This is a genomic window from Caballeronia sp. M1242 (assembly GCF_017220215.1).
Lineage (GTDB): Bacteria > Pseudomonadota > Gammaproteobacteria > Burkholderiales > Burkholderiaceae > Caballeronia.
On sequence record NZ_CP071130.1, the window covers coordinates 1 to 57,671 of the forward strand.

48 protein-coding genes and 3 pseudogenes (1 of these 51 running past the window's edge) are annotated in these 57,671 nt (G+C 63.9%); 35 read left to right on the plus strand and 16 right to left on the minus strand.

The genetic code is table 11. The annotated features are described in order from the left end of the window. Complete coding sequence (locus JYK05_RS13700; protein WP_206469010.1) at positions 1–1,365, plus strand: replication initiation protein; 1,365 nt, start codon at positions 1–3, stop codon at positions 1,363–1,365. 31 nt (positions 1,366–1,396) lie between these two features. Here the strand turns inward: JYK05_RS13700 and JYK05_RS13705 are convergent. From JYK05_RS13705 to parA, 3 genes and pseudogenes are all read right to left on the minus strand, one after another. Beyond that, positions 1,397–2,281: pseudogene (locus tag JYK05_RS13705) on the minus strand (ParB/RepB/Spo0J family partition protein); the annotation flags it as partial. Between the two features lie 74 nt (positions 2,282–2,355). After that, positions 2,356–2,461 (minus strand): annotated as a pseudogene (locus JYK05_RS26690) (chromosome partitioning protein ParB); the annotation flags it as partial. Positions 2,462–2,485: 24 nt separating this feature from the next. Further along, complete coding sequence (gene parA / locus JYK05_RS13710; RefSeq protein WP_206469012.1) at positions 2,486–3,148, minus strand: ParA family partition ATPase; 663 nt, start codon at positions 3,146–3,148, stop codon at positions 2,486–2,488. A gap of 242 nt (positions 3,149–3,390) precedes the next feature. Between parA and JYK05_RS13715 the strand changes: the two genes are divergently transcribed. Further along, positions 3,391–5,817, plus strand: coding sequence for a GNAT family N-acetyltransferase (locus JYK05_RS13715; protein WP_206469014.1), 2,427 nt, complete (start codon positions 3,391–3,393; stop codon positions 5,815–5,817). Here JYK05_RS13715 and JYK05_RS13720 read toward each other — a convergent pair. Together JYK05_RS13720 and JYK05_RS13725 are read right to left on the minus strand one after the other, a co-directional pair. Continuing rightward, a complete protein-coding gene (locus tag JYK05_RS13720; protein ID WP_175940819.1) occupies positions 5,814–6,359 on the minus strand; it encodes a hypothetical protein in 546 nt (181 codons plus the stop codon). The genes JYK05_RS13715 and JYK05_RS13720 overlap by 4 nt on opposite strands. Positions 6,360–6,447: 88 nt before the next feature. Beyond that, complete coding sequence (locus tag JYK05_RS13725) at positions 6,448–7,248, minus strand: IclR family transcriptional regulator (RefSeq protein ID WP_241269955.1); 801 nt, start codon at positions 7,246–7,248, stop codon at positions 6,448–6,450. Positions 7,249–7,442: 194 nt separating this feature from the next. Between JYK05_RS13725 and JYK05_RS13730 the strand changes: the two genes are divergently transcribed. The 4 genes from JYK05_RS13730 to JYK05_RS13745 are packed head-to-tail and all read left to right on the plus strand — an operon-like array spanning position 7,443 to position 11,024. Beyond that, complete coding sequence (locus tag JYK05_RS13730; RefSeq protein ID WP_206469016.1) at positions 7,443–8,489, plus strand: aldo/keto reductase; 1,047 nt, start codon at positions 7,443–7,445, stop codon at positions 8,487–8,489. After that, positions 8,486–9,334 carry an amidohydrolase gene (locus tag JYK05_RS13735; protein WP_241269956.1) on the plus strand — a complete coding sequence of 283 codons (849 nt, stop codon included), beginning with the start codon at positions 8,486–8,488 and terminating at the stop codon, positions 9,332–9,334. The genes JYK05_RS13730 and JYK05_RS13735 overlap by 4 nt, the downstream gene beginning before the upstream one ends. Before the next feature lie 52 nt (positions 9,335–9,386). After that, a complete protein-coding gene (locus JYK05_RS13740) occupies positions 9,387–10,130 on the plus strand; it encodes an SDR family oxidoreductase (RefSeq protein ID WP_206469018.1) in 744 nt (247 codons plus the stop codon). Positions 10,131–10,175: 45 nt separating this feature from the next. Further along, positions 10,176–11,024: an ureidoglycolate lyase gene (locus tag JYK05_RS13745; protein WP_175940823.1), complete on the plus strand. Its 849-nt coding sequence runs from the start codon at positions 10,176–10,178 to the stop codon at positions 11,022–11,024. Positions 11,025–11,093: 69 nt separating this feature from the next. Here the strand turns inward: JYK05_RS13745 and JYK05_RS13750 are convergent, their stop codons facing one another. Next, positions 11,094–11,531 (minus strand): PaaI family thioesterase, encoded by a 438-nt coding sequence (locus JYK05_RS13750; RefSeq protein WP_206469020.1) that lies wholly within the window; start codon positions 11,529–11,531, stop codon positions 11,094–11,096. A gap of 247 nt (positions 11,532–11,778) precedes the next feature. Here JYK05_RS13750 and JYK05_RS13755 point away from each other — a divergent pair, with 247 nt between their 5' ends. Beyond that, positions 11,779–13,320 (plus strand): methyl-accepting chemotaxis protein, encoded by a 1,542-nt coding sequence (locus tag JYK05_RS13755; RefSeq protein ID WP_206469022.1) that lies wholly within the window; start codon positions 11,779–11,781, stop codon positions 13,318–13,320. Here JYK05_RS13755 and JYK05_RS13760 read toward each other — a convergent pair. Beyond that, entirely contained in the window at positions 13,317–14,429 is a 1,113-nt protein-coding gene (locus JYK05_RS13760; protein WP_241269957.1) for an AGE family epimerase/isomerase, read from the minus strand. The genes JYK05_RS13755 and JYK05_RS13760 overlap by 4 nt on opposite strands. 105 nt (positions 14,430–14,534) lie before the next feature. Between JYK05_RS13760 and JYK05_RS13765 the strand changes: the two genes are divergently transcribed. The 7 genes from JYK05_RS13765 (at position 14,535) to JYK05_RS13795 (ending at position 20,513) form a co-directional block, all read left to right on the plus strand. Further along, the gene (locus JYK05_RS13765) at positions 14,535–15,218 is read left to right on the plus strand and encodes an MgtC/SapB family protein (protein WP_206469026.1); all 684 of its coding nucleotides are present in this window, start codon (positions 14,535–14,537) and stop codon (positions 15,216–15,218) included. A 108-nt stretch (positions 15,219–15,326) separates the two neighbouring features. Next, positions 15,327–15,965 (plus strand): hypothetical protein, encoded by a 639-nt coding sequence (locus JYK05_RS13770; RefSeq protein ID WP_206469027.1) that lies wholly within the window; start codon positions 15,327–15,329, stop codon positions 15,963–15,965. A 214-nt stretch (positions 15,966–16,179) separates the two neighbouring features. Then, the gene (locus tag JYK05_RS13775; protein ID WP_175940828.1) at positions 16,180–16,332 is read left to right on the plus strand and encodes a hypothetical protein; all 153 of its coding nucleotides are present in this window, start codon (positions 16,180–16,182) and stop codon (positions 16,330–16,332) included. A 234-nt stretch (positions 16,333–16,566) separates the two neighbouring features. Then, positions 16,567–17,184 carry a flavin reductase family protein gene (locus JYK05_RS13780; protein WP_175940829.1) on the plus strand — a complete coding sequence of 206 codons (618 nt, stop codon included), beginning with the start codon at positions 16,567–16,569 and terminating at the stop codon, positions 17,182–17,184. Between the two features lie 255 nt (positions 17,185–17,439). Then, the gene (locus JYK05_RS13785; RefSeq protein WP_175940830.1) at positions 17,440–18,618 is read left to right on the plus strand and encodes a glycine betaine/L-proline ABC transporter ATP-binding protein; all 1,179 of its coding nucleotides are present in this window, start codon (positions 17,440–17,442) and stop codon (positions 18,616–18,618) included. Further along, on the plus strand, positions 18,611–19,513 hold the full coding sequence (choW, locus tag JYK05_RS13790) for a choline ABC transporter permease subunit (RefSeq protein ID WP_175940831.1): 903 nt from the start codon (positions 18,611–18,613) through the stop codon (positions 19,511–19,513). Before JYK05_RS13785 ends, choW begins: the two co-directional genes overlap by 8 nt. A gap of 7 nt (positions 19,514–19,520) precedes the next feature. Further along, entirely contained in the window at positions 19,521–20,513 is a 993-nt protein-coding gene (locus JYK05_RS13795; RefSeq protein WP_206469028.1) for a GlxA family transcriptional regulator, read from the plus strand. 37 nt (positions 20,514–20,550) lie between these two features. Here the strand turns inward: JYK05_RS13795 and JYK05_RS13800 are convergent, their stop codons facing one another. From JYK05_RS13800 to JYK05_RS13810, 3 genes are all read right to left on the minus strand, one after another. Next, positions 20,551–21,315, minus strand: coding sequence for a class II aldolase/adducin family protein (locus tag JYK05_RS13800; RefSeq protein WP_206469029.1), 765 nt, complete (start codon positions 21,313–21,315; stop codon positions 20,551–20,553). 24 nt (positions 21,316–21,339) lie between these two features. Further along, a complete protein-coding gene (locus tag JYK05_RS13805; protein ID WP_175940834.1) occupies positions 21,340–22,425 on the minus strand; it encodes a GlxA family transcriptional regulator in 1,086 nt (361 codons plus the stop codon). Positions 22,426–22,543: 118 nt separating this feature from the next. Then, a complete protein-coding gene (locus JYK05_RS13810; RefSeq protein ID WP_206469030.1) occupies positions 22,544–22,858 on the minus strand; it encodes a hypothetical protein in 315 nt (104 codons plus the stop codon). A gap of 308 nt (positions 22,859–23,166) precedes the next feature. Between JYK05_RS13810 and JYK05_RS13815 the strand changes: the two genes are divergently transcribed. The 11 genes and pseudogenes from JYK05_RS13815 to fdhA all read left to right on the plus strand — a co-directional run bounded on the left by JYK05_RS13815 (position 23,167) and on the right by fdhA (position 35,511). Next, complete coding sequence (locus JYK05_RS13815) at positions 23,167–24,561, plus strand: L-serine ammonia-lyase (RefSeq protein ID WP_206469031.1); 1,395 nt, start codon at positions 23,167–23,169, stop codon at positions 24,559–24,561. Between the two features lie 25 nt (positions 24,562–24,586). Continuing rightward, positions 24,587–25,831: a sarcosine oxidase subunit beta family protein gene (locus JYK05_RS13820; RefSeq protein WP_175940837.1), complete on the plus strand. Its 1,245-nt coding sequence runs from the start codon at positions 24,587–24,589 to the stop codon at positions 25,829–25,831. Positions 25,832–25,844: 13 nt separating this feature from the next. After that, on the plus strand, positions 25,845–26,144 hold the full coding sequence (locus tag JYK05_RS13825; protein WP_175940838.1) for a sarcosine oxidase subunit delta: 300 nt from the start codon (positions 25,845–25,847) through the stop codon (positions 26,142–26,144). Further along, on the plus strand, positions 26,141–29,143 hold the full coding sequence (locus JYK05_RS13830) for a sarcosine oxidase subunit alpha family protein (protein ID WP_206469033.1): 3,003 nt from the start codon (positions 26,141–26,143) through the stop codon (positions 29,141–29,143). Before JYK05_RS13825 ends, JYK05_RS13830 begins: the two co-directional genes overlap by 4 nt. Next, positions 29,133–29,798, plus strand: a complete 666-nt coding sequence (locus JYK05_RS13835) for a sarcosine oxidase subunit gamma (RefSeq protein ID WP_175940840.1) — start codon at positions 29,133–29,135, stop codon at positions 29,796–29,798. The genes JYK05_RS13830 and JYK05_RS13835 overlap by 11 nt, the downstream gene beginning before the upstream one ends. Continuing rightward, complete coding sequence (locus JYK05_RS13840; RefSeq protein WP_175940841.1) at positions 29,795–30,223, plus strand: dihydroneopterin aldolase; 429 nt, start codon at positions 29,795–29,797, stop codon at positions 30,221–30,223. The genes JYK05_RS13835 and JYK05_RS13840 overlap by 4 nt, the downstream gene beginning before the upstream one ends. Beyond that, a complete protein-coding gene (locus JYK05_RS13845; protein WP_206469035.1) occupies positions 30,220–30,483 on the plus strand; it encodes a hypothetical protein in 264 nt (87 codons plus the stop codon). Before JYK05_RS13840 ends, JYK05_RS13845 begins: the two co-directional genes overlap by 4 nt. Before the next feature lie 18 nt (positions 30,484–30,501). Beyond that, complete coding sequence (gene cas6e / locus JYK05_RS13850; RefSeq protein WP_175940843.1) at positions 30,502–31,089, plus strand: type I-E CRISPR-associated protein Cas6/Cse3/CasE; 588 nt, start codon at positions 30,502–30,504, stop codon at positions 31,087–31,089. A gap of 15 nt (positions 31,090–31,104) precedes the next feature. Next, positions 31,105–31,587 (plus strand): annotated as a pseudogene (locus JYK05_RS13855) (type I-E CRISPR-associated endonuclease Cas1); the annotation flags it as partial. A gap of 1,167 nt (positions 31,588–32,754) precedes the next feature. Then, positions 32,755–34,173, plus strand: a complete 1,419-nt coding sequence (locus JYK05_RS13860; RefSeq protein WP_175940844.1) for an MFS transporter — start codon at positions 32,755–32,757, stop codon at positions 34,171–34,173. Between the two features lie 141 nt (positions 34,174–34,314). Continuing rightward, positions 34,315–35,511 (plus strand): formaldehyde dehydrogenase, glutathione-independent, encoded by a 1,197-nt coding sequence (gene fdhA / locus JYK05_RS13865; RefSeq protein ID WP_206469037.1) that lies wholly within the window; start codon positions 34,315–34,317, stop codon positions 35,509–35,511. A 57-nt stretch (positions 35,512–35,568) separates the two neighbouring features. On the opposite strand, the gene JYK05_RS13870 is transcribed toward fdhA, so the two are convergent. Continuing rightward, the gene (locus JYK05_RS13870; RefSeq protein ID WP_175940846.1) at positions 35,569–36,564 is read right to left on the minus strand and encodes a GlxA family transcriptional regulator; all 996 of its coding nucleotides are present in this window, start codon (positions 36,562–36,564) and stop codon (positions 35,569–35,571) included. Positions 36,565–37,013: 449 nt separating this feature from the next. On the opposite strand from JYK05_RS13870, the gene JYK05_RS13875 reads away from it, so the two are divergent. The 10 genes from JYK05_RS13875 (at position 37,014) to JYK05_RS13920 (ending at position 49,320) form a co-directional block, all read left to right on the plus strand. Beyond that, positions 37,014–38,288, plus strand: a complete 1,275-nt coding sequence (locus tag JYK05_RS13875; protein WP_175940847.1) for a serine hydroxymethyltransferase — start codon at positions 37,014–37,016, stop codon at positions 38,286–38,288. Between the two features lie 21 nt (positions 38,289–38,309). After that, a complete protein-coding gene (locus JYK05_RS13880) occupies positions 38,310–39,281 on the plus strand; it encodes a dipeptidase (protein ID WP_206469039.1) in 972 nt (323 codons plus the stop codon). Positions 39,282–39,310: 29 nt separating this feature from the next. After that, positions 39,311–39,853, plus strand: a complete 543-nt coding sequence (locus tag JYK05_RS13885; protein WP_175940849.1) for a DUF5943 domain-containing protein — start codon at positions 39,311–39,313, stop codon at positions 39,851–39,853. A 22-nt stretch (positions 39,854–39,875) separates the two neighbouring features. Continuing rightward, on the plus strand, positions 39,876–41,939 hold the full coding sequence (locus tag JYK05_RS13890) for an NADH:flavin oxidoreductase (RefSeq protein WP_206469041.1): 2,064 nt from the start codon (positions 39,876–39,878) through the stop codon (positions 41,937–41,939). A 15-nt stretch (positions 41,940–41,954) separates the two neighbouring features. Next, a complete protein-coding gene (locus JYK05_RS13895) occupies positions 41,955–43,868 on the plus strand; it encodes a (Fe-S)-binding protein (RefSeq protein ID WP_206469043.1) in 1,914 nt (637 codons plus the stop codon). A gap of 3 nt (positions 43,869–43,871) precedes the next feature. Continuing rightward, positions 43,872–45,038 carry an electron transfer flavoprotein subunit alpha/FixB family protein gene (locus JYK05_RS13900; RefSeq protein ID WP_206469045.1) on the plus strand — a complete coding sequence of 389 codons (1,167 nt, stop codon included), beginning with the start codon at positions 43,872–43,874 and terminating at the stop codon, positions 45,036–45,038. Next, the gene (locus tag JYK05_RS13905) at positions 45,035–45,793 is read left to right on the plus strand and encodes an electron transfer flavoprotein subunit beta/FixA family protein (protein WP_206469047.1); all 759 of its coding nucleotides are present in this window, start codon (positions 45,035–45,037) and stop codon (positions 45,791–45,793) included. The genes JYK05_RS13900 and JYK05_RS13905 overlap by 4 nt, the downstream gene beginning before the upstream one ends. 62 nt (positions 45,794–45,855) lie before the next feature. Further along, positions 45,856–47,151, plus strand: a complete 1,296-nt coding sequence (locus tag JYK05_RS13910; protein WP_206469049.1) for an SRPBCC family protein — start codon at positions 45,856–45,858, stop codon at positions 47,149–47,151. Positions 47,152–47,174: 23 nt separating this feature from the next. Then, complete coding sequence (locus tag JYK05_RS13915) at positions 47,175–48,365, plus strand: hybrid-cluster NAD(P)-dependent oxidoreductase (protein ID WP_206469546.1); 1,191 nt, start codon at positions 47,175–47,177, stop codon at positions 48,363–48,365. Positions 48,366–48,465: 100 nt separating this feature from the next. Continuing rightward, positions 48,466–49,320, plus strand: coding sequence for a glycine betaine ABC transporter substrate-binding protein (locus JYK05_RS13920; RefSeq protein ID WP_175940855.1), 855 nt, complete (start codon positions 48,466–48,468; stop codon positions 49,318–49,320). 75 nt (positions 49,321–49,395) lie between these two features. Here JYK05_RS13920 and purU read toward each other — a convergent pair whose 3' ends face one another. The 5 genes from purU to JYK05_RS13940 form a co-directional block, all read right to left on the minus strand. Next, a complete protein-coding gene (gene purU / locus JYK05_RS13925) occupies positions 49,396–50,271 on the minus strand; it encodes a formyltetrahydrofolate deformylase (RefSeq protein WP_206469051.1) in 876 nt (291 codons plus the stop codon). A 117-nt stretch (positions 50,272–50,388) separates the two neighbouring features. Next, positions 50,389–51,708 (minus strand): hypothetical protein, encoded by a 1,320-nt coding sequence (locus JYK05_RS13930; protein WP_206469053.1) that lies wholly within the window; start codon positions 51,706–51,708, stop codon positions 50,389–50,391. 197 nt (positions 51,709–51,905) lie between these two features. Beyond that, positions 51,906–53,174, minus strand: coding sequence for an alpha/beta fold hydrolase (locus JYK05_RS26695; protein ID WP_371826442.1), 1,269 nt, complete (start codon positions 53,172–53,174; stop codon positions 51,906–51,908). After that, positions 53,138–54,880 (minus strand): AMP-binding protein, encoded by a 1,743-nt coding sequence (locus tag JYK05_RS26700; protein WP_371826443.1) that lies wholly within the window; start codon positions 54,878–54,880, stop codon positions 53,138–53,140. The genes JYK05_RS26695 and JYK05_RS26700 overlap by 37 nt, the downstream gene beginning before the upstream one ends. A gap of 1,023 nt (positions 54,881–55,903) precedes the next feature. Further along, positions 55,904–57,671: the 3' portion of a cation-translocating P-type ATPase gene (locus JYK05_RS13940; RefSeq protein WP_241269958.1), read on the minus strand. Its footprint extends 527 nt past the window's final position; only the last 1,768 of its 2,295 coding nucleotides appear in the window; the start codon falls outside the window, past its right edge — the gene reads right to left on this strand; it ends in the stop codon at positions 55,904–55,906.

Sequence of the window (57,671 nt, forward strand, 5' to 3'; positions counted from 1 at the left end):
ATGGCGACCAGGCGCGCAAAGAAGACCGACGTAGTCAGCCCCAGCTCCGCGGAACTGCGCAAGGCCGTTGAGGCCATCGCGATTCAGCCTAAGAGCGGGAAAATCACGCTGCTGACGCGCAAGCTGTTCAACGTGTTGCTCGCCGTCGCCCAACAGGCGGACGAGTCCGGTGATACCTATCGCGCGCTGCTCTCCGACATAGTCGCGAATTCGGCCTTCGATTCGAACGACACGGCACTGGTCAAAGAACACTTGCGCCGCATGGTCTCGGTGCAAGTGGAGTGGAGCACGGGTACATCGAGCCAGAAACCCGGCCGCAAGTGGGGCATATCCACACTCATCGCGGACGCGGAAATTCTCGAGGACCCGTCGACGCGTCGGGTTTGGGTCGAATTCTCGTTTGCGCCAAAGATAAAAAAGAAGCTGCTTGACCCGGTTCAGTATGCCAGGTTGAGTCTCCAGTTCCAAAGCCAATTGCGCAGCAGCGCTGGCCTTGCGCTCTACGAGATCTGCGTCCGATATCTGACGAATCCCAGCCATCTAACCATGCGCGAAACCTGGGAATGGTGGCGGCCGATCCTGTCCGGCACGCCCGATACGGAGGCCGGCGATGAGGCAAAACGCGAGTACAAGTACTTCAAGCGTGACTACCTGCGCCCCGCGATTGCGGAAGTCAACGCTGTAACGAATATCTTTGTCGAACTGGTGGAGCATCGCGAGGGGCGTCGCGTCGCCGAGATTCAATTTCGCGTGACCGAGCGCAAGCAGCCGATGCTTGCGTTGGACGAGCATCCGAATGTTTTCGACAGCACGCTCGTCGATAGAATGGTGAAGATTGGCATTTCGCTGAAGGAGGCGCAGACGCTCTACGCCGACAGCGAGGAGAATCGCATCCGCGCCGCATTGCTGATGACGGAGCAGCGCATGCGCAGCACGACCCTACCGCCGGTTCGCAGCGCAGCCGCTTTGTTCAAAGACGCTCTGAAGAAGGGCTATGCGCCGCCGGTCGAAGCCTTGCCGTCCGTTGCGAACGGCGCATCACCGCGGGCCGGTGCGCCGAGCGCCTCGGCGGCGGACGATCTGAAAGCGCGGTTGTTAGGGGAATTCTCGGCCTTCCGACGAAAAGAAGCGCGCGCGATGTATGAAGAGCAAGGTGAGGAAGAACGGGAGCTGGCACGTCAGAGTTTCGAGCAAGAACTGTTGCCGGAGCTTGGAGCGCATATGCGCGACGATTGGCGAAAGCGCGGATTGGATTCCAAGCTCGCGGAAACATCGTTCTTTGACTGGCTCGCCCGGCGGACGTGGGGCGAGCCGACCGATGGCGACTTGCTCGCTTTTACGCTGAGCCAGTCGCGAGCGAGCTGACGAGGCGGCGCGCCCCGTCAGCTGCGCACCGTTAATTCTGCGTGTTGGCCCGTTCCAACATCGTCTCAATCTGATGCAGCAACTCGTCGCGTTTCTCCCGCGACAAGCCCCGCAGTCTCAACTCAAGCCGGTCTTCCCCATAAGATTTCAGATCCCCGACTGCAACGCCGTCCAGCTTAACCTCCAGGCGTTGCGCGTACCGTTGGCGACCGAGCGGCTTCGGTGCCTCTTGCGCACTGGCGCGCCCCTTCACGATATCGGCGACCTGGCGAGTGCTTAGGTCGTCCGACGTAATCTTATTGATGAGCCTAAGCGTCGCGTCGCTCCCACGCGCAGCGTGATAGCGCGAGACCTGGTACGCCATATTCGAACCGAACCGGTCCGGCCGGGCCACCATCTCCTGCATCACGTTTTCGGGGAGCTTCGCGATAGACAGCGCGACCGCGATTGTCGATTCGTCGAGCCCAAGATGTTCGGCTAGTTCGCGTTGGCTTTGAAAGTGTTGCTCGTCGAGGAACCGACGCCACACGACCGCGTTGTCGAAGACGGTCTGCGAATCGCGCTGCACGTTGAGGTCGTAGCCGAGCTTGTAACTCTCGATGCCGATCGGCAAGTCCACGACGACTGCCTTGACCGTCTCCTTGTTGGCCTCCTTGAGCGCCCGCACGCGCCGGCCGCCGTCGCTCACGAAGAACATGCCAGGTTCATCGTAGTCAGGAATGACGTGGATGGCTTGCTGTTGACCCTGTTTCGCCAGGTTCACTGCGAGTTCGGCGATCGAGGCCTTCAGATAGAAGTGCCGTGGGTTGAACGGGCTAGGCTTGATTGCCTTAAGCGGCAAATCAATGACCTGCCCTGCCGTGTATCGATTCGCTCGTCGCCAAGCTCGATACGGCTCGGATTCGTGTACTGCATCATTGTCGGATCGCTCCTCGGAGGCGAATGCGCTCGACCGGCCATTGGCTGCGGCTTGCGACACCTGCTGTAGGTCGACGATGCCGTCAATCGCGTTGAGTCGATCGAGCGCGGTTCTCTTCTCGCTGCTCGTGGTATCGGGACGGGCTTTGAAGCCCTTTGCGAACTGCGACGGTTTCATTCCGGGTCCTTTATGCGCATAAAGTCAGGCGACGATGGCCAGGATCTCGTCGGCACACGCGCGGATCTCGGCCGCTGCGAGCCGTGAGCCGCGATCTGTCATTTGCAGCACAGTCTGACCGAGCGCCATGGCTTGTTTGTAGCACTCACGCGTCGGGATCTGCGTCTTCAGCAGCGGAAAGCCGAGCTCTTCAAGTGCGACTTTTAATTCGCGCGTCAGCATGCGTTTCTCTTCGGTCTTGTTGAGCAGGAACACCGCGCGTAGGTCTTCGTTCATGACCTGCGCTTGCTGCACCAGCTTGACGAGCCCGACGCTCGACCAGTAATCAGCGGGCGAGGACGACGTCGGAATGACTGCGATGCTTGCGGCTAAGAGCACCACGCCCGACACCTTCTCCGTAATCGACGGCGGACAATCCACGACGATGATGTCGTAGTCGTTGATGAACTTCCTGATCTCGCGGTGGATCTGGCCGCCCGCCTCCGAAAGATTCACCACCGGAAACAAAATGCCGGACGCGTCTTCCGAGGCGGCGCTTGACCAATGAATAAGCGTGTTCTGGCCATCAGCGTCGACGACGAGCACGCGCTTGTTCTTTTCATGGAAGGCCGCGCCTAGGTGCATCGCTATTGTGCTTTTGCCGACACCGCCCTTCTGTTGCGTGATCGCTATGATTTCCGCCGCCACGTTTCGCTCCGAAAATGTACGCTTGGAATTCTACATAGCGATAGAGTTTTTTCCAGCGATATTGGACGTAATACTACGCGTTAGCTGAACGGATAAGGCTTTATGCGCATAAAGCCCCTTTCCGGCGCAGCGGCGGTGTGCTTTATGCGCATAAAGTCTTGCGCGCCAGATCATCCGCCTGGCGTTGGGCAGTATTGGAAAATCGCCTATGCTTACCGCTCACGTACTTGGCGAGGGTTGCCATGACAGTCCGTAACCTCGACACTCTTTTCGCCCCGCAGTCAATTGCGGTCATAGGCGCCTCCTCACGCGCGGGCAGCATCGGTGAGATGGTATGGAAACGGGCAACGTCGTGTGGATTCGCCGGCCCTGTCTGGCCCGTGAATCCGCGTTACACATTACTGGAGGGACAACGCGTCTTTCCAGACGTCGACAGTCTTCCTGATGCGCCGAGCGTCGCGGTATTGTGTACACGGCCCGAGACTTGGCCCTCGCTGATTGAAGCTCTCGGTCGGCGAGGAACGAAGGCGGCGGTCATTATCGGCGAGGCGCACGGGAGCCGCTCCGCTGCGTCGAATGAGCCATCGGTCGGTTCATCACAGTTCGACTGGACAACTGGCACGCTGGCTGCCGCCCGCCCGCATTTGCTCCGCGTCGTTGGGCCGGCGAGCCTTTGCGTCATGACGCCTTCAATCGGCGCCTGTCTCGGTGCGCCGGTGTGCGACGTGAAGTCGGGCGGAGTCGCATGGGTGTCTGCATCCAACGCGCTGACGAATGGCGTCTTGGGATGGGCCCGCGCTCGCGGCCTCGGCTTCTCGAGAATCGTGGCCCTTGGGGACGAAGCCGATGTTGACGCCGGGGACGTCGTCGACTTCCTGGCGAGCGACGCGTCGACGCGCGCAATTCTGCTCGCCATCGAGACGATAAGCGCAGCGCGAAAGTTCATGTCCGCTGCGCGTGCGGCCGCGCGAAACAAGCCCGTGCTCGTGCTGCGCACCGGTCACGACGACCCGTTCGATCGCCTGTACGGTGCTGCGTTCAGGCGCGCGGGGCTAGTGCGCGTCGACTCACTCGACGACCTTCTCGACGAAATCGAGACCCTCGGCGTAGGCCGCGTCGCCGCTAGCGACGTGGCGACCGTCGTCACGAGCGATCGCGGCGTCGCGGCGCTCGCGAAAGACGCATTCGGCGCGGCGGGAGGGGGGCTCGCCCCCTTTCCTGGGGCTGCACGGGACGCCGTTGCGATCGCATTACCGAAAGCGGAAGGGAGCAATCCACTGCTGCTCGGCGACGACGCGGCAGCGAACGACTTCGGTGAAGCCCTCCGGACGCTCGCACCGTACCGCGAGACCGGGACGGTATTCGTCGTGCATGCGCCGACGCACAGCGCACCGGTCGCGGACGTTGCGCGCACGCTGATCGCGGAGCGTCAGCATAGCTATCGCGGTCTGCTTGCGTGCTTCTTCGGATGCATCGATGCGGCGACGCGCGATGATCTTCACGCAGCAGGGATTCCCGTGCATACGACGCCGCATCGACTAGCGCGCGGCTTCGCGCGACTGGTCGATTTCCGGCACGGCCGTGAACTGCTCATGCAGACGCCGGACGGCTTACCCGCAGACGTGCCGAAAGACATCGACGATGCGCAGCAGGAAGTCCGCGAGGCGCTGGCGAACGGCACGACCGAGTTGAGTGGGGCGCGCGCATCGCGCATTCTCGTTCGCTTTGGCATCGCCGTGACGCCGGGCCCTTGCGGTGCACAGTCCAGCGACGGAGTCGAAATACAAACGCGCCTTCTCAATCATCGCGTCTTTGGCCCTGTGTTCGAGTTCCGGGCAGAGGGCGCGCTCGGGCTCGCGGATGCGCTTCATGAATTCTCGCTGCCGCCGCTGAATCCGGTACTCGCTCGCGATCTGATCGCACGCTCGCCGCGCTCACGGGAGTTGCCGGGCGACATGCTGCTTCACGCGCTCACCGCGTTGTCGCAACTGGTCTGTTATGTCGAGGAAATCGTCGCACTCCGGCTGACGTTGAAGGTGACGCGCGACTCAGTTGCCGTGCACGAGCCGCAACTCACGTTGGGCGCGCACCGCAAGCCGCTTGCGATCGTCCCGTATCCGCGCGCGATGGAAGAGACGCTCGACTGGCGCGGCATGCGCATCACCGTGCGCCCCATTCGACCGGAAGACGAAGACGCGCATCGGGCATTCGTTGCTGCGAACACGGCGGAAGACTTGCGACTGCGCTTCTTCGGCGCAGTGCGCAGCTTCGATCATTCGCAACTCGCGCGAATGACGCAGATTGACTACGACCGCGAGATGGCGCTCATCGTGACCCGAACGAATGCAGACGGCGCGTCCGAGACGCTTGCTGTCGCACGCGCCATCGCCGACCCGGACAACGAGACGGCCGAGTTCGCGCTCGCCGCGCGCTCCGACATGAAAGGGCAGGGCCTAGGCTCGCTGCTGCTCACGCGAATCATCGATTATGAGAGAAAGCGCGGCACGCGATGGATGATCGGCGAAGCCCTGCGGGAGAACGCGGGCATGATCGGGCTGGCGCGCAAGCTCGGTTTCGAACTGACGCGCACCGACGACCCGGGCGTCGTCGGTTTCAGGATGCGGCTCGGCGAGACACCGGCACAACCGCCGTCCGTCGCGCGCAGTTAGGCGCCGATCTTCGAGAGCGCGTCGTCAATTTGTTCGCGCGATAGCGACAGTTCGTTCAGCAATGCTTCGGCATACGAAGCGCCGGTTTCGCGCTCGAGCCGCGCGATAGTGAGTGCGCAGCGCGCGGCGTCCTTCGGCGTCGCGATGAACGCCTTCACGGAATGTCCCGCCGTGAACGCTTCGAAGAGCGGCGTGCGAATCTCGTCGGGCAACGCGCGCGACGTCCACTGGTACGGCTTGCCGTTGTACGTCAGTTGCGGCGGCAGCGTGCGCTCTTTCTTCGCAGCGGGGATCAGGCCGTAGGTGCGCGCCGCTTCGCCGATCTGCTCGGGCGAGAAGAGTTCGTCCGGGCTAATGTCGAACTGCGCGATGTGCGCTTCGATGGCCTGCATGGCGGCGGCGCGATCGTCGCGTTTTTTCTGCGCGCGGGCGACGATGTCACGCAGTTCATCGGCCTCGTCGGTCGTGATGGTGAAGCTCGCTTGTTTTTGTTGAAGCTCGGAAAAGCGCAGGAACTCGGAATCGGAGAGAAGTTTCGCCATGGATGATGCGTCGAGATAGGCACGGCGGCTCGCAATGGGCAGCCGCTAATTTGAGAGGGCCGCCATTCTAACGTGATCCGCGCGGGGTTCAGACGCGTGACATCGAAAGCGCGGCCGCGGCATCTCTCAGCAGCGAGGTGACTTCCTCGATGGACGGCGCCACGTACTCGTCGATCCGCCGCATGTACGGGCACGTCAGCGCCGCGATCGCTTGCCCGGACGGACCGAGCAGCGGGAACGTCACGTCCGTGATGCCGAAGGTTTGCTGACTCTCCTTCTTCGAGAAGCCTGCTTTCCGAATTCGTCGGTAATCGGCGTCGAGCACGCTGCGGTCAATCGGCAATTCCCCTTTGACTTTCGTATGCTCGGCCAACATGTGGTCGCGCTGTTCGTCGGTCTGAAAAGCCAATATCACGCGGCCCGATCCTGTGTCGATCAATCCGACGCGCGAGCCGAGACGCACGGAAATGCCCCAGGCGCCCGGGCCGTCCACCTGCGCGATGACGAGCAAGTTGCCGCGGTCATAGACGGCGAGATGCACCGATTGCTCCGCGGCGTCGGCGAAACGCTGCATGACGGGCAACGCCTCTGCGATCAGCCGGTTCATCGGCGGATGGCGGTGCGCGAGCGCGTACAGCTTGAGGCTCAACGAGTAGCGGTCGCCTTCGGGCGAGCGCACGACGTACTGGCGCGCAACCAGCCGCTCGAGCATGCGATACATCTCGCTCGCGTTGCGCCCGAGCAGCTTCGTGATTTCCGCACGCGTGAGTCCCGACTTCTGCTCGGCCAGCAATTCAAGAATGTCCAGTCCCTTGTCGAGGGCAGGCGCGCGATATCGGTCGGCATCGTTGTCTTCCGCGTCCACGGCAGTTGGCGTCTGTCGGTTCATGTTTCGGCGTGCGTCGGGGCGGCCGGCCACGGTGCTTAGGGAATACACCGACCGCTTGTTGCCGCGCCATCCTTGACTTGGTTTTGTGCGTCTATGAATAATACGTTCATTAATGAATGTTTTGCCACCCCGAGCGTTAGATCCGCCAACCGCTCGATCCGCAGTCCATCGCATCAACTCTCCGAGGCTTGCAGATGACCGCTGAAACGCAGGACGTTTTGCCCCGACGCCGAATCGGATCGACTTCGCTTGAAGTGACGGCGCTGTCGCTCGGCACTGCGCCGCTCGGCGGCCTCTATCACGAACTGACGGAAGACGAAGCGCGCGCGACCGTGGATGCCGCGTGGCAAGCGGGCCTCCGCTTCTTCGACACTGCGCCGCACTACGGTCATACGAAGGCGGAGCATCGTTTGGGCGATGCGCTGCGCCGGTATCCGCGGCAAGACTTTGTTCTTTCCACGAAGGTCGGCCGCCGTTTCGTGCCGCGAACGACGCCCGATGACGGAAGCGAAGGCTGGGCGAATCCGCTGCCGTTTCAGGCGATCTACGACTACACCTACGACGGCATCCTCCGCTCGTTCGAAGACAGTCAACATCGGCTCGGCATGATCGATATCGACATCGTGCTCATTCACGATATCGGCCGATACACGCACGGCGAAAAGAACGCGCACTATTGGCGTCAATTGACGGACGAGGGCGGTTTTCGCGCGCTCGATGAGTTGAAGCAATCGCGCGGCGTCAAAGCCGTCGGGCTCGGCGTCAACGAAGGCGCAGCCGTCATGGAAGCGATGGCCGAATACGACATTGACTGCGCGCTTCTCGCCGGACGTTACACGCTACTCGAACAGAACACGCTCGACGATTTGCTGCCCGAATGCGAGAAGCGCGGCGTCAGCATCCTGCTGGGCGGAGCGTTCAACTCGGGCATCCTCGCACGTGGCCTGGATACGAACGCGCACGGCGATCTCAAGTTCAACTACGGCGACGCGCCCAAAGAAATCGTCGAACGCGTCGGCAAACTAGAGCGGGTCTGCCGCGACTTCGGCGTCGCGCTCTCCACCGCGGCGCTCCAGTTTCCTTATGCGCATAAAGTTGTGGCCACCGTGCTGATGGGCGCGCGCACGCCCGACGAAGTGCGCCAAAACGCCGCCTCGTTCGCGACGCCGATTCCGCCCGCGCTGTGGGATGCGCTGCGCGCCGAAGGGCTGCTTCACGCGAACGCGCCGGTGCCGCGATGATGCCGGACGACTCAATCGACGCGCATCAGCATTATTGGGACCCTGCGCGCGGCGATTACGGCTGGCTCACGCCCGAGCTCGAGCCGCTCTATCGCGTCTTCGGATCACACGATCTCGCGCCGCTGCGCGAGGCGACGGGCGTCGCTCGCACCGTCGTCGTTCAGGCTGCGCCGACCGTCGATGAAACCCGCTATCTGCTTGCGCTGGCCCGCGACGATCAATCGATGGCGGGCGTCGTCGGCTGGATTCCGCTCGATTCCGACGACGCGCTCGAGATCATCGACGAATTCGCACGCGATCCGAAGTTCAAAGGCGTGCGCCCGATGCTTCAGGACTTGCCCGACGATACGTGGATCGCTCACGCGCCCCGCGAAGCCGCGATACAGCGCCTCATCGAGCTCGATCTCGCCTTCGACGCGCTCATCTTCGCGCGGCACGTGCCGTCGCTGGTCGAGTTCGCGCGGCGGTATCCGTTGCTGCGCATCGTCGTCGATCATGGCGCGAAGCCGCCGATTCGCGACGGCATCGACGCGGGCTGGCAACCCTGGGCCGATGGCATCGCGCAACTCGCGGCGCTGCCGCAGCGGCCCTACTGCAAGCTGTCGGGCCTCGCCACCGAAGCCGCGCCGAACTGGACGGAGGCGAAGCTGCAACCCTACGTCGCGCATCTGATCGAGCAATTCGGCGCAGAACGTCTGATGTGGGGCAGCGATTGGCCGGTGCTGAACCTCAACGGCGGCTACACTGAATGGCATGCTGCCGCCACGCGCCTCACCGCGCATCTCGGAAAAGCCGGGCAAGCGGCGATTTTCGGCGCAAACGCCCGCGCGTTCTACCGTCTCTGAGACCTGCCATATACCCGGCATGTCTCAAAATTAACCTGGACTGGAGCAGTGGATGGTACAAAGACTGGCAGGCAAGACCGCGCTGATCACGGCGGCCGGACAAGGCATCGGGCTCGCGACGGCCGAAATGTTCGCGGCTGAAGGCGCGCGCGTGATCGCGACGGATATCCGCATCGAATCGCTCGAAGGCAAGCCGTTCGAGGCGCGCCAGCTCGACGTTCTCGACGCGCAGGCAATCAGCGACCTCGCGAACGAGATCGGCGCAATCGACGTGCTATTCAACTGCGCGGGATACGTGCACGCCGGCTCGATCCTGGAAGCGACCGAAGCCGACTGGGACTTCGCCTTCGACCTGAACGCGAAAGCCATGTACCGGACGATCCGCGCGTTCCTGCCGGCCATGCTGGAAAAGGGCGGCGGCTCGATCATCAACATGTCGTCGGCGGCGTCGAGCGTGAAGGGCGTGCCTAACCGCTTCGTGTATGGCGCGTCGAAGGCGGCGGTCATCGGCTTGACGAAGTCGGTCGCGGCGGATTTCGTCACGCGCGGCATCCGCTGCAACGCCATTTGCCCGGGCACCGTGGAATCGCCGTCGCTGAAGGAGCGCATCGCGGAGCAGGCGCAGGCGCAAGGCGCGACCGTCGAGCAGGTGCAGGCCGCGTTCGTCGCGCGTCAGCCGATGGGGCGCGTCGGCCGCGCGAGCGAGATCGCGGCGCTCGCGCTGTATCTCGGCTCCGACGAGTCGTCGTTCACCACGGGTCAGATTCACGTTATCGATGGCGGCTGGTCCAACTGACCGTCCGTCGCTTTTCAACTTTCAGAACCACGAGGATCACATCAGATGAAGCTGCTTCGTTACGGCCCCAAGGGTCAGGAAAAGCCGGGCCTGCTCGACGCGGACGGCCAGATTCGCGACCTTTCGTCGGTCGTGGGCGACATCGCCGGCGACACGCTGACCGATGCGGGCCTGGCGAAACTGCGCGCCGTCGATCCGGCGTCGCTGCCCGTCGTCGAGGGCAATCCGCGCATCGGACCGTGCGTGGCGCGCGTCGGCAAGTTCGTGTGCATCGGCCTGAATTACGCGGACCACGCCGCGGAATCGAACTTGCCGGTGCCGACCGAGCCGGTCATCTTCGGCAAGTGGACGAGCGCCATTTGCGGCCCGAATGACGATGTCGAGATTCCGCGCGACTCGAAGAAGACGGACTGGGAAGTCGAACTGGGCGTCGTGATCGGCAAAGAAGCGAAGTACGTCGATGAAGCCACCGCGCTCGATTACGTCGCGGGCTATTGCGTGATCAACGACGTGTCCGAGCGCGAATGGCAGCTCGAACACGGTACGCAGTGGGACAAGGGCAAGGGTTTCGACACCTTTGGCCCGATCGGTCCGTGGCTCGTCACGAAGGACGAAATCGACGATCCGCAGAAGCTCGACCTGTGGCTCGAAGTGGACGGCCATCGCTATCAGAACGGCAACACGAAGACGATGGTCTTTACGGTCGCGCAACTGGTCGCGTACTTGTCGAAGACGATGAGCCTGCAGCCCGGCGACATCATTTCCACCGGCACGCCGCCGGGCGTCGGCATGGGCGTGAAGCCGAGCCCCGTGTTCCTGAAAGCCGGTCAGACGATGCGTCTCGGCATTCAGGGCCTCGGCGAGCAGCAGCAGAAGACCGTCGCGGCCAAGTAATACCCCGCGCGTTCCAAACAGAAAACCTCGCCGCGGCGAGGTTTTTTGCTTCTGGGCCAGAAGAAACCCCTACGCGTCGTAGAGCGCTTCGGCGGCGCCGTCGCCGATGCGCGTGATCGTCCCCTGCGCCACCGCGACGAGCCGCTCGGTATTGCCGTCGGTGACGAAGACATCGCATTGGCAAGTCGCCTGCGCCATGCCCGCATGAACCACGCGCGCCCGCGCCATCAGCGTCCCCGTCACCGCCGGGCGCAGATGATTGATCTTGAATTCGCCCGTGACCACCTTCGGACCGAGCCGCAATGCGCCCGCGAAGGTGAGCGCGTTGTCGACCAGATAGCTCACCACGCCGCCATGCACGAAGCCGTGTTGTTGCCTCAATTCGTCGCGGATCGGCAGACACAGCGTGAGACTCGCTGAATCGACCTGCATCAGCTTGGTGCCAAGCAAGGCGCTGAACGGCTGCGCGTTCAGTGCACCGCGTGCGATATCGACAATCTCGGCCATTCGGACACTCCTTGGTGGGTTCGGCGCCGTCCTGCAAAGACAATAGATAGCGTTCGCGCGCTTCGCAAGGAAGTTCGGCAAAAATCGTGCAATGGTGCGTTTCGGCGTGCCACGGCGCCCGGCGCCACCGGCATCGATTCTGCATAGACACGCTTTCCGGCTAACGATTCAAGCTTGTCGCGATGCCTGCCGTAAACCCGCACTGTCGCCGTCATGGAACGGTCAATCGTCAGTACGGGTGGAAGTGATGTTTGGAAAAATCAAGGTTGCATCAGGCTTGCTTGCGGTACTCGTCGTGTTCTGCGTCTTTCAACTCGTGACCGAGGGCCTCGGCTTCTGGTCGCTTTCGAAGACGCACGACGACGTCAATAATCTTTCGGACATCGCACTGAAACAGGTCAACGCCGTCAACAAGACCACGCAGCATCTGATGGATGCGCGCATCAACCTGTCGCGCGCTGGTACGCGCATGGTGCGCGGCGGCACGGAGCCGGTGGAGATCGTGCAGCATGCGCGCGAAGAACTCGCGAGCGCGGAGAAGTCGTTCGGCGCTTTCATGAACGCGCCCAAGACCGGCGATGAAAACGTCGCGCGCATGAACGCGCTGCAGACGAAGTACGCCGAATACGCGAAGGCGCTGTCGGAACTCGTGCAGTATCTCGACGCCGGCAATATTCAGGCGTTTCTCGATCAGCCGACGCAAGGCTTTCAGGACCGCTATCTCGCGGAACAGCAGAAGTTCGTCGATTTCGGCAATGCGTCGAGCAACGCGTACCTCGAATCGATCGACACGCGCTACGCGTGGTTCCGCGCGGTGGGCATCGTGATCGCGCTCGCGCTGATCGGCGGCGTCGTGCTCGTGCACTTCGCGCTGCGTCGCGGCGTCATCGCGCCGCTGGAAGAAGCCGGCCGCCACTTCGAGCGCATTGCGCAAGGCCGCCTCGATGAGCGCATCGCGGATCGCGGCACCAACGAAATCGGCCGCCTGTTCGCCGGTCTCGCCGCCATGCAGGCGAGCGTCGCGAACACCGTGAAGACCGTGCGCGAAACGTCGGAATCCATCAACTTCGGCGCGGACGAAATTGCAAGCGGCAACGCGGACTTGTCGGCGCGCACCGAGAATCAGGCGGCTTCGCTGGAAGAAACCGCATCGAGCATGGAAGAGTTGACCGCCACCGTGCGCCAGAACGCCGAACACGCGCGCGAAGCGAACGCGCTCGCAGGCGAAGCACTCGAAGCGACGTCGCGCGGGTCGAGCGTCGTGGACGACGTGGTCGACAAGATGCGCGTGATCGCGCAAAGCTCCGACAAGATCGCCGAGATCATTTCGGTCATCGACGGCATTGCGTTCCAGACGAACATCCTCGCGTTGAACGCGGCCGTCGAAGCGGCGCGCGCAGGCGAGCAGGGCCGCGGCTTCGCGGTCGTGGCGGGCGAAGTGCGCGGCCTCGCGCAGCGTTCGGCGCAATCGGCGAAGGAGATCAAGGAGTTGATCGGCGAATCCGTCGCTCAGGTCAGCGACGGCTCGGAACTGGTCGAGCGCGCCGGCTCCGCGATGCGCGAGGTGTCCACGTCGATCTCGCGCGTCACGCAGATGATGGCGGAGATCAGCGCGTCGTCGCTGGAGCAGAGCGTCGGCATCGAGCAGGTGAATCAGGCGGTCACGCAGATGGACGAGATGACGCAGCAGAACGCGGCGCTCGTCGAGCAGGCCGCGGCTGCCGCGTCTTCGCTGCACGAGCAGACGCGCCAGTTGAAGGCGGCGGTTTCGGTGTTCCAGCTCGCCTAAGCAGGCAACGACGCGTACGCCGTGGCGAGGTGATACGGCGTCGTCGACGGCATTTCCGCCCGGCTGATGCTGCCATCGGCCGCGCGGCATTCCACCCATCCCCGCGCGTGCAAGAAGCGCGCGGCGTATCGGCCGATCTGCTCCCCGAGCGCGTCGCCGCGCGTGGCGAGCGCCCGCAGATATTCCGTCTGCGCCCAGATGCGCTGCGTGCCGTCGATCACGCGGCCGGTTTCATCGAGCGCGGCGAACACCCCGCCCGTCTTCTCTTCGATGCCGTGCTTCTGCGCGAAGTCGAACGCGCGTTCCAGCCGCTCGTCCAGCGTGACGCCCTTGAATGCGGCATGTCCGCTGCCCTTGACCAGGAAATACCATTCGAACTGATGTCCCGGTTCCAGCCGGTTGTCCGCCGCGCCGATAGGCAATTCGGCGATGCAACCCGTCGGCTCGTGCACGAACATGCGCGCGATCCATTCGGCGAGCGTGGCGAGGCGCGCGTCGTACGCGGTGTCGCCCGTTGCTTCGCGGGCAGCGAGCCACGCTTCCGCAAGGTGCATCAGCGGGTTCTGCAGCGGACCTTCCAACGTCGCGGAGAAGTCTTCCGCCACGACGGCGTTCAGCACTTCCCCGACATGCGCGAACCGCGTTTCGATGAGCTTCGCCGTTTCATCGACGACGGCGAACGCGCGCGCCGATCCGCTCTTGCTCGCGTAATGCGCGCACGCGAAAACGACGAACGCGTGCGTGTATAAGTCCTTTTGCCGCTCGAGCGGCGCGCCGTTTGCATCCACGCTATAGAACCAACCGCCGTTGCGCGTGTCGTGAAAGTAGTGCTGCAACGACTCGAACAAGGTCGCGGCGTGATCGAGATCGCCCGCATCCGTGAAAACGAAAAGTTGCCGCGCGCACGCCATCGCGCGGTAACGCTTGGGCGGCAGCGGCGCGTGGTCGTCGGGACCGACGGCTTCGAACGGCAGACGCAGCGTCGCGTTGAAGCCGGGGCCGCGCCACAGCGGAAGCACGACGTTCGCGTAATGCGCGCGCAGCGCCGCGCCGGTTTGAAGATGCGCGGACGGCGTCGATGGCGCGCCGGGCGTGGATGGATGTTGCATGCGACAGTCTTTAGAAGTGTTCCGAGAGGCGCTACGGCGTAGCCTGGCAAGCATAGCAAACGGCGCTCGCCGCGCGACAAGCCGGTATCACGAGGAGAGAAAAACATGTTGAACAACGTCGAACTTGTTTCCCGGCTCGTCATGGCCGCCCTGCTCGGCAGCGTGATTGGCTTCGAGCGCGAGCGGCTTTCGTGGGCCGCCGGGCTGCGCACGCATATGCTCGTGTGCGTCGGCTCCGCGCTGATCATGATCGTGTCCGCGTTCGGCTTCGCGGATGCGCTCAAGGCGGAGCATGTGGTGCTGGACCCATCGCGCGTGGCGGCGCAGGTCGTGTCGGGCATCGGCTTTCTCGGCGCGGGCTCGATCCTTTTGCGCGGCGAGATCGTCCGCGGCCTGACGACGGCGGCGAGCCTGTGGTCCGTCGCGGCAATCGGGCTCGCGGTCGGTGGCGGCCTGTACACGGCGTCGATCGCGGCGACCGCGATCATCCTCGTCATTCTGGCGGGGCTGAAGCCGCTCGAGCGACGTTTCATCTCGGTGAGGCAGCGCCGACAACTGACGATGCTCGTCGATCGCGGCTCGCTCTCGTTTCATGCGCTGCACGAGGCGCTCGGGCCGGGCAGCGTGCGTGTGAAGCAGTTCGTCGTGCAGCAGAGCGAAGAGTCGCCCGATTCGGACGAAGTGCAAGTGGAGTTGTCGCGCGTATCCGAAGCGGAGTATCGGTCGATCTGCGCGCGCTTGCGGCAACTCGACGTCGTCCGCGAGTTTCGCGAAGACGGCAACGCCTGAGCGGCGGCGCGCGAGTGCATCGCACGGATGCGAAATTGAACGCCGAAACATCGCGCAAAGCCGCTGGATAAGGGCCGTAGCCGTGCGACAATGCGGCCTCGAAATTTATTGCCGGACCGCGTGGGCGCGCTGCGCGCCAGCAGTTACGGCCGCAGTCTTTCGATCCGCAGCTTCCGACCTATGCCAGATTCCGCTGTACCCCGAAATCCTGACGTCTCATCGGACGATACCGTTCCTTCCGCGAAAGCCAGCCGCCGGAGTCCGGCGCGCACCGCGCAGCGCGTCGCCCAACTGCGCGAAGCGATCCGCCCCGGCGAAACGCTCGACCTCTTCGCCGAGGACGCGGAACGCGCCACCCAGCAGGCGATGAACACCGATATCCGTCAGGGCACCTTCGAGGGCTTCGAGTTGCCGGAGGTGTTTCTGGCGGCAGTGGAATCGTCGGCGAGGCGGCGCGCAGCGCGTGCGGCGGCGCCAACGGAAGCGCGAGCGGAGACGCCGATGCAAGGCGATCTGATCACGGATTCACCTGATTCAGGCGACGAAGCCCCGACGCTCCTTGCTACCACGACCGCTTTTCCTTCGCCCGATACCGTCTCGCTCGATCGGCACGTCGCGGCGGTTGCCTCGCACTCGTTCCAGTCGTTCGCATGGCTCTTGTGCGCCATGCTCGCGACCTACGCCAGCGTCATCGCGCAGCCGGTGACCTGCCTCCCCACCGTTCCCGACCTTCTCAGCCCGCAATAGCGCGCTGCGGCAATGTGCCTCGGCGTGGCCCGCGATGTCCGTCACGCGGCCGCTTCCGTCGCGCCCCTAATTCGCAGCCGGTCAAAAAAGCCGTGTCTGTAGAAAAACTACAACATTTTTGGGAAGAAAATGCTGCATTGCACTAGGAATCCGGCAGGGCAAACCCTATAATCATGGCTAAGGGAAAACCCTCAATCACCAACCGGAGTCTCACATGAGCTACCTCTTCGCACTGCTGCAAAAACTCGCTTCGTTCTTCGAATCGCCGCACCTGCCGATGGACAAAGACTACTCCTATCAAGCACGTTTCCGTGAATCCGAGCGTCAGCGCAAGGCACGCGGCACGGCTTTCGGCATCCGTCTGTAATGCGCGGCTAAAGGCGGCGCGGGACACACACTAGAAGCAATATGCGACGGCAAGCGCCGTACACCCGCCCGCCAGTTCTGTAGTTTTTCTAGCAGTTTTCTAGCATCTCACTTCCGCGCTCACAAGCGCGCGACACGGCATCATTTCCCCTGCAGTTTCTCCGCGCCCGTCGTCCGACGAGCCGCCGCGGTATCCTTTCGTTCTCACGAACCCTCGCGCATTGCGCCGCCCCTCATGACCGGCGACACCCACTTCTACGATCCGAGCGAAGGCCACGGCCTGCCGCATGACCCATTCAAGGCAATCGTCGCGCCGCGCGTCATCGGCTGGATTTCCAGCCGCACCGCCGAAGGCGGCGTGAACCTCGCACCGTACAGCTTCTTCGGCGCGTTCGCGACGTTCCCTTACGTGATCGGCTTCTCCAGCGAAGGCCGCAAGGACAGCATCAGCAACATCGAGGCGACCGGCGAATTCGTCTGGAATATGTCGACGCGCCCGCTCGCCGAGCGCATGAACCGCACGTCCGCGCCGGTGGCGCCGGAGATCGACGAATTCGAGCTCGCAGGCTTGACCAAAGCGCCCGGCCGCAATGTCGACGTGCCGCACGTGGCCGAGTCGCCGGCGGCGCTCGAATGCCGGCTGCTACAAGTGGTGCGCATCCACGATCTCGCCGGCCAGCCGATGAACAACTGGCTCGCGCTCGGTCAGGTGGTGGGCGTGCATATCCGCAGCGAGTTTTTGAAAGACGGTCTCTTCGATACCGCCGCCGCGCGCCCGATCATGCGCGCGGGTTATCGCGCCGACTACGCCGAGATCGGCGAAATGTTTCAGATGATTCGCCCGAGCGCCTGACCCCAAAGGCGGAAACATCGGCTTCGCGCCGCGACTTGTCGTGGCGCGACACGCATCCACCGTTGCGCGCTTCTCTCTCTTCTTCCGCAAAGCCTTGTCCTGCAAGGGCGTCCGGCTGTCAACCGCGAAACTGCGACAAATCGGTGTCGTATTTCCACATGTGATTGTCGCAAATAGTCGGCTCACGGCACTTTTTTCTGGCAACTATGTATGCAGAGCGCGGAAGCGCGTCCGCCACGGTTCTGGAGAATGTCGATGGATTCCCCCAAGGTAGTGGTCGAAGGGCTGTGCAAAGTGTTTGGCAGCAACCCCAAACAGGCGATCGACCTGTTGGCCGGCGGTGCGTCGAAGGAAGAGGTGTTTTCGCGTACCGGCCAGATTGTCGGCGTCCACAACGTCTCGTTCGATGTCAGGGAAGGCGAGATCTTCGTGCTGATGGGCCTGTCCGGCTCCGGCAAATCCACGCTGATTCGCCTCATCAACCGGCTCGTCGACCCGACCGCCGGCAAGGTGCTGATCGACGGCCGCGATGTGGCCGCCGTGCCGCGCTCGGAACTCACGGCGCTGCGCCGCCGGGACATGAGCATGGTGTTCCAGTCGTTCGCGCTGATGCCGCAGCGCACGGTGCTGTCCAACGCCGCGTTCGGGCTGGAAGTGGCGGGCGTCGGACGCAAGGAACGCGAGTCGCGCGCCATGACCGTGCTCGAACAAGTGGGCCTCGCGCCGTTCGCGCAGAAGCTGCCGTCGCAGTTGTCGGGCGGCATGCAGCAGCGCGTGGGCCTCGCGCGGGCGCTTGCCGTCAATCCTTCGCTGATGATCATGGACGAAGCGTTTTCCGCGCTCGATCCGCTCAAGCGCAAGGAAATGCAGAACGTGCTGCTCGACCTTCAGCGCGAGCAGCGCCGCACGATTCTCTTCGTCTCGCACGATCTCGAAGAAGCCATGCGCATCGGCACGCGCATCGCGATCATGGAAGGCGGCCGCGTGGTGCAGATCGGCACGCCGCAGGAAATCATCAAGAATCCCGCCGACGACTACGTGCAAGCCTTCTTCGAAGGCATCGACACGAGCCGTTACCTCACGGCCGGCGATCTCATGCAGACCGATGCCGTGCCCGTCATGAAGCATTCGCCGCAGATCGACGCATCGAGCGTCGCGAAGACGCTCAACGGCAGCGCGGAATACGCGTTTGTGCTGGACGCCGAGCGCCGCATTCGCGGCTTCGTCGGGCGCGACGCCACGGGCAACGCCGTGCCGCAAATCCATCATGTCGAATGCATTCAGCGAACCATGACGCTCGACGACGTGGTGAATCGCGTGGTCGCGAGTCCCGCGCCGCTGCCCGTCGTCGATGCAGACGGTTCGTACTGTGGTTCGGTCAACAAGACGAACGTGCTCCAGGTCTTAACGCGCCATCGAGGTTCCCATGTCTGAAATCATTCCGCTCGGTAGCTGGGTCGATCACGGCGTCCACTATCTGCTCGATCACGACGCCAAAACGTTCGACTCCATCGGCAAAGTCATCGAGAGCTTCGCGGCGCTCATCGAACACGGTCTGCAGGCCATTCCGATGTGGGCGCTCATGGCGATTTTCGTCGGCATCGGGTTGTGGCGCGTCGGCTGGCGTTTCGCGGCGTTCACGCTGCTCTCGCTCCTGCTCGTCTACGCGACAGGCTTCTGGGATCAGATGGTCATCACGCTAGGTCTTACGTTGTCCTCAACGTTTATCAGCTTGTTGCTCGGCGTGCCGCTCGGCATCTGGACCGCCAAGAGCAAGATGGTCGAAATGGTCGTGCGCCCCGTGCTCGACCTCATGCAGACCATGCCCGCCTTCGTGTATCTGATTCCTGCCGCGATGCTGTTCGGCCTCGGCCGCGTGCCCGGCATTCTGTCGACCGTCATCTTCGCGATGCCGCCTGCTGTGCGCCTCACCTCGCTCGGCATCAAGCATGTGAATCGCGAGATCGTGGAAGCGGGTCAGGCGTTCGGCTGCACGCCGTGGCAACTGCTCTATAAGGTGCAGATTCCGAACGCGCTGCCGTCCATCATGACCGGCGTGAACCAGACGATCATGATGGCGCTGTCGATGGTCATCATCGCGTCGATGGTCGGCGCGGGCGGCCTCGGCAACGACGTGCTCGCGAGCATTCAGCGGCTGGATATCGGCTTGGGCTTCGAGAGCGGCTTGTCGGTGGTGTTGCTGGCGATCATCCTCGATCGCATCACGGAGAGCTTCGGACGTTCGCCCGGCATGGCTCGCGCGCCGCTTCTCTCGGGCTTCAAGTCCGTGATGCGCGTGCGCCGCGCGCCGGCCGCGCAACAAGGTTGATGCGCCCATGAAGCGCGATGCGATCGCCCCCGCAGCCGCCGAATCGCCGCTCGCCCATCTCGCGCACTTCGGCTTTCTGACGCTGCCGAACTTCTCGATGATCGCGTTCACGAGCGCGGTCGAAGTGCTGCGCATGGCGAACTACATCGGCCGCGCGGAGCACTACCGATGGTCGGTCATCACGCCGGACGGCGAGCCGGCGCGCGCGAGCAACGGCATGACGGTCAAGCCTGCAACGACGCTCGACGAAGCAGGCATGCCCGACGTGCTGATCGTGTGCGGCGGCTGGCACGTCGCCGATTATGTCGACGACACCGTGATCGCGCTGCTGCAGTGCGTGCATGAGGCGGGCGTGCCGCTCGGCGGCATCTGCACCGGGCCGTATGCGCTTCTCGCGGCGAAGCTGCTGGACGGCTACCGCTGCACGCTGCACTGGGAAGACATGTCGCCCGTCAACAAGCGCTTCCCGCATGTGCGCTTCGCCGACGAGCTTTTCGTGATCGACCGTGACCGCGTAACGTGCACGGGCGGCACGGCGCCGCTCGACCTGATGCTCAATCTCGTGAGCCTGCGGCTCGGGCAGGCCCATGCGGCGCAAGTGTCGGAGCAGTTCATCGTCGAGCGCATACGTGGCTCGACCGACTATCAGCATATTCCGGTCGATGCGCGCGTCGGCTTCTCGCGCGCCGAACTGGTCGAAGTAGTCCGGCTGATGGAAGCGAATATCGAAGAGCCGCTTTCGCTCGACGAACTCGCGCGGCTCGTGCATCTTTCACAGCGGCATCTTCAGCGCATGTTCAAGATGTTCCTCAGCGTGTCGCCGACGCACTACTACCTGACGCTGCGCCTGCGACGCGCCCGCGATCTGTTGCGCAACACGGATGCATCGATTGCGCGCGTGACGAGCGTCTGCGGTTTCCATTCGCCTTGCCACTTCAGCAAGGCATATCGCGCGCAATTCGGCCATGCGCCGAGCGCGGAGCGGCGTCTTTCCGCGTGACCGCCGCTGCGCGTTGCGTCACGAAGCTAGCTGACGATCACGTTCGATAATCCGTCTTGCCGCCTTCGATCATGCGCAACGCGGCCTGCCATTGCAGCGCGGCAATGCTTTCCATGCTGTCGCTGCGATACTGCGCGGCGGTCGTTTCGCACACTTCGGGCGAAGGCAGATTCAGCTCGCCGCCGCCTGCGAGCGCGCGCAGCTGAATCTCGCAGGCCCGTTCCAGAAAATAGATTTCCTGAAACGCAGCGGGAATCGAACGGCCGCATGCAAGCAGCCCGTGATTGCGCAGGATCATCGCGTTATGCGGGCCGAGATCGTTGACGAGACGATCTCGCTCCGCGAGATCCAGCGCGATGCCTTCGTAGTCGTGATAGCTGATCTGCCCGTAGTACTTCAGCGCATGCTGGCTGATGGGCAAGAGCCCCTGCTTCTGCGCGGAGACCGCCGCGCCCGCCGGCGTATGCGTATGCACGACGCAAACCACATCCGGCCGCGCCATGTGAATGGCCGAGTGAATGGTGAAGCCAGCCGGATTCACGCGATACCGCTCGGGATGCTCGGCCGCGTTTGCATCGACCGGACGGCCTTCGCTGTCGATGCGCACTAGGTCCGACGCGCGCATTTCGTCGAAGAGCACGCCGTATCGGTTGATGAGGAAGTGATGCTCCGGCCCCGGCACGCGCGCGCTGATGTGCGTGAAGATCATGTCGGTCCAGCGAAAATGCGCGATGACGCGATACAGCGCCGCCAGGTCACAGCGTAGCGCCCACTCTTGCTCCGAATAACCGTGAGTCTCCATGCCAGTCTCCTTCGTTGGAATTGGTCAGATGGCCTGTGCGCGGCCGGGAAACGTCTCGTCGTAGTCCATTGCGTGATGCACTTCCTCGGTGTCTGCGCCGCGCTGCTCGCGATACATCATCGGCGGCAGACCGAACTGCTTGCGAAATTCGCGGCCGAGGTGCGATGCATCGGAGAAACCGCAGCTCGACGCGATATCGGCCACCGTCTTGTCCGAGCTGGTGAGCAGCCATGCGGCCGTGCGCAGCCGCACCTGCTTGGCGTACGCCTGCGGCGCCTTGCCCGTCTCGGCTTTGAAGAGGCGTTCGAGTTGCCGCGTCGACATGTCCAGCTTGTGCGCGAGTTCATCGAGCGTGAGCGAACGGCCGACGTGCTGCTCCATCAGAAGAATCGCGCGCTTGACCTTCGGATGCGTGGCGGGCGCGAGGCCCGGCGGATGCGGCTGCGGCGCGTTGCCCTTCTGCATGTCGTCGACGAGCAGAATGCGCAGCGCCTTTTGCACCGTCGCGGTCTCGAAGTGTCGCAGCAAAATGGCGGCGGCCACGTCGATGGAAGCGCGCCCGCCCGAGCAAGTGATGCGCCGTCTGTCGATCACGAACAGCCGGTCCGCGACGAGCAGTTGCTCGTCCGCTTGCGGAAAACGCTCGACGAAGTCCCAGTAGTGGAACCAGCTCACGCAGACGCGATGGCCGTCTAGCACGCCCGCGCGCATCAGCGTGAAAACGCCCGTGCACATGCCGACGATGGTCGCGTCGCGGGCAGCGGCGCGGCGAATGAATTGCAGCGTGGCATCGCTCGCGGAAGCCCCGGAATGCAGCAGGCCGCCGACGACGACCACATAGTCGAACGGTTCGGCCTGCTCGTAGGTTTCCCACGGCGTGATCTGGATGCCGCAGCTCGCGCGCACCGGCGAGAGCGTTTCGCCGATCACGCTCCACGAGCAGCGCACCGGGCGGCTGAAGTCGCCTTCGTCAGCGGAAAGACGCAGCAGATCGACGAAGCCGGAGAACGCGGTCAGCGTGAAGTTCGGCAACAGCACGATGCCGAAGCGGATGCGCGATTTCGATTGGCCGTCGATGGAGAGCGGCGGAAGAGATTCTGCGGGATTCATGCGCGTGCGGTGCGGCGGCTCTGGGGTATGCGGCGAGCATAACACCGGGCACGCGCAACGGGCGCATGGTCAGAAAGGAAGGAAACGCCGCGCAGAACGCGCGGCGTGAAGCGATGAATCAGGCGCCGAGAACCGCGAACGCCCAGGCGAACACGCCGCCGATCAGCGCGCCCGTCGAACGGCCGAGCAGGCTCGCGACGGTGTAATCGCCCCAGCGCTGCTCGACCTCGGCTTTCAACACGCCGAAGTAGCGCAAAACCGGATCGATGGAGCAGACGAGCATGAGCGCGACCCACAAAGGCGCTTCGCGGGTGAGGACATGTTCGGGAGCCAGAACGCCTGTCGCCTGAAGCGCGCCGACGACGCCGACGCCGACAAGAAACGCGAAGACCCAGGACTTGAAGAACTGATCGGGAAGAGCGTGACTTTCCATTGCTGCAAACGGGTTAAACGGGGGACTGGAAGACGAGAGACGCATTCGCGCGGGCTCTCACGGACCTAGGGAATATACCGAGACGTATTTGTTTAGCCGTTCGGAGCAATCTCAAAAATGCCCCGGTTTGCAACGAAACTGCGCAGGAACGCGCTGCGGCCTGCGCGCTCTGGTAAGCGCTGACGCCGCCATCCCATTTCCATGCCGTTTTTGTTCTATCTGCCGGAATTGCGGTTTGGTGCAATGAGGCCATGTCGAACGCGCTCGCTCATTCGAACGACGCGAACCGCCAACCTTGAGGCCACGCCATGAATGTCAGCGTTTTCGATCTGTTCAAGATCGGCATCGGACCTTCCAGCTCGCATACCGTCGGGCCGATGATCGCGGCGTGCCGCTTCGCGTCGCACATCGAGGACGCGAACCTGCTCGGCTTCGTCACCCGCGTGCGGGCCGAGTTGTTCGGCTCGCTCGGCGCGACGGGCAAGGGCCACGGCACCGACAAGGCCGTGCTGCTCGGCCTCGAAGGCAATCTCCCCGATCTGATCGATCCGGACGCGATCGCGCCGCGCCTCGCCGACATCCGCGCGACGAAGCGTCTGAATTTGCTCGGCAAGCGCGCCATCGTGTTCGACGAGCGCGAGCATATCGGCTTCTATCGCAAGCTGATGCCGGGCGCGGCGGGATCGAGCATGGTGCATCCGAACGGCATGCGCTTTCAGGCGTTCGATGAAAACGGTCAACTGCTCGTCGAGAAGGAGTATTACTCGGTCGGCGGCGGCTTCGTGACGAACCGCGAAGGCGAGCGCGTCAACGGTGTGCGGGCGGGCGCGAGCGTGCCGTATCCGTTTCGTACCGGCGACGATCTCATGCGCATCTGCCGGGAGACAGGTCTGTCTATCGCCGATGTCGCGATGAAGAACGAATGCGCGAATCGCAGTGAACACGAAGTGCGCGAGGGCATGCTGGCCGTGTGGCGCGTGATGGCCGCGTGCGTCGAGCGCGGCTGCAAGGAGCGCGGCGATTTGCCGGGACCGATGCAGGTCAAGCGCCGCGCCGCGGACCTGTGCGCGCAACTGCGCTCGCGTTCCGAGGAATCGCTGCGCGATCCGCTCTCGATGCTCGACTGGGTGAACCTCTACGCGATGGCCGTCAACGAAGAAAACGCTTCGGGCGGGCGCGTGGTCACTGCTCCGACCAACGGCGCGGCCGGCGTGATTCCCGCCGTGCTGCACTACTACGTGAAGTTCATGCACGGCGCGAACGACGAAGGCATCGTGCGCTTTCTTCTGACGGCGGCAGCCATCGGCATCATCTACAAGGAGACGGCTTCCATTTCCGGCGCGGAAGTGGGCTGTCAGGGCGAAGTGGGCGTCGCGTGCTCGATGGCCGCCGCCGCGCTCGCAGCCGTGATGGGCGGCACGCCCGCGCAAGTGGAAAACGCCGCCGAAATAGGCATGGAACACCACCTCGGCATGACGTGCGATCCCGTCGGCGGCCTCGTGCAGATTCCGTGCATCGAGCGCAACGCGATGGGCGCGATCAAGGCGATCAACGCCGCGCGCATGGCGATGAAGGGCGACGGCAAGCATTACGTGTCGCTGGATTCGGTCATCAAGACCATGCGCGAAACGGGCGCGGACATGAAGACGAAATACAAGGAGACGTCGCGCGGCGGGCTGGCCGTGAACGTCATCGAGTGCTGAAACACCGCTACGAAGGAAGAAACACATGAGCCGCTATTCGATATTCAGCCTGCTGCGCAACGGCATGTCGTATCACGAGAACTGGGAGCGCCAATGGCGCAGCCCGGAGCCCAAGCGCGAATACGACGTGGTGATCGTCGGCGGCGGCGGGCACGGCCTCGCGACGGCCTACTATCTCGCGAAAGAGCACGGCATTACCAACGTCGCGATTCTGGAGAAGGGCTGGATCGGCGGCGGCAATACCGCGCGCAACACGACCATCGTGCGTTCCAACTATCTGTGGGACGAATCCGCCGCGCTGTATGAGAAGGCGATGAAGCTGTGGGAAGGCCTGTCGCAAGACCTCAACTACAACGTGATGTTTAGCCAGCGCGGCGTGATGAACCTCGCGCACACGCTGCAAGACGTGCGCGATACCGAGCGCCGCGTGAACGCGAACCGGCTCAATGGCGTCGATGCCGAGTTCCTCACCCCCGCGCAGATCAAGGAGATCGAGCCGACCATCAACCTAAACAGCCGTTATCCGGTGCTGGGCGCGTCGATACAGCGTCGCGGCGGCGTCGCGCGTCACGATGCGGTGGCCTGGGGCTTCGCGCGCGGCGCGGATCAGGCGGGCGTGGACATCATCCAGAACTGTCAGGTGGTGGGCATTCGGCGCGAGGGCAACCGCGTGACCGGCGTCGATACCACCAAAGGCCATATCAAGGCGAAGAAGGTTGCGATCGTCGCGGCCGGCAACACCACGACGCTCGCGGACATGGCGGGCGTGCGGCTGCCGCTCGAAAGCCATCCGTTGCAGGCGCTCGTGTCCGAGCCGATCAAGCCGGTGGTCAACACGGTCGTGATGTCGAACGCGGTGCACGCGTACATCAGCCAGTCCGACAAGGGCGATCTCGTGATCGGCGCGGGCGTCGATCAGTACACGGGCTTCGGGCAGCGCGGCAGCTTCCAGATCATCGAAGGCACGCTGGAAGCGATCGTCGAGATGTTCCCCGTGTTCTCGCGCGTGCGGATGAACCGCCAGTGGGGCGGCATCGTCGATGTTTCGCCGGACGCATGCCCGATCATCAGCAAGACCGACGTGAAGGGCCTCTACTTCAATTGCGGATGGGGCACGGGCGGCTTCAAGGCGACGCCGGGTTCCGGCTGGGCGTACGCGCACACCATCGCGAAAGACGAGCCGCATCCGCTCAATGCGCCGTTCTCGCTCGACCGCTTCTATACCGGCCATCTGATTGACGAACACGGCGCGGCAGCCGTGGCGCACTGAAGGAGTACTGAATATGTTGCTGATCGAATGCCCCTGGTGCGGGCCGCGCGCCGAAAGCGAATTTTCGTGCGGCGGCGAAGCGGACATTGCGCGCCCGCTGGAAACGGAAAAGCTCACCGACAAGGAATGGGGCGATTACCTCTTCATGCGCAAGAACCCGCGCGGCGTGCATCGCGAGCAATGGATGCATGCGCAAGGCTGCCGCCGCTGGTTCAAGGCGCAGCGTGACACGGTGACCTACGAGATTCAGGGCTACGAGACGTTCGACCGTCCGCTGGCTGTGATGGACAACAAGGAGGGAGCGTCGAAATGAGCCAGAAAGACCGACTCGCAACGGGCGGGCGCATCAATCGCGCCATCGCGCTGACCTTCACGTTCAACGGCAAGACGTATCAAGGCTATCAGGGCGACACGCTCGCGTCCGCGCTGCTCGCCAACGGACAGCACTTCGTCGCGCGTAGCTGGAAGTATCACCGGCCGCGCGGCATCGTGACGGCGGGCGTGGAAGAACCGAATGCGGTCGTGCAACTGGAGAAGGGCGCTTATACGGTGCCGAACGCGCGCGCGACCGAAGTGGAGCTGTATCAGGGACTGGTCGCGGAGAGCGTGAACGCGAAGCCGAACATCGAGAACGATCGCATGGCGATCAATCAGAAGATCGCGCGTTTCATTCCGGCGGGCTTCTACTACAAGACGTTCATGTGGCCGCGCAAGCTGTGGCCCAAGTACGAAGAAGTCATTCGCGATGCAGCCGGTCTCGGCAAGGCGCCCGAAGAACGCGATGCGGACCGCTACGACAAGTGCTTCGCGCATTGCGACGTGCTCGTGGTCGGCGGCGGACCGTCGGGTCTCGCTGCGGCGTATGCGGCGGGCTTGTCCGGCGCGCGCGTGATTCTCGTCGACGATCAGCGCGAACTGGGCGGCTCGCTGCTCTCGTGCCGCGCGGAGATCGACGGCAAACCCGCGCTGCACTGGGTGCAGAAGATCGAGGCCGAACTGCGCACGATGCCGGACGTGAAGATACTTTCACGCAGCACGGCGTTCGGGTATCAGGACCACAATCTCGTGACGGTGACGCAACGCCTGACCGATCACTTGCCCGTGTCGATGCGCAAGGGCACGCGCGAACTGATGTGGAAAGTGCGGGCGAAGCGCGTGATTCTCGCGACGGGCGCGCACGAGCGTCCCATCGTGTTCGGCAACAACGATCTGCCCGGCGTGATGCTGGCGTCCGCGGTATCGACGTATCTGCATCGCTATGCGGTGCTGCCGGGCCGCAACGCAGTGGTGTTCGCCAACAACGACGACGCCTACCAATGCGCGCTCGATCTCAAGGCGGCGGGCGCACAGGTCACGGTTGTCGATCCGCGTCCTGCCGAAACGAAGGGCGCATTGCCCGCAGCCGCGCGACGCTACGGCGTGCGCGTGATGAACAACGCGGTGGTGACGGCAGCGCACGGCAAGCTGCGCGTGTCGTCGGTAGAAGTGGCTTCGTATGCGAACGGCACGGTCGGCGCGAAGCAAGCCGACCTGCCTTGCGATCTCGTCGCGATGTCCGGCGGATGGAGCCCGGTGCTGCATCTCTTCGCGCAATCCGGCGGCAAGGCGCATTGGCACGATGAGAAAGCATGCTTCGTCCCCGGCAAGGCGATGCAGGCGGAGACGAGCGTCGGTGCATGCGCGGGCGACTTCACGCTGGCACGCGGCATTCGCTTCGGTCTCGAAGCGGGCGCGGAAGCGGCGCGCGCAGCGGGACATATCGTGGCGCGGACGCAGCCGGTGAAGGTCGCGGAGATCGCGGAAGCGCCGATCATGCCGCTGTGGCTCGTCGGCGGACGCGAACTCGCGACGCGCGGACCGAAGCAGTTCGTCGATTTCCAGAACGACGTTTCCGCCGCCGACATCTATCTCGCCGCGCGCGAAGGCTTCGAATCGGTGGAGCACGTGAAGCGTTACACGGCGATGGGCTTCGGCACGGATCAGGGCAAGCTCGGCAACATCAACGGCATGGCGATTCTTGCGCAGGCGCTCGGCAAGACCATTCCGGAGACAGGCACCACGACGTTCCGCCCCAACTACACGCCTGTCACGTTCGGCACGTTCGCGGGCCGCGAACTGGGCGAGTTTCTCGATCCCGTGCGCAAGACGGCCATTCACGAATGGCACGTGCAGAACGGCGCGATGTTCGAGGACGTCGGCAACTGGAAGCGCCCGTGGTACTACCCGAAGGGCGGCGAAGACATGCACGCGGCCGTCGCGCGTGAATCGCTCGCGGTGCGTCAGAGCGTCGGCATTCTCGATGCATCGACGCTCGGCAAGATCGACATTCAAGGCCCCGATGCCGCGAAGCTGCTGAACTGGGTCTACACCAACCCGTGGAGCAAGCTGGAAGTGGGCAAATGCCGCTATGGCCTGATGCTCGATGAAAACGGCATGATCTTCGACGACGGCGTGACCGTGCGCCTCGCCGAACATCACTACATGATGACGACGACCACCGGCGGCGCGGCACGCGTGCTCACGTGGCTCGAACGCTGGCTGCAAACCGAATGGCCCGACATGCGCGTGCGGCTCGCATCGGTGACGGACCATTGGGCGACGTTCGCCGTGGTCGGACCGAATAGCCGCAAGGTGCTGCAAAAAGTGTGTCAGGACATCGACTTCGCCAACGCCGCGTTCCCGTTCATGAGCTATCGCGATGGCACGGTGGCGGGTGCATCGGCGCGTGTCATGCGCATCAGCTTCTCGGGCGAACTGGCCTACGAAGTGAACGTGCCGGCGAACGTGGGCCGCGCGGTGTGGGAAGCCATCATGGAAGCGGGCGCGGAATTCGACATCACGCCGTACGGCACTGAAACGATGCACGTGCTGCGCGCGGAGAAGGGCTACATCATCGTCGGGCAAGACACCGATGGCTCGATGACGCCGTTCGACCTCGGCATGGGCGGCCTCGTCGCGAAGTCGAAAGACTTCATCGGCAAGCGCTCGCTCACGCGCTCGGATACCGCGAAGGCGGGACGCAAGCAGTTCGTCGGCTTGCTCACGGACGATCCTTCGTTCGTGCTGCCGGAGGGATCGCAGATCGTCGCGGGTCCGTTCCAGGGCGATACCGCGCCGATGCTCGGCCATGTGACGTCCAGCTATTACAGCCCTGTTTTGAAGCGTTCGATTGCGTTGGCCGTCGTGAAGGGCGGGCTCGACAAGATCGGCGAAACCGTCACGATTCCGCTTGCGAGCGGCAAGCAGATCAACGCGAAAATCACCAGTTCGGTGTTCTACGACAGCGAAGGAGCACGTCAACATGTGGAATGAAACCAAAGGTTCCTCGACCGTTGTGGATCGCATGGCAGTCGGGCAGAGCAGCCTCGGCCCGACGTGGCAGGAGTCGCCGCTCGTGGGCGCGGATGCGCTGATGAAGGCGCATCATGCGGGCGCGTCGAAGGCGTTTCGCTTGACGGAGCGTCCGTTCCTGCAACTCGTGAACGTGCGCGGCGATACACGCGATGCCGCGTTCATGCACGCGGCGGAAAGCGTGATCGGCTGCGCGCCGCCTTCGATGCCGAACACCATCGCGAAGGGCAACGGCTACGACATGCTGTGGCTCGGGCCGGACGAATGGCTTGTGGTGTCCGAGGCGCAGCACGATGCATCGCGCGCGGCGCCGCTCGAAGCGCGATTGCGCGATGCCTTCGCGGGCGCGTTCGCATCGGCGGTGGATATCGGCAGCGGTTATACGGTGCTCGATATCGACGGTCCTCGCACGCGCGATGTGCTTTCGCGCGGCTGTCCGCTGGATTTGCATCCGAAGGTCTTCGGCGCGGGGCAGTGTGCGCAGAGCCACTACTTCAAGGCGTCGATCACGCTGGTGCCGCTGGGCGGCGATCGCTTCGAAATCATCGTGCGTCGCAGCTTCGCGGATTACTTCGTGAAGATCATGCTCGATGCGGCCGAGCCGCTGCTCGCATGAAGCCGTACGAGCCGTTGCATACGGGCGGACAAGGATGGCGCGTGATCGTCGATGAACTCGTCGTGATGACGCGCGTCGGGCTTTATGAGCACGAGCATCGCGCGCCACAGGCTATATCCATCGATGCGAGCCTGCGGTATCGCGGCATGCCTCGCGAAGACGAGCTGATCGATTACGAGGCCTGGTGCAATCGCGTGACGGTGTATCTGCAAGAGAAGACGCATACGCGCTTGCTCGAAACGCTTGCGGTGGAGATTGCCGCGTTATCGTTCGATGCATGGCCGGCGCTCGATGCGCTGACGCTTGCGCTCCACAAGCCGAAGATTCGCGAGGGCACGCGAAGGCTCGCGCTCGAACTCGACTGGCGGCGCGCGGATTACGATGCGTGGCGAGTGCAACAGGCGCTTGCTGTGTCGAGCGCATGAACGCATCGCGCGATGCGGCGGCGCGGCTTTCCGAACGCGCTTGTAAGGAGCACGATGCGCAGGCGGCGCTGGCGCTGCTCGATCGGAGCATCGCGTTGGGGCATCGGCGGATTGCGCTGATTCGGTATTTGCACGCGCAGTATCTCGGTGCGGCGCTTGAGGGGCGGCATCATGTGTACGTTAAGGAGGTCGCTTCGAGGTTGAGTGGGGAGGCGTTGGTGGGGGTGGTGAAGGTGGCGCGGGGGAGGTTGGGGGGTTAGGGGTTGAGTTGTCTCCGTATGGGCGGAGGAAGCGCGAGAGCGAGAGCGAGAAGAGAGAGCGTGTGCGGCCTATCTCCGTATTCGCGGAGGAACCCGACCGCTGCACTTCAGGCCACCGCCACCGCAGGACCTATCTCCGCATACGCGGAGGAACCGCGACCGCCATCTGCTTGTCGCCCCACTGCGTGGGCCTATCTCCGGTTACCCACGCGCCGCCGCAAGCGCGCCGACGAGAAAAGAGTCCGCGAACGCGATGCGTTTCTGGTCGCGTGTTCGCAAAGACCCGAAGACGACGATCTGCGACGCGAGGCCGTCTATGCCGAATGGCTGAACGAACAGTTCCGATCGACCGGAGCGGCCAGTGTGCTCGAAGCTCGTATGACGCGGTTCCAGCTCACGCCGGTGCTTCGTCGCACGCAAGCCGTTGCCGGCGACGGCACGCCTCGGCAGTCACGTTCCATCAACGGCCCGGATGCGGTGTTTACCGGACACTTGCGTGTAGAAGAGCCGGATGCTTTCGCTCGGCTGCTTGCGCGCGGCGTCGGACGGCATCGGGCATTTGGGTTCGGCATGTTGGTGCTGAAGCCTGCCTCTATCGACGGTTGATCGCGCAGGCGCGACATGCTGGAGGGGCGGCTGGGGCTCGACACGTCGCGCGTGCCGCGTGGAGATCGCCATGGGCTGCTGTGGCTGGAGCGCGGCGAACTCGGCGTCATCGACGGATGCCTGCATTTCACGAGCGGGCAATACGTTGATCAGATTCCGCATCAGTCGGTATCCATGGTTCTGCTCGGCCCCGGCGGCAGCGTAACGCATGACGCACTGCGGTTGCTTGCGCGCCACGGCACCCTGCTTGCCGCGGTTGGCGCGAGCGGCGTGCGCGGTTACACCGCGTTGCCGCTCATGCCGGATCGCTCGGATGTCGCGCGGCGGCAGGCCGAGCTGTGGGGCAGCGCGCGCCGACGCCTGGCCGTTGGGCGGCACATGTATGCGCTGCGGTTGGGCGAGGTGTTGCCGCATCGCGATCTGGATACGCTGCGCGGCATCGAAGGGGCGCGCGTGAAGACGATCTATCGGTTGCGCGCGCAGCAATTCGGCATCGATTGAAACGGACGGCACTCAATCATCGGGTTATGTGGGAGAGGTTCCTCCGCGTACGCGGAGATAGACCACGCTTGCTGCCGAGCACGACGACGAGCGCCGCGGTTCCTCCGCGTACGCGGAGATAGGCCGGCGACCGGCGAATACGACGAAGCGAACTGGTAGGTTCCTCCGCGTACGTGGAGATAGGCCCGAATACGTGATCAGCCAGCAACAGCGGGACTGGGTTCCTCCGCGTAAGCGGAGATAGGCCCGGCGGAGTCAAGACGCAGACACAAGGGGCCAAGGTTCCTCCGCCTACGCGGAGATAGGCCCTCGAGCCAGGCCGGCTCGTCCAGTTGTTCGAGGGTTCCTCCGCATACGCGGAGATAGGCCCGACGCGCACGGTGCGATCGGCGCCGAAATGGCGGTTCCTCCGGCTACCCGGAGATAGGCCCACCGATGGAAGGGAAGACATCGGCCTGATGCAGGTTCCTCCGTGTACGCTGAGATAGGCCCGCATCGTGCGGACTAATCGGCATTACGCCGCAGGTTCCTCGCGTACGCGGAGATAGGCCCTGGACACCACCGCGCCAGATCGTAGATGAGCCGGTGCCTCCGCGTACGCGGAGATAGGCTCGTGGCGGGCGGCATGCTGAGTGCCGGTTGGCCTGTTCCTCCGCGCACGCGGAGATAGGCCTTTCACGCAGTAATACTTCGCGTGATCGACCACGGTTCCTCCGCGCACGCGGAGATAGACCCACCCTCTGGAATGCCTCCTCGTGCTGCCAGGGGGTTCCTCCGCACACGCGGAGATAGGCCCTACCAGTACACGATCACGAAACGCGGCTTGGAGGTTCCTCCGCGTACGCGGAGATAGGCCCCCGCAGAGCATGTTCGGCGACGGAACAGTAGCGGCTCCTCCGCATACACGGAGCTAGGCCGTTCTTGCCGCTTGCTTTATCGCGTTCCTGCTTGGCTCCTCCGCACACGCGGAGATAACCCCCATCCGGCCAACCGCGCGGCGGTAACGATCCAGGCCCCTCCGCACACTCGGAGCCCACCCCCCATGACGCCCCCATTCCACCCCCATGACGCATTCCTTCTATGTCCCGGCTTTATGTCGGCGTCTACTGAAAAGACCTGCACCGAACCCAAGCGGTCACACACCGCATCGAGAGGAACCAAAAAATGTCCACCGCCACACAGCCCCGCGCGAGCGCCGCGGCGCGGCTCGAGCGCCTGCCGTTCTCGAGCTATCACCGCACCATCTTCATCATCATCGCGGTGGCCTTCTTCTTCGATTCCGTCGATCTCGGCACCATGACCTTCGTGCTCGGCTCGATCAAGACCGAGTTCGGCCTCTCGACGGCGACGGCGGGCCTCGTCGCCAGCGCGAGTTTCTTCGGCATGGTGCTGGGCGCGGCCGTCGCGGGCCTGCTTGCCGATCGCTTCGGCCGACGTCCCGTATTCCAGTGGAGCATGGTGCTCTGGGGCGTCGCGTCGTATCTCTGTTCGACGGCGCATTCCGTCGAATCGCTGATCTTCTATCGCGTGCTGCTCGGCATCGGCATGGGAATGGAATTCCCGATCGCGCAGACGCTGTTGTCCGAGTTCGTGCCGACCGCATCGCGCGGTAGAGTCATTGCCCTAATGGATGGCTTCTGGCCGCTCGGGTTCATCGCATCCGGCGTGGTGTCGTACTTCGTGTTGCCGCACTTCGGTTGGCGTACCGAGTTCGCGTTGCTCGCCATTCCCGCTGTTTTCGTGCTGATCGTGCGACGCGTCGTGCCCGAGTCACCGCGTTGGCTCGAACATCGCGGACGCACGGCGGATGCGGACAGCGTGCTCGCGAATGTCGAAGCGAAGGTGATGAAGGCGACCGGCTTGCGCGAGTTGCCGGCGCCCTCGCTGCTCGCCGAGCCGCCGGTCGCGAAAGGCGTCGGCGCATTCCGTGAAATCTGGAGCGCGGCGTACAGGCGTCGGACGATCATGGTTTGGATGCTGTGGTTCTTCGCGCTGCTCGGCTTCTATGGGCTGACGTCATGGCTCGGCGCGCTCATGCAGCAAGCGGGCTTTGCGGTGACGAAGTCCGTGCTCTACACGGTGCTGATCTCGCTTGGCGGCGTGCCGGGCTTCTTGTGCGCGGCATGGCTCGTCGAGCGATGGGGACGCAAGCCGACGTGCATCGCATCGCTCGTCGGCAGTGGCGTGATGGCTTACCTCTACGGACAGACCGCGCTGCACGCCGAAACGCCCACGTTGCTGATCTGCGCCGGACTCGCGATGCAATTTTTCCTCTTCGCGATGTGGGCCGCGCTCTACACCTACACGCCCGAGTTGTACGGAACGGGCGCGCGTGCCACCGGGTCGGGCTTCGCGTCGGCGATCGGGCGCGTGGGGTCGTTGATCGGGCCTTATGTCGTGGGCGTCGTGTTGCCGGTGTTCGGGCAGGGCGGCGTGTTCTCGCTCGGAGCGATGTGCTTCGTGGTGGCGGCCTCGGCGGTCTGGGTGTTGGGCGTGGAGACGCGAGGCGTGGCGCTCGAGAAGCTCGTCTCCGAAGCCGAGCACGATGAAGGCGCGAAGGTCTGGGCTTCGGCGGAGAACTGAAGCGCTGTCGTTCCCAACCAAACCCACGTCGCATTCGACGCAAGTGATTTTCGCGGCCGAGCGTACTCTTCCCGCACGGCCGCGAGCATCGCAAAGAAAGAGCTCGCGCCCGCCGTCCACGAATCCAAGGAGACGAGTCACATGAGCACGAATCGCGGCGTCGTATATCTCGGTCAGGGCAAGGTCGAAGTCCAGTCCATCGACTATCCGAGAATGGTCGATCCGCGTGGCCGCGACATCGGCCACGGCGTCATTCTCAAAGTCGTCAGCACCAATATCTGCGGTTCGGACCAGCACATGGTTCGCGGCCGCACCACCGCGCCCATCGGTCTCGTGCTCGGGCACGAGATCACAGGCGAAGTCATCGAGATCGGCCGCGACGTCGAAACGCTCGCCATCGGCGATCTCGTGTCCGTGCCGTTCAACGTCGCGTGCGGACGCTGTCCCACCTGCAAGGCGCAGCACACGGGCGTGTGCCTCAACGTGAATCCATCGCGGGCGGGCGGGGCGTACGGCTATGTCGACATGGGCGGCTGGATCGGCGGACAAGCCGAGTACGTGATGGTCCCGTACGCCGACTTCAACCTGCTCAAGTTCCCCGACAAGGCGCAGGCCATGTCGAAGATCCGCGACCTCACCTGTCTCTCCGACATTCTCCCGACCGGCTATCACGGCGCCGTCATGGCGGGCGTGAAGCCGGGCGCGACCGTGTATGTCGCGGGCGCGGGGCCGGTCGGCATGGCGGCGGCGGCATCGGCGCGTCTGTTGGGCGCGGCCTGCACGATCGTCGGCGACATGAACGAAGAGCGTCTCGCGCACGCGCGCAAGATGGGCTTCGAGACGGTGGATCTATCGAAAGACGCGACCCTCGCGCAACAGATCGAACAGATTCTCGGCAAGCCGGAAGTGGATAGCGCCGTCGATTGCGTCGGCTTCGAAGCGCACGGTCATGGCAGCGAGCACAACGCGGAAGCGCCGGCAACGGTCCTCAACTCGCTGATGGAAATCACGAAGGCAGCGGGCGCGATCGGCATTCCGGGCCTCTATGTCACCGACGATCCGGGCGCCGCCGATGCCGCCGCGAAGAAGGGCAGTCTCAGCATCCGCTTCGGCCTCGGCTGGGCGAAGTCGCATTCGTTCCACACGGGCCAAACGCCGGTGATGAAGTACAACCGCAACCTGATGCAAGCGATTCTGTGGGATCGTCTGCCGATTGCGGATATCGTGAACGTGTCGGTGGTATCGCTCGATCAGGCGCCGGACGGTTATCGTCAATTCGATGGCGGCGCGCCCCGCAAGTTCGTGCTTGATCCGCACGGCATGCTCAAAGCGGCTTAAACAAAAACAATGCGCCCCTAGAAGAAGGGGCGCATTTCCGTATACCGCCGAACGAACTTAAGCCACCATCACAGGCACTGCACTCAAAGGCGGCACCTGCTTCCTTCTCTCGCGCGTAGGCGCAGTGCCGAATGCATCGCGATAGCTCTTCGAAAAGTGGCACGCGGACTGAAATCCGCACGCCATCGTGATGTGCATGATCGACATATCCGTCTGCAACAGCAGCTCGCGCGCGCGTCGCAACCGCAGCGTCAGATAGTAATGCGTCGGCGTCATGCCGAGGTGCTCGCGAAAGAGCCGCTGCAATTGCCGTTGCGACATGCCGGCAAGCCGCGCGAGTTCTTCGCGCGACAACGGCTCTTCGATGTTGTTCTCCATCAGCGAGATCACTTCGAACAAGGATTTGTTCGCCGATCCGAGCCGCGCGACCAGCGGCATGCGCTGCTGGGCGCTCGTATCTCGCACGTGTTCGACGATGAACTGCTCGGCGATCTGCGTGACGCGCGCAGTGCCGACGCGCGAGGCGATCAGATTCAGCATCATGTCGAGCGGCGCGACGCCGCCGGTACACGTCACGCGATCGCGGTCGATCACGAAGAGTTCCTTCAGGAAGCGCGTGTCCGGAAACTCTTCTTTAAGCGCCGACATGTTCTCCCAGTGAATCGCGCAGGCATAGCCCGCCAACAGACCCGCACGCGCGAGCGCATACGTGCCGGTGCACAAGCTGCCGAGCACGCAGCCCGTGCGCGCGAAGCGGCGCAACGCGGAGAGATGCTCGAGCGCGGTCGAACGCTGCACGTCGATGCCGCCGACCACGAACACGATATCCGGCTGGCCCACGCATTCCACGGGTCCCGTATCGACGGAAAGCCCATTGCTCGCCGTGACCGGTCCGCCCGTGGGACTCACGATGGACCATCGATACAGCGGCTGTCCCGTCAGATAGTTCGCCATGCGCAGCACTTCAATAGCGTTGGTGAACGCCATCATCGTGAAGTTGGGAAGCGGCATGAAGGCGAAGTGCGACAGCGACGCTGTACGATCGGAAGACATGGGGGAGTTGATTCCTTGGAATCTGATGTTCGACGCCGTCATTCGCGGCGCTTGCTGCTTCTGTCATTGTTTGACACTTCTGCATTTTGATTTCTAGTGCAACTAGCATGCCATCAGGCTAAACCCTGAGCGCCTATAGCATGCCTGATTCGCCTTCTAAAGCCACGCACTAACGCGGCGCGAACACCCGTTCTAAAGCACTGATAAAGCGCACGATCGTTCCTCGGCAGTGCAGCGCGCGCGAGCGATGCGCCCTACACCCAAAGCCTTTTCGCCACTTGTCGAAAAAGGACGCGCATGTCGGAAAAGGCCAAGAACACGTCTGAATTCATAAATTGACCAGCAAGGCGAGGGTCAAGAATAGACGCAACGATGAAGACACGAGCGGCCTGAAACACGCGACGCGAGCTTCATCCAACGACCGTTCTTTCTGACCCGGACTCAAGCCCATGTCGAACTCGAATCCCTTCTTCGAAGCGCCGCTCGCGGCCCGCGATGCCTCGGTGCGCAGCGCGATACTGAAAGAGCTGGAGCGCCAGCAATCGCAGGTGGAATTGATCGCGTCGGAAAACATCGTGTCGCGCGCCGTGCTGGAAGCGCAAGGCTCCGTTCTGACGAATAAGTATGCGGAAGGCTATCCGGGCAAGCGCTATTACGGCGGCTGCGAATTCGTCGATGAAGTGGAGGCGCTCGCGATCGATCGCATCAAGCAACTCTTCGGCGCGAAGTTCGCGAACGTGCAGCCGCATTCGGGCGCGCAGGCCAATGGCGCGGTGATGCTCGCGCTGGCGAAGCCGGGCGACACCGTGCTCGGCATGTCGCTCGATGCAGGCGGCCATCTCACGCATGGCGCGAAGCCGGCGCTCTCGGGCAAGTGGTTCAACGCGGTGCAGTACGGCGTGAGTCGCGACACCCTGCTCATCGACTACGAGCAGATCGAGGAACTGGCGCAGCAGCACAAGCCTTCGCTCATCATCGCGGGCTTCTCGGCTTACCCGCGCAAGCTGGACTTCAAGCGGCTGCGCGCGATTGCGGACAACGCGGGCGCTAAGCTGATGGTCGATATGGCGCATATCGCGGGCATCATCGCGGCGGGGCGTCATGACAATCCGGTGGAGCACGCGCATGTGGTGACGTCCACCACGCACAAGACGCTGCGTGGTCCGCGCGGCGGCTTCGTGCTGACCAACGACGAAGACATCGCCAAGAAGATCAATTCCGCCGTGTTCCCGGGGCTGCAAGGCGGTCCGCTGATGCATGTGATCGCGGGCAAGGCGGTTGCCTTCGGCGAGGCGCTGCAACCCGATTTCAAGACGTACATCGACAACGTGCTCGCCAACGCGCAGGCACTCGGCGAAGTGCTCAAGGCAGGCGGCGTCGATCTCGTGACGGGCGGCACCGACAACCATCTGCTGCTCGTCGATCTTCGTCCGAAGAACCTGAAGGGCAATCAGGTCGAGCAGGCGCTGGAACGCGCGGGCATCACGTGCAACAAGAACGGCATTCCGTTCGATACGGAAAAGCCCACCGTCACGTCGGGCGTTCGCCTCGGCACGCCCGCCGGCACGACGCGCGGCTTCGGCGTGAACGAGTTCCGCGACATCGGCCGCCTGATTCTCGAAGTCTTCGACTCGCTGCGCGCGCATCCCGAAGGCGATCCGCAAACCGAACAACGCGTGCGCCGCGAAATCTTCGCGCTGTGCGAACGCTTCCCCATCTACTGAGCACACACGGAGCAACAAGCGATGAGCACTCTGCACGATAACAGCATCATTATCGACGGCCTCAACATCTCGAAGTTCGAGCGCTCCGTGTTCGAGGACATGCGCAAGGGCGGCGTCACGGCGGTGAACTGCACCGTGTCCGTGTGGGAAGACTTTCAGAAGACCGTGGACAACATCGCGGAAATGAAGCAGCAGATCCGCGATTACAGCGAGATCCTCACGCTCGTACGCACGACCGACGACATCCTGCGCGCAAAGAAAGAGAACAAGACGGGCATCATCTTCGGCTTCCAGAACTCGTATGCGTTCGAGGACAACCTCGGCTATATCGAAGTGTTCAAGGAACTCGGCGTGAACGTGGTGCAGCTTTGCTACAACACGCAGAACCTCGTCGGCACCGGCTGCTATGAAGCCGACGGCGGTTTGTCCGGCTATGGCCGCGAAGTGATTCAGGAAATGAATCGCGTCGGCATCATGGTCGATCTCTCGCACGTGGGCGCGAAGACGTCATCGGATGCCATCGCCTGCTCGAAGAAGCCCGTCACGTATTCGCATTGCTGCCCGTCGGGTCTCAAAGAACATCCGCGCAACAAGACGGATGAGCAACTGAAGGAAATCGCGGACGCCAACGGCTTCGTCGGCGTGACGATGTTCGCGCCGTTCCTGAAGCGCGGCCCGGACGCGACGGTCGAGGACTATCTGGAGGCGATCGAATACGTGGTCGATCTCATCGGCGAGGACCGCGTGGGCATCGGCACGGACTTCACGCAAGGCTACAGCACCGAGTTCTTCGACTGGATCACGCACGACAAGGGCCGTTATCGCCAGCTCACGAACTTCGGCAAGGTCGTCAATCCGGAAGGAATCCGAACGATCGGCGAATTCCCCAACCTGACGGCGGCGATGGAGCGCGCGGGCTGGAGCGAATCGCGCATCAAGAAGGTGATGGGCGAGAACTGGCTGCGCGTATTCGGCGAAGTCTGGAACGTGTGAACGCAACGACACAAGAACAGGAACCTGAGATGCAACCGCAACTGCCTATCGACGTCGACGCGCAAACGGGCGTCTGGACCACCGACGCACTGCCGATGCTTTACGTGCCGCGTCACTTCTTCACGAACAATCATGTGGCCGTGGAAGAAGCACTGGGACGCGAGACGTATGCCGAGATTCTGTACAAGGCCGGCTACAAGTCCGCGTATCACTGGTGCGACAAGGAAGCCGCGAAGCACGGCATCGCCGGCATGGACGTGTTCGAGCATTACCTGAAGCGCCTGTCGCAGCGCGGCTGGGGTCTCTTCGATATCGTCGAATCGGACCCGCAAAGCGCGATGGCGCGCATCCACTTGCGGCACTCGTCGTTCGTGCTCGCGCAGCCCGGCAAGCAGGGCAAGCTCTGCTACATGTTCGCGGGCTGGTTCGCCGGCGCGATGGACTGGGTAAACGACACCGTATCAGACAGCGCGAAGAAGGGCCCGCGCTCGCGGTCCATCGAAACGCAATGCGCGGCCGAAGGCCACGAGCATTGCGTGTTCGAAGTGTCGCCGTTGCAACTCCACGCGTAGCTTCAATCCGAGGTCGTCCGCCATGCGTTACCCGAACCTTTTCAAGCCGCTCACGCTGAACAAGCTGACTCTGCGTAACCGCATCGTCAGCACGGCGCATGCGGAGGTTTATGCCGAACCGGGCGGCCTGCCCGGCGATCGCTATATCCGCTATTACGAGGAGAAAGCGAAGGGTGGCGTGGGGCTCGCCGTGTGCGGCGGCTCGAGCCCGGTGTCGATCGACAGCCCGCAAGGCTGGTGGAAGTCGGTGAACCTGTCGACCGACAAGATCATCGATCCGCTCTCGCGCCTCGCCGAAGCCATGCATCGTCATGGCGCGAAGATCATGATTCAGGCCACGCACATGGGTCGCCGCTCCGCATGGCACGGCGAGAACTGGCCGCATCTGATGACGCCCTCGGGCGTGCGCGAGCCGGTGCATCGCGGTAACGCGAAGATCATCGAAGTGGAAGAAATTCGCCGCATCATCGAAGACTTCGCGGCGGCTGCGAAGCGCGTGAAGGATGCGGGCATGGACGGCATCGAAATCTCGGCGGCGCACCAGCATCTGATCGATCAGTTCTGGAGCCCGCGCACCAACTTTCGCACGGACGAATGGGGCGGCTCGCTCGAAAACCGCCTGCGTTTCGGCGTGGAAGTGCTGAAGGCCGTGCGCGAAGTCGTGGGCGCGGACTTCTGCGTGGGCCTGCGCATGTGCGGCGACGAGTTCCATGAAGATGGCCTGTCGCACGAGAACCTCAAGGAGATCGCGCAGGCCATGTCGGAGACGGGCCTTATCGATTACATCGGCGTGATCGGCTCGGGCGCGGATACGCATAACACGCTCGCCAACTGCATGCCGCCGATGGCACTGCCGCCCGAGCCTTTCGTGCATCTCGCGGCAGGCATCAAGTCGGTGGTGAAGCTGCCGATCATGCATGCGCAGAGTATTCGCGATGCAGGGCAGGCCGAGCGTCTGCTCGCGAACGGCATGGTCGATCTCGTCGGCATGACGCGCGCGCAGATTGCGGACCCGCATATGGTCATCAAGATTCGCGATGGCCGCGAGGACGAGATTAAGCAATGCGTCGGCGCGAACTATTGCATCGACCGCCAGTACAACGGGCTCGACGTGCTGTGCGTGCAGAACGCGGCGACATCGCGTGAAGCGACCATGCCGCATGTCATCGAAAAGTCGCGCGGACCGAAGCGCAAGGTCGTGGTCGTCGGCGCGGGGCCTGCGGGACTGGAGGCGGCGCGCGTGGCGAAGTCGCGCGGGCATGATGTCGTGCTCTTCGAGAAGAACGATTACGTCGGCGGTCAGATCATGCTTGCCGCAAAGGCGCCGCAACGCGAGCAGATGGCTGGCATCGTTCGCTGGTTCGACATGGAAACGAAGCGGCTCGGCGTGGATCGCCGTTTGGGTGTCGCGGCCGACGACAAGGCCATCATGGCGGAGAAGCCCGATATCGTCGTGCTCGCGACGGGCGGTTCGTCGTTCACGGATCAGGTGCCTGCATGGGGCGTCGAGCAAGGGCTCGCCGTGAGCGCGTGGGACATTCTCTCGGGCAAGGTCGAGCCGGGCAAGAACGTGCTCGTCTACGACGGCGTGAGCACGCATGCCGGCGCGGGCGTGGCGGACTTCATCGCATCGCGCGGTGGAAACGTCGAGATCGTGACGCCCGATGTGAAAGTCGCCGATGACGTGGGCGGCACCACCTTCCCCATCTTCTATCGGCGTCTCTATGCGCAGGGCGTCATCCATACGCCGAACTACTGGCTCGACAAGGTGTACGAGGAAGACGGCAAGAAGATCGCCGTGCTGCGCAACGAGTACACGGAAGAGCAGGAAGAGCGCGCGGTCGATCAGGTGGTGATCGAGAACGGCAGCACGCCCAACGATGCGCTGTACTGGAAGCTCAAGCCCGAATCGCTCAATCGCGGCCAGGTGGATGTGCACACGCTCTTCGCGGCGCAAGCGCAGCCGTGCTTGTCCGAAGAACTCGGCAACGGCCGCTTCCTGCTGTTCCGCGTCGGCGACTGCATCTCGATGCACAACATCCACGGCGCGATCTACGACGCGCTGCGGCTTTGCAAAGACTTTTGACGAGGGCATTGCACGATGAACCCCGTGTTTGTCATCACCGCCTTGCTGTGGCTCTCGGTGGCGGGTCTCGCCTTCGCCGTCATGAAGCGCGCGGCCTACTGGCGCGAAGGCCGCGCCACCGCGGCCGGCGCGTACGGATGGGCGAATCTGCTTAGTATCCCGAAGCGATATTTCGTCGACCTGCACCATGTCGTTGCGCGCGATCCGTACATCGCGAAGACGCACGTCGCGACAGCGGGCGGCGCGATTCTCGCGATGGCGCTCGTCTTCGTCAACTACGGTCTTGCGATCTATTCGCCGTGGATCGACAAGCTGATCTTCATCGCGGCGCTCGTCATGCTGGGCGGCACGTTCTTCGTGTGGAAGCGCAGGCACGGCGCGAAGCAAGTGCCGGCGCGTCTGTCGCGCGGACCGTGGGACGCGTTGCCGCTGCTGCTCGGCGCGTTCGCGTGCGGCCTCGCGTTGTTCACGCTGCTGCCCGCGACGTGGATGTCGGGCGCGCTTGCGATCATCGTCGCGTTGTCGATCGCGGCGGGCGCTTACACGATGACCTTCGGCGCGGCGCGCGGCGGACCGATGAAGCACGCGATGGCGGGTCTTCTGCATCTCGCGTTTCATCCGCGTCAGGAGCGTTTCAAGGCGGAGCATGAACACGATGTGGTGCCGCCCACGGCGCTCAAGAAGCCCGTGCTCGATGCGAAGGAATACGGCGTCGGCAAGCCGGTCGAGTTCCGCTGGAACCAGCTCTTGAGTTTCGATGCATGCGTGCAGTGCGGCAAGTGCGAAGCGGCGTGCCCCGCGTTCGCATCGGGCCAGCCGTTGAACCCGAAGAAGCTCATACAGGATCTCGTGACCGGCATGGTCGGCGGCACGGACGCGGCCTATGCCGGCAGCCCCACGCCGGGCATTCCCGTCGGCAAGCATGCGGGCGCGCCGGGCAAGCCGCTGATCTCCAGCATGGTCGAAGCAGACACGATCTGGTCCTGCACCACGTGCCGCGCGTGCGTGCAGGAGTGCCCGATGCTGATCGAACACGTCGATGCCATCGTCGATATGCGCCGCAACCAGACGCTCGTCGAAGGCGACGTGCCGGGCAAAGGTCCTATCACGCTCGCCAATCTGCGCGAGACCGGCAGCGCGAATGGCTACGACATCGGCGCGCGTTACGACTGGTCGGTGGATCTGCAAGTGCAGGTCGCGCAGCCGGGTCGCCCCGTGGACGTGTTGTTGATAGCAGGCGAAGGCGCGTTCGACATGCGCTATCAACGCACGCTGCGCGCGTTCGTGAAGGTGCTGAACAAGGCGGGCGTCGATTACGCGGTGCTCGGCGGCGTCGAAACCGATACGGGCGATACCGCTCGCCGCCTGGGCGACGAAGCCACGTTCCAGCAATGCGCGTCGAAGCTGATGGAGACGTTGTCGCGCTATACATTCCGGCGCATCGTCACAGCGGACCCGCATGTGCTGCATAGCCTGCGCAACGAGTATCGCGCGCTCGGCGGCTTCTACGAAGTGCAGCATCACACCGCGTTCATGGCTGAGCTCGTCGCAAGCGGCAAGCTCACGCCGAAGGCGGCCGCCGTGCTGGCGGACAAGAAGATCACGTATCACGATCCCTGCTATCTCGGCCGCTATAACGGCGAGACCGAAGCGCCGCGCAAGATGTTGAAGACCATCGGCATACAGGTCGTCGAGATGGAGCGCCACGGCATGCGCGCGCGCTGTTGCGGCGGTGGAGGCGGCGCGCCGCTCACGGATATCCCCGGCAAGCAGCGCATTCCCGACATTCGCATCGCGGATGCGAAGGCGGTCGGTGCCGATGTGGTCGCAGTGGGCTGTCCGCAATGCACCGCGATGCTCGAAGGCGTGGTCGGTGCTCGTCCCGAAGTGCTCGACGTGGCGGAGCTGGTCGCCGCAGCACTGGAGTAACGCATGAACACGATCAAACGAATCGATCCGCGCCGGCCGTTCATCGTCACGACAGCGGGACTGCGGCGGATCACGCTGGGCGAAGTCGGTACCGGCGCACTGCAGGATTTCGCCTCGGCGCATGCCGCGCATCGCGATACGGCAAAGCCGCGTCGCACGACGAAGCCCGCGCGGCGCAGCGTGCTGGTGGCGGCGCATACGGATCGCGGCGCGTTCGACGACCACGCGCGCCAGGCGCTTGCCGCTGCCGCGCTGCTCGCGGACGACGAGACGGAGATCGTCCTGATCGCGTTCGGCGCGTTCAACGACGACGCGGCATCGCTCGGCGCGGATCGCATCATCGAACTCGATGCGTTCGATAGCCGGCGTTTCGCGCCCGACGAAGAGCTGCGCGCGCTCGCGGCGTGCGCCGCCGCGTTCGCGCCCGCGCATCTTTTCATGCCCGACAACGCAACAGGCGATGGCGATCTCGGCCGCCGTTACGCGGCGCTCGCGGGTGCGAGCATCGCGACGCATGTCGTCGAACTGGACGCCACGCACGCCGCGAGTTATGCGCAAGCGGGCCGCGCATGGGCATCGCGCGCATTGCCGGAGGTCGTGATGCTCGCGCCGAATGCCGTCGATGCGAAGCTGCCTTTCGTCGGCGCGGGCGAACGCGTGGCGAGCGAGGGCATCGTGCCCGCAGCGACGGCGAGCGGGTATGTCGATCTCGGCATCGAGGAGCTGGACGCCGCGCAGATCGCGCTGGAAGAGGCGGATTTCATCGTGTCGGCGGGCAATGGCGTCTCTGACGTTGCCGCGTTCGAAGCACTTGCCAGCACGCTCGGCGCTGCGATAGGCGCGAGCCGCGTCGCGGTGGACGACGGCAAGTTCACGCGCGACAAGCAGATCGGCGCAACGGGCAAGACCGTGCAGGCGAGCGTCTATATCGCGTTCGGCATCTCGGGCGCGGTGCAGCATCTGCAAGGCATCAAGGATTGCCGTCACGTCATCGCGGTGAATTCCGATGCGAGCGCGCCCATTGCGAAGCGCGCGAATCTCACGGTCGTCGCGGATACGCAAGAGACGATCAAGGCGCTTACCGATGCGGCTGCGGCCGCGCGGGCATCGCGTGGCAATGGAGCGTCCATCGTGCTGGACGCGCCGCTCGCGGAAGGAGTGTTCGCATGAAGATCGCCGTACTCGTTTCCGTGGGACGTCACCCTGTGAGCGGTGTCGCGCGCTATAGCCGCAACGACGCCGCCGCGCTGACCATCGCGCTCGATATCGCGAGACATCAAGGCGCGCAACTCGACGTGTTGCACGCGGGCGATCCCTCGAATCCCGCGCTTGCGGAGTATCTCGCGCTCGGCGCGCCGCGCGTCGAAGTGCTCAACACCCAAGGCGATGCGAGCGCCGCGCTCGCACAGCGCATCGCGGGCTATGACCTCGTGCTGACCGGCACGCGTGCAGAAGGCGCGTTCGATAGCGGCACATTGCCGTACAAGCTGGCGAATGCGTTGAACATCGCGCTCGTCGGGTCGGCGGTGGATCTGAGCGTGACCAAGGACGGCGTCGAGGTGCGCCAGTTCATGCCCAAGGGCCTACGCCGGCGCGTGCGCGTGCAACTGCCTGCGCTCATCACCGTGCATCCGCTCGCCAATGCCGCGCCGCGTTATGCGTATGCGCGCATGCGCGAGGGACAGGTCGTGCCCGTGGCATCGAATGCGCCGGTAGACACCGAGCGCAAGGCGTGGACGCTCGGCCCTATCGCAGCGAAACCCAAGCGCCTCGCTGCGCCGGAGAAGCGCAGCGGTCACGCGCGCATGCTCTCTGCGACCACGACGGAGAGCCGTGGTGGCAGCGTCGTAATTGAAGGGAGTTCCGTCGAAAAAGCACAAGTGATTCTCGCGTATTTGCGGGAGCATCAACTGGTCGATTACTGATTTCGACGCGCAGCACACGATAAACGGGCCAAAGCGGGGCCAAAGCGATGCAGGAGCACACGATGAAAGTATCGGCAGACGTTCGCGCAATGATCGAACGCCGCAAGAAGGGCTACACGCTCGAAGCGCCGTTCTATACGAGCGAGGAGATTCACGCGCTCGATATGGACGCCATCTTCAAGCGGCACTGGATTCAGGTCGCTGTAGAGCCGGACGTGCCCGAGCCCGGTGACTACACGACAGTCGAGATCGGCGCCGATTCGATCCTGATCGTGCGCGACGACGACATGCAGATTCGCGCGTTCCATAACGTGTGCCGTCATCGCGGCGCGCGGCTGTGCAACGAGGAGAAAGGCTCGCTCGGCAATATCGTGTGCCCGTATCACAGCTGGACGTATAGCCTCAACGGCGATCTCATGTTCGCGGAGCACATGGGCGATCAGTTCGACCGCTGCAAGCACAGCCTGAAGAAGGTGCATGTCGAGAATCTCGCAGGCTTGATCTTCATCTGTCTCGCCGATGAACCGCCCGCCGATTTCGCCGTGATGCGCGCGGCCATGGAGCCGTATCTGCTTCCGCATGGCCTGAAGGATTGCAAGATCGCGGCGAGCGTCGATATCGTGGAGAAGGGCAACTGGAAGCTCACGATGGAGAACAATCGCGAGTGCTATCACTGCGTCGCGAATCATCCCGAGCTGACCATTTCGCTCTATGAATACGGCTTCGGCTATCAACGCTCGCCCGCGAACGAAGAAGGCATGGCGGCGTTCGAGCGCACGGTCGTCGAACGCACGAAGCAGTGGGAAGCGATGAATCTGCCGTCCGCGGAGATCGATCGTCTCTCCGATCTCGTCACGGGCTTTCGCACGCAGCGCCTGCCGCTCGATCGCGACGGCGAATCGCAGACGCTCGATGCGAAGGTCGCATCGAAGAAACTGTTGGGCGGCTTCGCGCGCGCGGACCTGGGCGGCTTGTCGTTCTGGACGCAGCCGAACTCGTGGCATCACTTCATGAGCGATCACATCGTGACGTTCTGCGTGATTCCGCTGTCCGCGGGCGAAACGCTCGTGCGCACGAAGTGGCTCGTGCACAAGGATGCGCAGGAAGGCATCGACTACGACGTCGATAACCTCACGGCCGTGTGGCGCGCGACGAACGATCAGGACCGCACGCTCGTCGAGTACTCGCAACTCGGCGCGGTGAGCAGCGCCTACGAGCCGGGCCCGTATTCGCCATATACCGAAGGGCTCGTCGAGAAGTTCTCCGAGTGGTACATCGGGCGGCTCGGCGACTATGCGAACGCGCCCGACGAGAAGCTCGCGTCGCATGGCGAGAAAGTCGTTTCCTTCATGCGCTAGGCGCGTTAAAGAGGCACATCATGATGCGCGATCAGGCGACGTTCGAGCCGACTCCCAGCCGCGTGACTCAACCGAGGTTCTGGGGCGCGCTGCCCGCGCGCTGGAACAGCGACATCGACGATACGCTCGTCTGCTGTCACGTCCGACAGGAAACGCACGACGTGAAGAGCTTTTTCTTCCGTGCACCCGATGAACGCTCATTCGTCTTCGAGCCGGGACAGTTCATTACGCTGGAACTCGACATCGACGGCGAGCCGGTGAACCGCTGCTATACGATCTCGTCCGCGCCCACGCGCCCGCACACCATCTCGATCACGGTGAAGCGGGTGCCGGGCGGCAAGGTGTCGAACTGGCTGCATGACAACGTCGTCGCGGGATCGCGCGTGCGCGTGCTCGGACCATCGGGCGAGTTCACCTGTGCGCGGCATCCGGCGCGCAAGTTCCTGTTTCTCTCGGCGGGGTCGGGCATCACGCCGCTCATGTCGATGAGCCGCGCGCATCACGAACTGGGCGACGACGCCGATATCGTCTTCGTGCATAGCGCGCGCACGCCGGACGACATCATCTTCGCGCGCGAGCTGGATCTCATCGCGTCGAATCATGCGAACTTCCGTACGGCGTTCGTGTGCGAGCGCGTGGGCGCCCGCACGAATTGGCCTGGAATCACGGGCTTTTTGAGCTTGCCGCTGCTGAAGCTGATTGCGCCGGATTTCCTCGAACGCGAAATCTTCACGTGCGGTCCTGCGCCGTACATGAAAGCGGTGCGCGATCTGCTCGACGAAGGCGGCTTCGATCGCACGCACTATCACGAGGAGAGCTTCTCGTTCGAGACCATCGCGGATGTCGCCTCGCAACTGGCGAGCGCGCATGTCGGCGATGCGATCGCTGCGCACGCCGAGACCATCGAAGCACGCGATGATTCGAGCGGCTTCGCGCCCGCGCCCGTCGACACCACGTTCAAGGTGAGCTTTGCCAAGAGCCGGCGCGAGATCGAATGCGGCAGCACGCAGCATGTGCTCGACGCCGCGAAGAAAGCGGGCGTGCGCCTGCCGTCGTCGTGCACGCAGGGCATGTGCGGCACGTGCAAGGTGAAGCTCGTTTCCGGCGAAGTATCGATGAAACATGCGGGCGGCATCCGTCAGCGCGAGATCGATCAGGGCATGGTGCTGCTGTGTTGCAGCACGCCGCTCACCGATCTCGTCGTCGATAAATAACGCGTCGCTTCTGGACAACTGCGTGTCGTAAAAGTGCGTTACGTGGAAATTCTGGCTGGCGATTCTGCATACACGGCGTGGGGCCGCAAAGGGGAAAGCAATGAAAGCGATGAGAAGACTGTTCGTGCTGGGCGCGATGAGCGCGGCCCTTGCCGCGAGCATGGGTGCGGGCGCCGATGAGAAACCGACGATCAAGATCGGCTACGTCGAAGGATGGGACGATAGCGTGGCGACGTCGAACGTGGCGGCGCGCATCATCGAAAAGCGGCTCGGCTATCAGGTGCAACTGGTGCCGGTCGCCGCGGGCGTGATGTGGCAAGGCGTGGCGCGCGGCGACCTCGACGCGACGCTGTCCGCATGGCTGCCGGTCACGCACGGCGCGTACTGGAACAACTTCAAGTCGAAGGTCGTGAATCTCGGACCCAACTTCAATGACGCGAAGATCGGCCTGATCGTGCCGGAAAACGCGGACGTCTCGAGCCTGTCCGATCTCGAAGCGAAGAAGGCGGAGTTCGATTCGCGCATCGTCGGCATCGACGCGGGCGCGGGCGTCATGCAAAAGACGAGCGAAGCGATCAAAGCATATAACCTCGACTACCGGCTCATGCCGAGTTCCGGCAGCGCGATGACGGCCGAGCTTGCGCGTTCCGAAGCCGCCAACAAGCCGATCATCGTGACCGGGTGGAAGCCGCACTGGATGTTCGCGAAGTACAAGCTCAAGTTCCTCGAAGATCCGAAGAAGGTCTTCGGCGAGGCCGAGCATGTCGATAACGTCGTCAATCCCGAGCTGGAAAAGAAGGCGCCGCCTGTCGTCGCGTTCCTCAAGAAGTTCCAATGGAAGCCGGGCGAAATCGACAGCGTGATGCTCGCGACGCAGAACGGCGAGAAGCCGGCCGCCGCCGCGGACGCATGGATCAGCGCGCACGGCGATCGCGTGGATAGCTGGGTGAAGTAAGCGGTAGGCATGGCCCAACAAAAGCGCCGCTCTTGAGCGGCGCTTTTGCATTCCAGGCGCGTTTTACCCAGGCCGCTAGCGCAGCACGACGGTCCGCTCGCCGTTGATGAACACGCGCCGCTCGACGAACGCCTTCACGGCGCGCGCGAGCGTGATGCATTCCACATCGCGTCCGGTCGCGAGCAGACGCTCCGGGCTGTACGCGTGATCGACGCGCTCCACTTCTTGCTCGATGATCGGGCCTTCGTCGAGATCGTCGGTGACGAAATGCGCGGTCGCGCCGATGAGTTTCACGCCGCGCGCATGCGCTTGATGGTACGGCTTCGCGCCCTTGAAGCCCGGCAGAAACGAGTGATGAATATTGATTGCGCGGCCCGCGAGCTTGCGGCTGGTGTCGGCCGAGAGAATCTGCATGTAGCGCGCGAGAATCAGCAGTTCGGCGCCCGATGTGTCGAAGAGATCGAGCACGCGTGCTTCCTGCTGCGGCTTGGTGTCGGCCGTGATCGGCAGATGATGAAACGGCAGGCCGTGCTGCGCAGCGAGCGGCGCGAGATCCGTGTGATTCGATGCGATGCCCACGATATCCATCTTGAGCTCGCCCATGCGCCAGCGGAACAGCAGGTCCGCGAGGCAGTGTTCGAGCTTCGACACCATGATGAGCACTTTCGGCCGCACGGCGAGATCGTGCATGGCCCACGTCATCGAAAAGCGCGTGGCGATGGGCGCGAATTCGCGTTGGAGCATCGCGAGGTCCAGCATGTCGTCGCGGCGCGCGGCATGAAAGACGCAGCGCACGAAAAAGCGTTCGCTCAGGTCGTCGTCGAAGACGCTGAGTTCGTCGATATAGCCGTGATGGTGCTCCAGAAAGCCGACGATCGCGGCTACCTGACCCGCCGCGCTTGGGCACGCGACGGTGAGCACCAGTTGATTGAGGCGAGGTTGCGCTGACATGCGTGCTCCACGTTCGAGAGAAGGCGTCGCCCGGAATGGGGCGAGCGTCTCGCTAGTAGAGCAAAAGGGACGGCGCGCGCGATAGAAGCGTTACGCCGTCGCGCTGGTATGAAAGCGTCAGCCCGCTTGCAGGCTCACGCGTTCTTGCGCGGACATGAGCATGGCGCGCATTGGCGGTTGAATGGCGACGAAGTGAACCATCAAGCTCGACGCCTGTTGGAAATACCACGGCGTATTGAGGCTCACGCAGTCGTGACCGGTATGGAGCGTCCAGCCGAGGCGCTCGCGCAGCAGATTCGCAATGATCGTCTGATCGCCGCCGTTCGCGTACGTGCTCGATTTATCGGGCGCGGCGGTCACGTGGCGATAGATTTCCTCGACGAAAGCCGCATTCTGCGCCGTGCGCCTGAAGCCCAGCACGCCCGCGTTGATGACCCACGGACCGATGTCGTGCGCGGCGAGAACGTCGCGATCAGCGAGCAGCGGTTCGAGCGGCTTCTTCTGGTTGACGAAGAGAATGTCGGCATCGATCCAGATCATCCATTCGTGATGCGGCAGGTGCTTGCGCAAGAACCACGGCTTGAGCCAGGTGCCGGTGCTGCCGGGATCGGCGTCGGCGGGCGTGTCGCGATACACGTAGAGCGTGTAGCCGTGGCGCTCGCAATAGCGCCGCATGTTCTGCTCCGCGACCGCGCCGTAGTTGCGCACGTTCCCCGTGTAATACGTGACGAGGGCGATCGGCCGGCCGGGATTGAAGACGCTGAAGGGCTCGGCGGGCACGTGCGCCACATGTCGCGAGAAGTCGAGAAGCCGCGCGCCTTTCTGCTGACAATCGTTGATATGCTCGGCGAGCGCGTTGCGAAACGACGGATGGATGAACCCGTACATCTCCTGTTCGGACATGACGATAGTCCACAGATTCGCGCGGTTCGCCCAGACCGGTTCGAAGCGCGGATTGCAGAACATGGCGCACATGATGCCGCCGCGCTCGCCGTGCGGCTCGATGTAGTCGAGCGGCGAGAGAAGCTGGACCTCGTCATCGGTCGTGCCGCAGATCTTGCATTGCTCGATGCAATGAACGATGAAATCGCGGATGGGCTGCGTATTGCGCCAGACTTGCAGCGCCGTCTGTTCCTTGCCGGTGTTGCCGCCGAGCGCGGGCAGCAGATGCTGACGGCCATCGGCCATGGGTTCGACCGGATGCATGTTCAACACGAGGCAGTCTTCGCTCAGGCAGATGAGCAGCGCATGTTCTGGCATCTGCCGGAGGTGATGCAGCACGGTTTCGTACTTCAGCAGAAGACGTTGTGCTCTGGATTCGATGCCGACGAGCGATATGGTTTCGTGCTCGTAGCCCAGTTGCGCGCAATAGTGCTTGTGATTGACGAGAACTGCGGGTGCGTCGACTCGGAGAAAACTCAGGCAGCGGGTAGTCATAGGTCGTACTGAAAACAACGGGGACGTTGCGTGATTGCGATTTTTTACAGTTTTCGCAGTATGCGCAGCCCGCGCGCCGAGTGGTATCGGGCATGTCTGAAATCGAAGAAATTCGATGGACGCGCCGAGTGGGCACAGAGGAGGCCCCCGACCGGGTTTTCAGGCCGCGTGAAGTGCCACGCGCCGCCGTCGACGGCTCACATATTCGACAACACCTGCGCGAGCGCCATCGCGACGGTTGCCAGATGCGGCTCCACGACGAGATCGTGATGCCGTCCTTCCACCTGCATGATGCGCAGGCCCTGCTTCGCGACGCGCTGCCACACCGGCAGCGGATCACCGCGATCATCCTGCATGATCGACGCGCGCACGTAGACGATCGGGCCGCCGAGATAACGGCGCGGCTTGTAGGTCGTCATCGCGACGCGCATGGATTCGCGCACGAGCATCAGCGGCGGCGGCAGGCTGCGCGTTTCCGGGCCGGGCCGCTGCGCCGTCTTGCCGAACCGCATGCGGACGTGGTCGGTCAGCGCGAGCGCCTTGCCGCGCACATAGCGCACGCGCGAGCGCGCATCGAGCGAGCGGAACTCCCGCATGCGATACGCGAGCATGGCGGCCTGATAGCGCGCCCACGCGGAGAGCGGCAGACAACGTTCGTGCACGTAGGTATCGAGCAGACAGAGCATTTCGATCTGCTCGCCCGCCTTTACGAGTTGCTGCGCGATCTCCAGCGCGACCAGTCCGCCGAACGAATAGCCGACGAGCGCATACGGCCCGCTCGGCTGTACGCCGCGCATGCGCAGCACGTAAGCGCGCGCCATGTCCTCGACGCTGCGCTGCGGCGTTTCATCGCCGTCCAGTCCTTGCGCCTGCAGCCCGTAAATGGGCCGCTCGCTTTGGAGCGTAGCCGCGAGCGTCAGGCACTCCATGACCGATCCCGTGATGCTATGGACCATGAAGAGCGGCCGGCCGCGGCCCGCGCGCATCTGCACGAGCGTCGAGTTGGCGGCGCTCGTGCCCTGGTCGGAAACGATTGCGCCCGCGAGCCGCGCAATCGTTGGCGCGACGATCAACGTTGCAATCGGCAGGGTGCGACCGGTCGTCCGCCGAATGTCGGCGAGCATGCGGGCCGCCAGCAGCGAGTGTCCGCCGAGTTCGAAGAAGTTGTCTTCCCGGCCGATCGGCGCGAAGTTGAAGTACCGCTCCCACAGCGCGCATAGATAGGCTTCGACAGTCTCCGCCGATTCCCCCGGCGCGGGCAGTTCGCCCGTCTGCCGCGCGAGCAGCGGGTGCGCGCGGATGCCATCGAGACAGCCGGGATTCGCGAGCGACGACACGTTACGCGCCGGCAAGCCGTTGACAGCATCGCGGGCGGCGGCCTCCGACGGCTTGCCGTTGTGCGTGACCGGCAGGCCGTCGACCTGCACGATCACGTCGGGCACGAGCGCGGCGGAGCCTTGTCGCATGATCTCGCGTCGCATGCGCACGGCGAGCGCGCATTCAGATGCGCGCCGGGCCGCAGCACGAGCAGCAGCACGATCCGCTGGCCGCTCTCGCCCGCGCGCTCGCCGGTTTGCGCCACGGCCATCGCCTGACAAACCTCGGGAATGTCGCTGAGGATGCGATAGATCTCCCCGGGACTCACGTTGATGCCGCGCACATTGAGCACGCCGTCGCTGCGGCCATGCAGACGCGCGGAGCCTTCGGGCGAGAATTCGATGACATCGCCGTGCGTCCAGACACCTTCGTTCTGCGAGAAATACGCGCTGTGAAAGCGCAAGCCGTCGTCGTCGCCGAAGAAACCGAGCGGCCGCGACGGAAACGGATTCGTGCAGACGAGCTCGCCGGGCAGCGCCGTCGGCGCGCCATGATCGAACGCCTGCACGTCGAGGCCGAGACTCTTGCACTGCGCCTCGCCCGCGAACACGGGCAGATTCGGATTGCCCAGCACGAAGCAGCCGAGGATATCGGTGCCGCCCGAGATCGACTGAAGCTGCAACGGCTTCACATGCCGATGCACCCAATGGAACTGCGAATCGAAAAGCACGGCGCCGGTCGACATCATCGCGCGCAGCGCAGACAGGTCGAACTGCTCGCCCGGTTCGAGGCCCGCGTCCTCGCTCATTTTCAGATAAGCGGGACTGGTGCCGAACACCGTGACGCGCTCGTTCGCCACGATGCGCCAGAGCGTGTCCACCGCCGCGACGGGGCCGTCGTAGGTCACGATCTGCACGCCCGATGCGAGCGCCGACAACTGCCAGTTCCACATCATCCACGAGCAGCTCGTGAAGAAGAACAGCTTGTCGCCGGGGCCGAGGTCGCTATGCAACCGGTGCTCCTTCACATGCTCGATGAGCGTCCCGCCCGCGCCGTGCACGATGCATTTCGGCTTACCCGTGGTGCCCGATGAGAACATGATGAAGAGCGGATGCGCGAACGCGAACCGCTGCCACGCGAATTGCGCGGCGTCGCCTTGTAGGATCAGTTCGTGCAATACGTGCTGATGCGTGCCGATGCCGGTCGGCAGCGGCATGTCGTCGAGACACACGATATCCGTGAGCGACGGCAGTTCGGCCGCGACCGCCGCGACGTGGGCGCTGAGCGAGCCGGCCGTATCGAACGAACGCGGCATGGTATGCGCGAACAACACGCGCGGCGCGAGCGGCGCGAAGCGGTCGACGATGGACTGCACGCCGTTTTCCGGCGCGGCCGTGGAGAGCGTCGCCCCGAGCGCGGTGACGGCGAGCGCGGCGGTGATCGCGTCGGCGTCGTTGCGCATGATCGCGACGACGCGGTCGCCCGGCGCAAGCCCCAGTTCGCGCAACGCGTGCGCAAGCCGCATGACGCGTTCGCGCAGTTCGCCGCGCGTATAGGCGACGCGGCCGCCATCGGCATAACAGGAAGCGAGCGCGGGGGCGTCGTCGGGCGCGATGCGCTGATTCAGCAGATTCTCGGCATAGTTCAACTGCACATGCGGGAAGAAATGCGCGGTCTCGCAGCGATCGCCGATGCAAACCGGGTCCGCGTTGCCCGACCATTCCAGCCCTTGCGCGGAGTGCAGAAAGTATTGCCAGAAGCGGCGGAATTCGCGGGCGCTGTAGGCGTGCAATGACGGGTAATCGGCGAAATGCTGGCCCGTCAGTGCTTCGAAGCCCTTGGTAAAGCGCGTCATGCCGGAGCGCGCGATGCGCTCCGCGTCTGGCTGAAACAGGGACGGGCGCGAGCCCATACGCGCACGCTCGCGCATAACGTTATGACGTTGCATGGTGCGACGGACCTGTAATCTGCGCTGCGTGATTGAATGCTTATGTGTTCAGCGTCGGGCTCCGAAAATCTCTCAGTTTCCGGTACAGCGCCTCGCCGACGGTCAGGTGTGTGAAGCCAGAGTACCGCGAGCGAAATCGCCGCAATGTGCGACCACGCACAAACGGGCATCCGTGTTTTTCCGTCTATCGAGCGGTCAGCGCCGGTGCATCTGTCGTGGCGATGTTGCTTCGTGCAGGATGAGAAACATTTCGGATTTCAAAATGCTTGTAACGGTGCGCGCTGATCACTGCCATGTGGCAGCGTGGTGAATTCGCGCACCGGGTTGGGCGCTGCGTATCGTCGCGCGGGGCAAGAAGCGCATGCCTGCCCTGAAAGCCGCCTCTTGCGACGGCGGCATTGTCGCCATCCGGCCGCCGCGAACTACTCGGGCACGCAGACGGGCGACATCGGCATGGCGTTAGCGGCGGGCAATACCGCGAGCGGAACGCCATGCGCGTTGTAAGAAGCGCATGCAAGCGCGTTCTGGGTGCGGCCCCGAGAGCCGCTTCTCACGACGGCGGCATCGTCGCCATCCTGCCGCCGCGAACTACTTGGGCACAAAGACGGGCGACATCGGCATAGCGTTCGCGGCGGCAATACCGCGAGCCCGGAGCGCCATGCGCGTGGCAAGAAGCGCATGAAAGCGCGTCCCGACGCTGCTCGGAAAGCCGCCTCTCGCGACGGCGGCATCGTCGCCATACGGGGGCCGCGAAGGACTCGGGCACGCAGACCGGCGACATCGGCATGGCGTTGGCGGCGGGCAATACCGCGAGCGGAACGCCATGCGCGTGGCAGGAAGCGCATGCAAGCACATTGCGGTGCGGCCCGCGGAGAACCGCTTCTGGCGACGGCGGCATCGTCGCCATCGCGCCGCCGCGATCGATGCGTGTTATGCGGTCCGCGCGACCGGCTTACTTTCGCGCGCGGCATCGGCCGTTTCGGGTGCCGCGTGTCCGGCCCGCGCGCGCCACGTCCTGAGCAGCAACGCGTTGGTCACGACGCTCACGCTCGAAAACGCCATCGCCGCGCCCGCGTACATCGGATCGAGCATGCCGAGCGCCGCGAGCGGAATGCCGATCAGGTTATAGACGAACGCCCAGAACAGGTTCTGCCGGATCTTGCGATAGGTGCGCCGCGAGATGTCGATGGCATCGGCGACGAGCGCGGGATCGCCGCGCATGAGCGTGATGCCCGCCGCTTCGATCGCGACGTCCGTGCCGCTCGCCATCGCAATGCCGATGTCGGCGGCGGCGAGCGCGGGCGCGTCGTTGATGCCGTCGCCCGCCATCGCCACGACGCCTTTCGCCGACGCCTTCAGTTGCGCGACGACCTGCGCCTTGTCGGCCGGCAGCGTCTGCGCGAACACCCGCTCTTGCGCGATGTCGAGCGCCCGCGCGACCGCATGCGCGCTGCCCGCGTTGTCGCCGGTCACGAGCGCGCTCGTCACGCCCATCTGCGAGAGCCGTTCGATGGCGGCGCGCGCGGCGGGCTTCACGGTGTCGCCGAACGCGAGCAGCGCGAGCACCGCGCCGCGCTCCGGCTCGAACAGCCACGAGATCGTGTTGCCCTGCGCTTCGAGTTGGCGGGCACGCTCGGCGAGCGCGTCGGGCACCGCCGCGTTCGATTCTTGCAGCCAGCGCCCGCTGCCGATCGCGATGCGTCGCGGCGCGGCAGCGTTCTCGGCCATGGCGACGTCTGCTTCCACGCCGCGCCCCGCGACTGCGCGCGCGGCGCTCGCTTCGAAACGCCGCGTCGCGTTGGCATCGCCTGCGGCAGCGGCCACTGCCTTCGCCAGCGGATGTTCGCTCATGCGCTGCACGGCCGCCGCGAGCGCGAGCGCCTCGTCGCGATGCTGCCCCGGCGCGGCGTCGAACGCGACGAGCGCCGGCCGCCCGATTGTGAGCGTGCCGGTCTTGTCGAACGCGACGATTTCGATGCCATGCGCGCGCTCCAGCGCCTCGGCGTCCTTGATGAGGATGCCCTGACGCGCCGCCACGCCCGTGCCGGCCATGATCGCGGTCGGCGTCGCGAGGCCGAGCGCGCACGGGCACGCGATCACCAGCACCGCGACCGCATTGAGCAAGGCCGTCTCGCCGCTCGCGCCGTGCAGCAGCCAGCCGGCGAGCGTCACGAGCGCGATGCCGAGAATCGCCGGCACGAACGCCGCCGACACGCGGTCGACGAGCCGCTGGATCGGCGCCTTCTCCGCCTGCGCGGACTCGACGAGCCGGATGATGCGCGCGAGCGTCGTCTCCGCGCCGACGGCGGTGGTTTCGATGGCGATCACGCCTTCGCCGTTGATCGAGCCGCCTGTCGCGCGCGCGCCCGGTTCCTTGGCGACCGGCAGGCTCTCGCCGGTGATCAGCGATTCGTCGATATGCGTGCGGCCCTCGCGCACGATGCCGTCCACCGGCACGCGCTCGCCCGGCCGCACGATGGCGATATCGCCGATCCGCACGTCTGCCAGCGCGATTTCGCGTTCCCGCGCGGGATCGCTGGCATCGCGGATGCGCGCCTTGTCCGGGCGAAGCGCGTTGAGCGCGCGGATCGCGTCGGTCGTCTGCCGCTTCGCGCGGGCCTCCAGCCACTTGCCGAAGCGCACCAGCGTGATGACCACCGCCGACGCCTCGAAATACAGATGCGCGTGGCCGTGCGCG

Bases quoted from the DNA above. Each gene is read 5' to 3' on its own strand.
- JYK05_RS13700 (WP_206469010.1), top strand. From the start codon at position 1: ATGGCGACCAGGCGCGCAAAGAAGACCGACGTAGTCAGCCCCAGCTCC.
- JYK05_RS13715 (WP_206469014.1), top strand. From the start codon at position 3,391: ATGACAGTCCGTAACCTCGACACTCTTTTCGCCCCGCAGTCAATTGCG.
- JYK05_RS13720 (WP_175940819.1), bottom strand. From the start codon at position 6,359: ATGGCGAAACTTCTCTCCGATTCCGAGTTCCTGCGCTTTTCCGAGCTT.
- JYK05_RS13725 (WP_241269955.1), bottom strand. From the start codon at position 7,248: ATGAACCGACAGACGCCAACTGCCGTGGACGCGGAAGACAACGATGCC.
- JYK05_RS13730 (WP_206469016.1), top strand. From the start codon at position 7,443: ATGACCGCTGAAACGCAGGACGTTTTGCCCCGACGCCGAATCGGATCG.
- JYK05_RS13735 (WP_241269956.1), top strand. From the start codon at position 8,486: ATGATGCCGGACGACTCAATCGACGCGCATCAGCATTATTGGGACCCT.
- JYK05_RS13740 (WP_206469018.1), top strand. From the start codon at position 9,387: ATGGTACAAAGACTGGCAGGCAAGACCGCGCTGATCACGGCGGCCGGA.
- JYK05_RS13745 (WP_175940823.1), top strand. From the start codon at position 10,176: ATGAAGCTGCTTCGTTACGGCCCCAAGGGTCAGGAAAAGCCGGGCCTG.
- JYK05_RS13750 (WP_206469020.1), bottom strand. From the start codon at position 11,531: ATGGCCGAGATTGTCGATATCGCACGCGGTGCACTGAACGCGCAGCCG.
- JYK05_RS13755 (WP_206469022.1), top strand. From the start codon at position 11,779: ATGTTTGGAAAAATCAAGGTTGCATCAGGCTTGCTTGCGGTACTCGTC.
- JYK05_RS13760 (WP_241269957.1), bottom strand. From the start codon at position 14,429: ATGCAACATCCATCCACGCCCGGCGCGCCATCGACGCCGTCCGCGCAT.
- JYK05_RS13765 (WP_206469026.1), top strand. From the start codon at position 14,535: ATGTTGAACAACGTCGAACTTGTTTCCCGGCTCGTCATGGCCGCCCTG.
- JYK05_RS13775 (WP_175940828.1), top strand. From the start codon at position 16,180: ATGAGCTACCTCTTCGCACTGCTGCAAAAACTCGCTTCGTTCTTCGAA.
- JYK05_RS13780 (WP_175940829.1), top strand. From the start codon at position 16,567: ATGACCGGCGACACCCACTTCTACGATCCGAGCGAAGGCCACGGCCTG.
- JYK05_RS13785 (WP_175940830.1), top strand. From the start codon at position 17,440: ATGGATTCCCCCAAGGTAGTGGTCGAAGGGCTGTGCAAAGTGTTTGGC.
- choW (WP_175940831.1), top strand. From the start codon at position 18,611: ATGTCTGAAATCATTCCGCTCGGTAGCTGGGTCGATCACGGCGTCCAC.
- JYK05_RS13795 (WP_206469028.1), top strand. From the start codon at position 19,521: ATGAAGCGCGATGCGATCGCCCCCGCAGCCGCCGAATCGCCGCTCGCC.
- JYK05_RS13800 (WP_206469029.1), bottom strand. From the start codon at position 21,315: ATGGAGACTCACGGTTATTCGGAGCAAGAGTGGGCGCTACGCTGTGAC.
- JYK05_RS13805 (WP_175940834.1), bottom strand. From the start codon at position 22,425: ATGAATCCCGCAGAATCTCTTCCGCCGCTCTCCATCGACGGCCAATCG.
- JYK05_RS13810 (WP_206469030.1), bottom strand. From the start codon at position 22,858: ATGGAAAGTCACGCTCTTCCCGATCAGTTCTTCAAGTCCTGGGTCTTC.
- JYK05_RS13815 (WP_206469031.1), top strand. From the start codon at position 23,167: ATGAATGTCAGCGTTTTCGATCTGTTCAAGATCGGCATCGGACCTTCC.
- JYK05_RS13820 (WP_175940837.1), top strand. From the start codon at position 24,587: ATGAGCCGCTATTCGATATTCAGCCTGCTGCGCAACGGCATGTCGTAT.
- JYK05_RS13825 (WP_175940838.1), top strand. From the start codon at position 25,845: ATGTTGCTGATCGAATGCCCCTGGTGCGGGCCGCGCGCCGAAAGCGAA.
- JYK05_RS13830 (WP_206469033.1), top strand. From the start codon at position 26,141: ATGAGCCAGAAAGACCGACTCGCAACGGGCGGGCGCATCAATCGCGCC.
- JYK05_RS13835 (WP_175940840.1), top strand. From the start codon at position 29,133: ATGTGGAATGAAACCAAAGGTTCCTCGACCGTTGTGGATCGCATGGCA.
- JYK05_RS13840 (WP_175940841.1), top strand. From the start codon at position 29,795: ATGAAGCCGTACGAGCCGTTGCATACGGGCGGACAAGGATGGCGCGTG.
- JYK05_RS13845 (WP_206469035.1), top strand. From the start codon at position 30,220: ATGAACGCATCGCGCGATGCGGCGGCGCGGCTTTCCGAACGCGCTTGT.
- cas6e (WP_175940843.1), top strand. From the start codon at position 30,502: ATGGGCGGAGGAAGCGCGAGAGCGAGAGCGAGAAGAGAGAGCGTGTGC.
- JYK05_RS13860 (WP_175940844.1), top strand. From the start codon at position 32,755: ATGTCCACCGCCACACAGCCCCGCGCGAGCGCCGCGGCGCGGCTCGAG.
- fdhA (WP_206469037.1), top strand. From the start codon at position 34,315: ATGAGCACGAATCGCGGCGTCGTATATCTCGGTCAGGGCAAGGTCGAA.
- JYK05_RS13870 (WP_175940846.1), bottom strand. From the start codon at position 36,564: ATGTCTTCCGATCGTACAGCGTCGCTGTCGCACTTCGCCTTCATGCCG.
- JYK05_RS13875 (WP_175940847.1), top strand. From the start codon at position 37,014: ATGTCGAACTCGAATCCCTTCTTCGAAGCGCCGCTCGCGGCCCGCGAT.
- JYK05_RS13880 (WP_206469039.1), top strand. From the start codon at position 38,310: ATGAGCACTCTGCACGATAACAGCATCATTATCGACGGCCTCAACATC.
- JYK05_RS13885 (WP_175940849.1), top strand. From the start codon at position 39,311: ATGCAACCGCAACTGCCTATCGACGTCGACGCGCAAACGGGCGTCTGG.
- JYK05_RS13890 (WP_206469041.1), top strand. From the start codon at position 39,876: ATGCGTTACCCGAACCTTTTCAAGCCGCTCACGCTGAACAAGCTGACT.
- JYK05_RS13895 (WP_206469043.1), top strand. From the start codon at position 41,955: ATGAACCCCGTGTTTGTCATCACCGCCTTGCTGTGGCTCTCGGTGGCG.
- JYK05_RS13900 (WP_206469045.1), top strand. From the start codon at position 43,872: ATGAACACGATCAAACGAATCGATCCGCGCCGGCCGTTCATCGTCACG.
- JYK05_RS13905 (WP_206469047.1), top strand. From the start codon at position 45,035: ATGAAGATCGCCGTACTCGTTTCCGTGGGACGTCACCCTGTGAGCGGT.
- JYK05_RS13910 (WP_206469049.1), top strand. From the start codon at position 45,856: ATGAAAGTATCGGCAGACGTTCGCGCAATGATCGAACGCCGCAAGAAG.
- JYK05_RS13915 (WP_206469546.1), top strand. From the start codon at position 47,175: ATGCGCGATCAGGCGACGTTCGAGCCGACTCCCAGCCGCGTGACTCAA.
- JYK05_RS13920 (WP_175940855.1), top strand. From the start codon at position 48,466: ATGAAAGCGATGAGAAGACTGTTCGTGCTGGGCGCGATGAGCGCGGCC.
- purU (WP_206469051.1), bottom strand. From the start codon at position 50,271: ATGTCAGCGCAACCTCGCCTCAATCAACTGGTGCTCACCGTCGCGTGC.
- JYK05_RS13930 (WP_206469053.1), bottom strand. From the start codon at position 51,708: ATGACTACCCGCTGCCTGAGTTTTCTCCGAGTCGACGCACCCGCAGTT.
- JYK05_RS26695 (WP_371826442.1), bottom strand. From the start codon at position 53,174: ATGCGACAAGGCTCCGCCGCGCTCGTGCCCGACGTGATCGTGCAGGTC.
- JYK05_RS26700 (WP_371826443.1), bottom strand. From the start codon at position 54,880: ATGACGCGCTTTACCAAGGGCTTCGAAGCACTGACGGGCCAGCATTTC.